This window comes from Mesorhizobium sp. M2D.F.Ca.ET.226.01.1.1, assembly GCF_004022705.2.
In the GTDB taxonomy this organism is placed as follows: Bacteria; Pseudomonadota; Alphaproteobacteria; order Rhizobiales; family Rhizobiaceae; genus Mesorhizobium.
This window is the reverse complement of sequence record NZ_RZOY02000001.1, coordinates 55,028-111,158: the sequence shown is the minus strand read 5'-3', so window position 1 is coordinate 111,158 and position 56,131 is coordinate 55,028. Positions and strand designations below refer to the sequence as shown.

Annotated in this window: 53 protein-coding genes and 1 riboswitch (1 of these 54 only partly in view); of the genes, 20 read left to right on the top strand and 33 right to left on the bottom strand. The window is 64.4% G+C overall.

Annotated elements, in window-relative coordinates; all coding sequences use genetic code 11:
* Window positions 1–683: the 5' portion of a cytochrome c oxidase subunit II gene (coxB, locus tag EN869_RS00560; RefSeq protein WP_127229513.1), read on the bottom strand. The gene continues 202 nt to the left of window position 1, outside the view; only the first 683 of its 885 coding nucleotides appear in the window; the start codon lies at window positions 681–683; its stop codon lies beyond the left edge, outside the window.
* A gap of 326 nt (window positions 684–1,009) precedes the next feature.
* Here coxB and EN869_RS00555 point away from each other — a divergent pair, with 326 nt between their 5' ends.
* From EN869_RS00555 to EN869_RS00530, 6 genes are all read left to right on the top strand, one after another.
* The gene (locus EN869_RS00555; protein WP_189341266.1) at window positions 1,010–1,549 is read left to right on the top strand and encodes an invasion associated locus B family protein; all 540 of its coding nucleotides are present in this window, start codon (window positions 1,010–1,012) and stop codon (window positions 1,547–1,549) included.
* Window positions 1,550–1,621: 72 nt separating this feature from the next.
* On the top strand, window positions 1,622–2,089 hold the full coding sequence (locus tag EN869_RS00550) for a YbjN domain-containing protein (protein ID WP_127229515.1): 468 nt from the start codon (window positions 1,622–1,624) through the stop codon (window positions 2,087–2,089).
* 95 nt (window positions 2,090–2,184) lie between these two features.
* The gene (gene tldD, locus EN869_RS00545; protein WP_127229516.1) at window positions 2,185–3,597 is read left to right on the top strand and encodes a metalloprotease TldD; all 1,413 of its coding nucleotides are present in this window, start codon (window positions 2,185–2,187) and stop codon (window positions 3,595–3,597) included.
* A 69-nt stretch (window positions 3,598–3,666) separates the two neighbouring features.
* Entirely contained in the window at window positions 3,667–3,942 is a 276-nt protein-coding gene (locus EN869_RS00540) for an AbrB/MazE/SpoVT family DNA-binding domain-containing protein (RefSeq protein ID WP_127229517.1), read from the top strand.
* The gene (locus EN869_RS00535; RefSeq protein WP_127229518.1) at window positions 3,929–4,318 is read left to right on the top strand and encodes a type II toxin-antitoxin system VapC family toxin; all 390 of its coding nucleotides are present in this window, start codon (window positions 3,929–3,931) and stop codon (window positions 4,316–4,318) included. The genes EN869_RS00540 and EN869_RS00535 overlap by 14 nt, the downstream gene beginning before the upstream one ends.
* A gap of 188 nt (window positions 4,319–4,506) precedes the next feature.
* Window positions 4,507–5,184 (top strand): transglutaminase-like cysteine peptidase, encoded by a 678-nt coding sequence (locus EN869_RS00530; RefSeq protein WP_167506959.1) that lies wholly within the window; start codon window positions 4,507–4,509, stop codon window positions 5,182–5,184.
* 113 nt (window positions 5,185–5,297) lie between these two features.
* Here the strand turns inward: EN869_RS00530 and EN869_RS00525 are convergent, their stop codons facing one another.
* The 3 genes from EN869_RS00525 to EN869_RS00515 all read right to left on the bottom strand — a co-directional run bounded on the left by EN869_RS00525 (window position 5,298) and on the right by EN869_RS00515 (window position 10,117).
* Window positions 5,298–7,946 carry a caspase domain-containing protein gene (locus tag EN869_RS00525; RefSeq protein ID WP_127229519.1) on the bottom strand — a complete coding sequence of 883 codons (2,649 nt, stop codon included), beginning with the start codon at window positions 7,944–7,946 and terminating at the stop codon, window positions 5,298–5,300.
* Between the two features lie 156 nt (window positions 7,947–8,102).
* The gene (locus EN869_RS00520) at window positions 8,103–9,344 is read right to left on the bottom strand and encodes a class I SAM-dependent RNA methyltransferase (RefSeq protein ID WP_127229520.1); all 1,242 of its coding nucleotides are present in this window, start codon (window positions 9,342–9,344) and stop codon (window positions 8,103–8,105) included.
* The gene (locus EN869_RS00515; RefSeq protein WP_127229521.1) at window positions 9,341–10,117 is read right to left on the bottom strand and encodes a TlyA family RNA methyltransferase; all 777 of its coding nucleotides are present in this window, start codon (window positions 10,115–10,117) and stop codon (window positions 9,341–9,343) included. The genes EN869_RS00520 and EN869_RS00515 overlap by 4 nt, the downstream gene beginning before the upstream one ends.
* A gap of 99 nt (window positions 10,118–10,216) precedes the next feature.
* On the opposite strand from EN869_RS00515, the gene EN869_RS00510 reads away from it, so the two are divergent.
* Window positions 10,217–10,618: a GFA family protein gene (locus tag EN869_RS00510; RefSeq protein WP_127229522.1), complete on the top strand. Its 402-nt coding sequence runs from the start codon at window positions 10,217–10,219 to the stop codon at window positions 10,616–10,618.
* 97 nt (window positions 10,619–10,715) lie between these two features.
* On the opposite strand, the gene EN869_RS00505 is transcribed toward EN869_RS00510, so the two are convergent.
* The 6 genes from EN869_RS00505 to EN869_RS00480 all read right to left on the bottom strand — a co-directional run bounded on the left by EN869_RS00505 (window position 10,716) and on the right by EN869_RS00480 (window position 15,764).
* Entirely contained in the window at window positions 10,716–11,003 is a 288-nt protein-coding gene (locus tag EN869_RS00505) for a hypothetical protein (protein ID WP_127229523.1), read from the bottom strand.
* A gap of 150 nt (window positions 11,004–11,153) precedes the next feature.
* Window positions 11,154–13,067: a 1-deoxy-D-xylulose-5-phosphate synthase gene (dxs, locus tag EN869_RS00500; RefSeq protein WP_127229524.1), complete on the bottom strand. Its 1,914-nt coding sequence runs from the start codon at window positions 13,065–13,067 to the stop codon at window positions 11,154–11,156.
* A gap of 273 nt (window positions 13,068–13,340) precedes the next feature.
* Entirely contained in the window at window positions 13,341–14,261 is a 921-nt protein-coding gene (locus EN869_RS00495) for a pirin family protein (RefSeq protein ID WP_127229525.1), read from the bottom strand.
* Between the two features lie 9 nt (window positions 14,262–14,270).
* Window positions 14,271–14,537, bottom strand: a complete 267-nt coding sequence (locus EN869_RS00490; RefSeq protein ID WP_127229526.1) for a DUF2277 domain-containing protein — start codon at window positions 14,535–14,537, stop codon at window positions 14,271–14,273.
* A gap of 45 nt (window positions 14,538–14,582) precedes the next feature.
* On the bottom strand, window positions 14,583–14,834 hold the full coding sequence (locus EN869_RS00485) for an exodeoxyribonuclease VII small subunit (RefSeq protein ID WP_027164646.1): 252 nt from the start codon (window positions 14,832–14,834) through the stop codon (window positions 14,583–14,585).
* A 3-nt stretch (window positions 14,835–14,837) separates the two neighbouring features.
* Window positions 14,838–15,764, bottom strand: coding sequence for a histone deacetylase family protein (locus tag EN869_RS00480; protein ID WP_127229527.1), 927 nt, complete (start codon window positions 15,762–15,764; stop codon window positions 14,838–14,840).
* Between the two features lie 116 nt (window positions 15,765–15,880).
* Window positions 15,881–16,058: riboswitch (cobalamin riboswitch) on the top strand.
* A 42-nt stretch (window positions 16,059–16,100) separates the two neighbouring features.
* Between EN869_RS00480 and bluB the strand changes: the two genes are divergently transcribed.
* Entirely contained in the window at window positions 16,101–16,832 is a 732-nt protein-coding gene (bluB, locus tag EN869_RS00475; RefSeq protein ID WP_127229528.1) for a 5,6-dimethylbenzimidazole synthase, read from the top strand.
* On the opposite strand, the gene EN869_RS00470 is transcribed toward bluB, so the two are convergent.
* Window positions 16,833–17,816 (bottom strand): hypothetical protein, encoded by a 984-nt coding sequence (locus tag EN869_RS00470; RefSeq protein ID WP_127229529.1) that lies wholly within the window; start codon window positions 17,814–17,816, stop codon window positions 16,833–16,835. It lies immediately after the preceding gene.
* Window positions 17,817–17,945: 129 nt separating this feature from the next.
* Window positions 17,946–18,539, bottom strand: a complete 594-nt coding sequence (locus EN869_RS00465) for a TetR/AcrR family transcriptional regulator (RefSeq protein ID WP_127229530.1) — start codon at window positions 18,537–18,539, stop codon at window positions 17,946–17,948.
* Window positions 18,540–18,658: 119 nt separating this feature from the next.
* On the opposite strand from EN869_RS00465, the gene EN869_RS00460 reads away from it, so the two are divergent.
* Window positions 18,659–19,879, top strand: coding sequence for an MFS transporter (locus EN869_RS00460; RefSeq protein ID WP_127229531.1), 1,221 nt, complete (start codon window positions 18,659–18,661; stop codon window positions 19,877–19,879).
* 9 nt (window positions 19,880–19,888) lie between these two features.
* On the opposite strand, the gene EN869_RS00455 is transcribed toward EN869_RS00460, so the two are convergent.
* From EN869_RS00455 to aroC, 3 genes are all read right to left on the bottom strand, one after another.
* Complete coding sequence (locus tag EN869_RS00455) at window positions 19,889–20,311, bottom strand: hypothetical protein (RefSeq protein WP_127229532.1); 423 nt, start codon at window positions 20,309–20,311, stop codon at window positions 19,889–19,891.
* Between the two features lie 17 nt (window positions 20,312–20,328).
* A complete protein-coding gene (gene ribB, locus EN869_RS00450) occupies window positions 20,329–21,429 on the bottom strand; it encodes a 3,4-dihydroxy-2-butanone-4-phosphate synthase (RefSeq protein ID WP_127229533.1) in 1,101 nt (366 codons plus the stop codon).
* A 111-nt stretch (window positions 21,430–21,540) separates the two neighbouring features.
* The gene (gene aroC / locus EN869_RS00445; RefSeq protein WP_127229534.1) at window positions 21,541–22,650 is read right to left on the bottom strand and encodes a chorismate synthase; all 1,110 of its coding nucleotides are present in this window, start codon (window positions 22,648–22,650) and stop codon (window positions 21,541–21,543) included.
* Between the two features lie 254 nt (window positions 22,651–22,904).
* Between aroC and EN869_RS00440 the strand changes: the two genes are divergently transcribed.
* Window positions 22,905–23,168: a DUF1344 domain-containing protein gene (locus EN869_RS00440; RefSeq protein WP_112095315.1), complete on the top strand. Its 264-nt coding sequence runs from the start codon at window positions 22,905–22,907 to the stop codon at window positions 23,166–23,168.
* A 226-nt stretch (window positions 23,169–23,394) separates the two neighbouring features.
* On the opposite strand, the gene EN869_RS00435 is transcribed toward EN869_RS00440, so the two are convergent.
* The 4 genes from EN869_RS00435 to EN869_RS00420 all read right to left on the bottom strand — a co-directional run bounded on the left by EN869_RS00435 (window position 23,395) and on the right by EN869_RS00420 (window position 26,502).
* On the bottom strand, window positions 23,395–23,982 hold the full coding sequence (locus tag EN869_RS00435) for a histidine phosphatase family protein (RefSeq protein WP_127229535.1): 588 nt from the start codon (window positions 23,980–23,982) through the stop codon (window positions 23,395–23,397).
* Between the two features lie 104 nt (window positions 23,983–24,086).
* Complete coding sequence (gene fabI / locus EN869_RS00430; protein WP_127229536.1) at window positions 24,087–24,905, bottom strand: enoyl-ACP reductase FabI; 819 nt, start codon at window positions 24,903–24,905, stop codon at window positions 24,087–24,089.
* Window positions 24,906–25,013: 108 nt separating this feature from the next.
* Window positions 25,014–25,940 (bottom strand): J domain-containing protein, encoded by a 927-nt coding sequence (locus tag EN869_RS00425; RefSeq protein WP_127229537.1) that lies wholly within the window; start codon window positions 25,938–25,940, stop codon window positions 25,014–25,016.
* 97 nt (window positions 25,941–26,037) lie between these two features.
* Window positions 26,038–26,502: an RT0821/Lpp0805 family surface protein gene (locus EN869_RS00420; protein ID WP_127229538.1), complete on the bottom strand. Its 465-nt coding sequence runs from the start codon at window positions 26,500–26,502 to the stop codon at window positions 26,038–26,040.
* A gap of 40 nt (window positions 26,503–26,542) precedes the next feature.
* Here EN869_RS00420 and pdxH point away from each other — a divergent pair, with 40 nt between their 5' ends.
* Window positions 26,543–27,160: a pyridoxamine 5'-phosphate oxidase gene (gene pdxH / locus EN869_RS00415; protein ID WP_127229539.1), complete on the top strand. Its 618-nt coding sequence runs from the start codon at window positions 26,543–26,545 to the stop codon at window positions 27,158–27,160.
* A 21-nt stretch (window positions 27,161–27,181) separates the two neighbouring features.
* On the opposite strand, the gene EN869_RS00410 is transcribed toward pdxH, so the two are convergent.
* The 8 genes from EN869_RS00410 to EN869_RS00375 form a co-directional block, all read right to left on the bottom strand.
* Window positions 27,182–27,934, bottom strand: a complete 753-nt coding sequence (locus EN869_RS00410; RefSeq protein ID WP_127229540.1) for a crotonase/enoyl-CoA hydratase family protein — start codon at window positions 27,932–27,934, stop codon at window positions 27,182–27,184.
* A gap of 19 nt (window positions 27,935–27,953) precedes the next feature.
* Window positions 27,954–29,723 (bottom strand): acyl-CoA dehydrogenase family protein, encoded by a 1,770-nt coding sequence (locus EN869_RS00405; RefSeq protein ID WP_127229541.1) that lies wholly within the window; start codon window positions 29,721–29,723, stop codon window positions 27,954–27,956.
* 191 nt (window positions 29,724–29,914) lie between these two features.
* The gene (locus EN869_RS00400; protein WP_127229542.1) at window positions 29,915–31,522 is read right to left on the bottom strand and encodes an FGGY-family carbohydrate kinase; all 1,608 of its coding nucleotides are present in this window, start codon (window positions 31,520–31,522) and stop codon (window positions 29,915–29,917) included.
* A gap of 111 nt (window positions 31,523–31,633) precedes the next feature.
* Window positions 31,634–32,362, bottom strand: a complete 729-nt coding sequence (locus EN869_RS00395) for an SDR family oxidoreductase (protein ID WP_127229543.1) — start codon at window positions 32,360–32,362, stop codon at window positions 31,634–31,636.
* Between the two features lie 24 nt (window positions 32,363–32,386).
* Window positions 32,387–33,637, bottom strand: a complete 1,251-nt coding sequence (locus tag EN869_RS00390) for a sugar ABC transporter permease (RefSeq protein WP_127229544.1) — start codon at window positions 33,635–33,637, stop codon at window positions 32,387–32,389.
* Window positions 33,634–34,464 (bottom strand): ATP-binding cassette domain-containing protein, encoded by an 831-nt coding sequence (locus EN869_RS00385; protein ID WP_127229545.1) that lies wholly within the window; start codon window positions 34,462–34,464, stop codon window positions 33,634–33,636. The genes EN869_RS00390 and EN869_RS00385 overlap by 4 nt, the downstream gene beginning before the upstream one ends.
* 66 nt (window positions 34,465–34,530) lie before the next feature.
* Window positions 34,531–35,613: a sugar ABC transporter substrate-binding protein gene (locus tag EN869_RS00380; RefSeq protein WP_127229546.1), complete on the bottom strand. Its 1,083-nt coding sequence runs from the start codon at window positions 35,611–35,613 to the stop codon at window positions 34,531–34,533.
* A gap of 300 nt (window positions 35,614–35,913) precedes the next feature.
* Window positions 35,914–36,798 (bottom strand): AraC family transcriptional regulator, encoded by an 885-nt coding sequence (locus EN869_RS00375; RefSeq protein WP_127229612.1) that lies wholly within the window; start codon window positions 36,796–36,798, stop codon window positions 35,914–35,916.
* Between the two features lie 251 nt (window positions 36,799–37,049).
* Between EN869_RS00375 and EN869_RS00370 the strand changes: the two genes are divergently transcribed.
* Window positions 37,050–38,210, top strand: coding sequence for a glycoside hydrolase family 25 protein (locus EN869_RS00370; protein ID WP_127229547.1), 1,161 nt, complete (start codon window positions 37,050–37,052; stop codon window positions 38,208–38,210).
* Window positions 38,211–38,218: 8 nt separating this feature from the next.
* Here EN869_RS00370 and EN869_RS00365 read toward each other — a convergent pair whose 3' ends face one another.
* A complete protein-coding gene (locus EN869_RS00365) occupies window positions 38,219–39,061 on the bottom strand; it encodes an AraC family transcriptional regulator (RefSeq protein ID WP_127229613.1) in 843 nt (280 codons plus the stop codon).
* Between the two features lie 248 nt (window positions 39,062–39,309).
* Between EN869_RS00365 and EN869_RS00360 the strand changes: the two genes are divergently transcribed.
* The 6 genes from EN869_RS00360 to EN869_RS00335 all read left to right on the top strand — a co-directional run bounded on the left by EN869_RS00360 (window position 39,310) and on the right by EN869_RS00335 (window position 48,298).
* Window positions 39,310–40,776, top strand: coding sequence for an alpha-glucosidase/alpha-galactosidase (locus EN869_RS00360; RefSeq protein ID WP_127229548.1), 1,467 nt, complete (start codon window positions 39,310–39,312; stop codon window positions 40,774–40,776).
* A gap of 97 nt (window positions 40,777–40,873) precedes the next feature.
* On the top strand, window positions 40,874–42,958 hold the full coding sequence (locus EN869_RS00355; RefSeq protein ID WP_127229549.1) for an ABC transporter substrate-binding protein: 2,085 nt from the start codon (window positions 40,874–40,876) through the stop codon (window positions 42,956–42,958).
* Between the two features lie 126 nt (window positions 42,959–43,084).
* A complete protein-coding gene (locus EN869_RS00350; protein WP_127229550.1) occupies window positions 43,085–44,092 on the top strand; it encodes an ABC transporter permease in 1,008 nt (335 codons plus the stop codon).
* A complete protein-coding gene (locus tag EN869_RS00345; RefSeq protein WP_127229551.1) occupies window positions 44,093–45,229 on the top strand; it encodes an ABC transporter permease in 1,137 nt (378 codons plus the stop codon). It begins immediately after the preceding gene.
* A 10-nt stretch (window positions 45,230–45,239) separates the two neighbouring features.
* Complete coding sequence (locus EN869_RS00340) at window positions 45,240–46,910, top strand: ABC transporter ATP-binding protein (protein ID WP_127229552.1); 1,671 nt, start codon at window positions 45,240–45,242, stop codon at window positions 46,908–46,910.
* Window positions 46,911–46,930: 20 nt separating this feature from the next.
* Entirely contained in the window at window positions 46,931–48,298 is a 1,368-nt protein-coding gene (locus EN869_RS00335; protein ID WP_127229553.1) for an alpha-glucosidase/alpha-galactosidase, read from the top strand.
* Here EN869_RS00335 and purD read toward each other — a convergent pair whose 3' ends face one another.
* Entirely contained in the window at window positions 48,299–49,579 is a 1,281-nt protein-coding gene (gene purD, locus EN869_RS00330) for a phosphoribosylamine--glycine ligase (RefSeq protein ID WP_127229554.1), read from the bottom strand. It lies immediately after the preceding gene.
* Window positions 49,580–49,762: 183 nt separating this feature from the next.
* The gene (locus EN869_RS00325) at window positions 49,763–50,557 is read right to left on the bottom strand and encodes a phytanoyl-CoA dioxygenase family protein (RefSeq protein WP_127229555.1); all 795 of its coding nucleotides are present in this window, start codon (window positions 50,555–50,557) and stop codon (window positions 49,763–49,765) included.
* Window positions 50,558–50,705: 148 nt separating this feature from the next.
* Between EN869_RS00325 and EN869_RS00320 the strand changes: the two genes are divergently transcribed.
* Together EN869_RS00320 and ubiA are read left to right on the top strand one after the other, a co-directional pair.
* A complete protein-coding gene (locus tag EN869_RS00320) occupies window positions 50,706–51,617 on the top strand; it encodes a LysR family transcriptional regulator (protein WP_127229556.1) in 912 nt (303 codons plus the stop codon).
* 51 nt (window positions 51,618–51,668) lie between these two features.
* Window positions 51,669–52,652: a 4-hydroxybenzoate octaprenyltransferase gene (ubiA, locus tag EN869_RS00315; RefSeq protein WP_127229614.1), complete on the top strand. Its 984-nt coding sequence runs from the start codon at window positions 51,669–51,671 to the stop codon at window positions 52,650–52,652.
* 163 nt (window positions 52,653–52,815) lie between these two features.
* Here the strand turns inward: ubiA and EN869_RS00310 are convergent, their stop codons facing one another.
* From EN869_RS00310 to EN869_RS00300, 3 genes are all read right to left on the bottom strand, one after another.
* On the bottom strand, window positions 52,816–53,382 hold the full coding sequence (locus tag EN869_RS00310; protein ID WP_127229557.1) for a DUF6101 family protein: 567 nt from the start codon (window positions 53,380–53,382) through the stop codon (window positions 52,816–52,818).
* 186 nt (window positions 53,383–53,568) lie between these two features.
* A complete protein-coding gene (locus EN869_RS00305; RefSeq protein WP_127229558.1) occupies window positions 53,569–55,002 on the bottom strand; it encodes an FAD-binding oxidoreductase in 1,434 nt (477 codons plus the stop codon).
* 79 nt (window positions 55,003–55,081) lie between these two features.
* Window positions 55,082–56,044, bottom strand: a complete 963-nt coding sequence (locus EN869_RS00300; protein ID WP_245489566.1) for an L-threonylcarbamoyladenylate synthase — start codon at window positions 56,042–56,044, stop codon at window positions 55,082–55,084.
* Window positions 56,045–56,131 lie beyond the last annotated feature (87 nt).

Genomic DNA, 56,131 nt, shown 5'->3' with positions numbered 1-56,131 from the left:
GCCTTGAACCAGGTCTCGTTGGTGCGGCCGGGCACGGCGTCCATCTTGATGCCGAAGGACGGCACGGCGAAAGAGTGGATGACGTCGGTGGCGGTGATCAGCACGCGGGTCAAGGTGTTGACCGGCACGACCAGCTCGTTGTCGACGGCGAGCAGGCGCGGATAGAGGTTGCGGTCTTCCTTGCCGGCCTTGGCGCGGTCGGCATCCTGGAGAACCGCCGAATTGAAGGTGAAGGTCTTGTCGACCTGGTATTCGTAGTCCCAGTTCCACTGGTTGCCGGTCGCCTTGACGGTGAGCTTGGCTTCTTCCGGCGGCGTGTACTGCGCGGTGAGCAGCTGGAAGGAGGGAATGGCGATGAGCAGCAGCACGATCACCGGCCCGACCGTCCAGATCACTTCGATCAGCGTGTTGTGGCTGGTCCTGGACGGCACCGGATTGACGCTGGCGCGGAAGCGCATGATGCAGACCAGGAGAAGCACCAGCACGAGGATGGTGATCGGGACGATGAACCACATCGTGTAGTTCCCGAAGCGCTCGATCTGCCGCATCATGTCGGTCGCCGGGGCCTGGAAGGTCATCTCCCATGCCCGCGGCTGGTCGGCACGGGCCGCAGCGCTGGAGAAGAGCACGGCCGAAGCTGCCGTACCTGCCAAGAATTTAGCGCTTGCCAGGAATTTCCTCATCGCCCTCTCGTCTCCCACTTCCCGCGATCTGCTCGCACCAATAACGGAGGATGCCGGGATTGGGAATCCCGGTCTGTCCCTGGGTGGTTCAAACCATACTCTATTTCCCTCCGCAAGAAAGGAGCGGAGGAAACCGTGCGGCATTTTTGCGCGCAAGCCGAAGGCCTGTTCGGCGCCCGTCACGCGATCTGCGCAACGGTCGCAATTCGGGCGAATTTGCTTTGGAAAAGCGCGTAATTGCCGGTATCGGGGCGGGCCGGCGACGGTCTCGTCCTTTACTTGGCCCCGGCGCAGCTTAAAGTGCCGTGATTCGCAATGGAGCCGTCATGACTTCCTGGCTTTCGAGAACCCTGGCGAAGGTCTTCCTTGCCGTCGCCTTGCTCGGTGGCGGCGTAGCCGTTGGCGCCGCCGCCGCGCCTAACAATGCCACGCCGCCCAGCGGTACAGTCAAGTCGACGCATGGCGCGTGGTCGATCATCTGCGACACGCCGGCGGGCGCCACCTCCGAACAGTGCGTGATGATGCAGAACGTCGTCGCCGAGGATCGCCCTGAGATGGGCCTTTCGGTCGTGGTGCTGCGCACCGCCGACAACAAGGCAGAGATCCTGCGCGTGCTGGCGCCGCTCGGCGTGCTGCTGCCCAACGGCCTCGGCCTCAATGTCGACGGCAAGGATATCGGCCGCGCCTATTTCGTGCGATGCTTCCAGGACGGCTGCTATGCCGAGGTGATCCTCGAAAAGCCGCTGCTCGACACGCTGAAGAGCGGCACGTCGGCCACCTTCATCGTCTTCCAGACGCCGGAAGAAGGCATCGGCATCCCCGTCGACCTCAAGGGCTTTGCGGAAGGTTTCGCCGCCCTACCTTGATCTTCTTGCCCATGCGCCGCTGCCGCCGCTGAGGTCCGGCGGCGAACGGGCGGCTGGCGGCAAGGAGGTTCAATGCGCGCTCCGTTATCCATACCCTTTATCGGTCTGGCGTTGGCCGGCGCGGTTTCGGCTGCTTCGGCCGAGGATGTCGAAATGCTCCAGCAACCCGACCCGGCGGCAATCCTCGAAATCGCCAAGGGTTTCGGTTCGGCCAGGATGGATAGGGACGACAATGGCGATCCGATGATTGCCGGACGGATCGAGGGCGTCAAATACCTGATCTATTTCTATGGTTGCGAAGACCACGCGAACTGCAAGTCGCTGCAATTCTCGACCGGTTACACCGACCCGCTCTCCGCCGACCAGGCCAATGCCTGGAACGAGAAGTACCGCTGGGTGAAGGCCTATGCCGGCGACGGCTCGAATTTCAAGATGGATGTCAGCTTCGCCGGCGGCATCACCAGGGCCAATCTCGAGCAGCAGTTCGCGAACTGGGACGCGATGGCTGGCAACATCAAGGACTTCGTCAACGGGAAGTGAGCCGCAATCGCCGGCATGGTCCTGTTGGCGATTGTCTCGCGGCTGCTTCGCGCCTACATCCGTCGCAACGATTTGTCTCTATGAATGGACCTGCCATGAACAGCCTGATCGGCCAATTCGACATTTCCGACGATCGCGTCAAAGAGATCGTCGCCGAGACCATCAAGGGCGCCGACGACGGCGAGCTGTTCCTCGAATACAGCGAGAACGAAGCGCTGATGTTCGACAATGGCCGGCTGAAGACGGCCAATTTCAACACCGACCAGGGATTTGGCCTGCGCGCCGTGGCCGGCGAGGCCAGCGGCTACGCGCATTCGAGCGATCTTTCCGAAGCCTCGCTGCTGCGCGCCGCCGACGCGGTCTCGGCTGTCAAGGGCGGCTATTCCGGCCAGCTCGCCGGCGCGCCGGCCCGCACCAACCGCCACCTCTATGGCGACGAGAACCCGATCCCCTCGCCGTCCTTCGAGGCCAAGGCCAAGCTGTTGCAGGAGATCGACGGCTGGCTGCGGGCGAAGGATCCGCGCGTACGCCAGGTGACGGCCTCGCTCGCGGCCTCCTGGCAGCATGTCGAGATCGTGCGCGGCGACGGCCAGATCGTGCGCGATATCCGTCCGCTGGTCCGCATCAACGTGTCGGTCGTGGTCGGCAGCGGCGACCGGCAGGAAAGCGGCTCCTACGGCATGGGCGGTCGCAAGAGTTTTGGCGAGTTCGTCAGCGCGGAGAGTTGGAAGCATGCCGCCAGCGAGGCGCTGAGGCAGGCGCTGGTCAATCTCGAGGCGGTCCCCGCGCCTGCCGGAACGTTCGACATCGTGCTGTCCAGCGGCTGGCCGGGCGTGATGCTGCATGAAGCGGTCGGCCACGGGCTGGAGGGCGATTTCAACCGCAAGAAGACTTCCGCCTTCGCCGGGCTGATGGGCCAACAGGTGGCGGCCAAGGGCGTCACCGTGGTCGATGACGGCACCATCCCCGAGCGGCGCGGCTCGCTCACCGTCGACGACGAGGGAACGCCTTCGGCGCGCAACGTGCTGATCGAGGATGGCAAGCTGGTCGGCTATATGCAGGACCGACAGAATGCCCGGCTGATGGGCATGAAGGCGACCGGCAACGGAAGGCGCGAGGGCTATGCGCACCAGCCGATGCCGCGCATGACCAACACCTACATGACCGCCGGCGACATGGAGCCGGACGAGATCATCGCGTCGGTCAAGAACGGCATCTACGCCGTCTCCTTCGGCGGCGGCCAGGTCGACATCACCTCGGGCAAATTCGTGTTTGGCTGCACCGAGGCCTACATGATCGAAAACGGCAAGGTGACGCAGCCGATCAAGGGCGCGATGCTGATCGGCAATGGTCCGGACGCCATGCACCGCGTCAGCATGGTCGGCAACGACATGAAGCTCGACAACGGCATCGGCATGTGCGGCAAGGCGGGACAAGGCGTGCCGGTGGGCGTCGGCCAGCCGCATCTGAGGATGGACCAGATGACGGTGGGCGGCACCAGGGTTTGATATCTGAGCCGATAGACTTGAATTCGGTCTTGGCTTATCTTACCTTTGTCTTACACAGGTAAGGATGCCATGTCCGCATCTCAGAAGCCCACAACCACCGTCTCGACCAAGGGACAGGTAATTCTGCCCAGCGCCATCCGGAAACGGAGAGAATGGAGCGCAGGAACGAGGCTCGAAGTTCAGGAAACGCCGGAAGGCGTGCTTTTGAAGCTGGCGCCTACATTCACGGCGACGCAGCCGAAGGACGTGTTCGGCTCCCTGCCATCCCGAGGCGCGCCGAAGACCCTGGAAGAAATGGACGCGGGGGTGCTCGCCGAAGCACGGCGGCGCTATGCTCGCAATTGATACGAATGTTATCGTTCGCTACCTGACTAACGATCATCCCGAGCAGTCCGCCCGCGCCAAGCGGTTGATCGACGGCCAACCAGTCTTTGCGACCGTCACGGTGATTCTGGAAACCGAATGGGTACTGCGCAGCGCATACGGCCATGACAAGGCCGACGTCATCAGGGCGCTGCGGAACTTCGGCGGGCTTCCCACCGTGGAGATCGAAGACGCCCCCGTCGTCGCTTCCGCGCTTGATCTGGCCGATGCCGGGATTGATTTCGCGGATGCGCTGCATCTTGGCAAATCAGCTCATTGTAGCGGCTTTGCAACCTTTGACCGCAATTTTGTAAAGGCTGCAAAAGCGGCTGGATCTGAACGTGTGCGGGAGGCATGAGGCCTGGTCGATCGGGAATTGACCATGGCGGTGTGTTCGGCCAGGCCGATGTTCGCATTTCGGCTTGAATGCGGACGCCACCTTGAAGTGAACACAATCGTGTTAGGACATTATTAATTGTTTAATTGGCCGGGCTGGCGCTTGCGCATTAGCCTGTCGCCAGTCTCCTCGTTGCGGTGGTGTTGGCAGTGAAGCGATCCCCTTACGTCCCGACCTCTTCCTTCCTGTTTGGCGTTGTTTCGTTGGTTGGTGTGTCGTCGCTCTGTGTCAGCCCGGCGGCGGCGCAGTCGACGCTGTTCAAGCGAATGTCGACGCAACCTGCCACCGGTGCGAGTTCCGCCACGGTCGGCGCAAGCACCAGCGTTCCGTATGGCTGGCTCGATTTCTGTCATCGCCGGCCGAAGGAGTGCAAGGTGCCCGCCTTGCCGGCCGCGAGCGTCAAGCTGACTGCGCAGAACATGCACACCCTGCAGCGGGTCAACCAGAAGGCAAACCGCTCCATCAAGCCCGTCAGCAACTACGACCACTGGGGCACGATGATGGACCATTGGGACTATCCGACGGACGGCAAGGGCGATTGCAAGATCTACGCGCTCTACAAGCGCAAGCTCCTGTTGGAAGCGGGCTTTCCCCGGCAAGCCTTGCTGATGACGGTCGTGCGCGATCTCAACAATGAGGGCCATACCATCCTAACGGTGAAGACCGACAAGGGTGATTTCGTGCTCGACAATCTGGTCGACGATGTCAGACCCTGGAACGCCACCGGCTACTACTTCCTGAAGCGCCAATCGCAGCAGAATCCGAACACCTGGGTTTCGATCAATCAGCGCGGTGGGAAAGCCTCGCGCATGTCGCCAAACTCGTAGACTGAGGGGCCTTGACGGGTCGGTGCACGCGAAAGGCAGGCGCCTGCGCGGCACATTCGCGGGCCGGAAAGTCCGGCCCGCGCAACGGCGACTTATTGACGGACCTCGACAGTCTACTGCTTGCAGGGCGGCTCGCCCGGATTGCCGCAGGCGAATTTCTTGTTGCCTAGCGGCGGTTGTTCCTTCGGCTGTTGTGGCAGACGCCGCTCCTGAGCGTTGGGGTTTTCCTGTAGCTTGAGCTGGCGCTGCGGATTCTCACTGGGCCGGTTGACCTTGAAGTTGCGCTGGACGTTGACTTCGGGGCCGGCGGAACCTTCCTCGTTCTGCGGCTTGCGGAACTTCCTGCCCCCGTCGTTCCCGCCGGCGGCACCCTGATTCTCGCCGGAGAAGACGTCCGGATTGTTCCTCCTGAGCCGCTTCTGCATACTCGGCCCATTGTCGGCCGGCTCACCATTGACGGTCGGCAGTCTGCGGAACTTCTTGACGTTCCCGTCGACCGAGCCCTGGGACTGGTCGGAGAACACGTCCGGATTGTTCTTCCTCAGGTGCTTCTGCACGCTTGGCCGGTTGTCGGCCGGCTCACCGTTGACGGTCGGCAGCTTGCCGAGTTTCTTGCCTTTGTCGTTTCTATTGGCCGAGCCCTGATCGCCTGGTTCGACTATGGACTGGCCGGCTGACAAATCCTTGCGCGTCAGCCTTTTCGGCTTGCCGTTGTCCTGGTCGGACAACGCATTCGGATTGTTCTTCCTGAATTTTTCCTGTGCGCTCAGCCCGTTATCGGCCGGCACGCCATTGACGGTCGGCAGCTTGCGGAATTTCTTGCCCTTCTGCTGATCCGTGCCCTGCTCTCCGGTCGCCGCGGCGCCGGCATTTCCCGTCGCCTCCTGGTTGCCCACAATGCCTTGCTTGCCAAGCAGCTTCCTCGACCTGTCGTTGGGCAGATTCTGGCCGTTGAGCACCGGCTTGCCGTTGACGAGCGGCAGCGTTTTGCCATCGGCTCCCGGCAAGGCGTGGTCGGTCCCGAGCTTGCGGGCGGACAGGTTCTTAGACAGCGGAGCCGCAGCACCAGGCTGCTGGCCCTGCGTCACACCCTGGCCGGGCTTCAGCGGCAAGGCGCCCTGATTCTGGCCGCCCTGATTCTGATTGAACTGGGCCTGACCGGATATCGCCGCCCTCTTCTTCAAGAGTGGCGGCAGCGCGACCTTGGCCGCCAGCGCTGCGCCGGCACCGACGGCAGCTCCGGTCATTTTCTGGCCGGTGGTGAGGCCGCCCCCGGCATTGCCGTTTGGCTGTCCGGCCTGATTGGTGGTCTCGTTGCGGATCGTGGTGCTGTTGATGTTGTTGATGACGGTCGTGTTGTGGATGTTGTTGAAGATGATGTTGTCTGGCGGCGGCACGATGTTGCGCGGCGGGTTGACCCAGGCGGGCACCGGCACGAAGACCGGCACCGGCAGAACGAAAACGTCGACCGGCGGCCGCGGCGGGGGCAGCACGATGAAATCCGGCGGTGGTGGCGGCAGGAAGATCACCGCGACCGGCGGCGGCCGATCGAAGTCGTAGTCCGGATCGTCGAAATAGAGCACCGGACGGTCGACATAGATGATTTCCTCCGGCGGCGGCGGCGGCACGTCATAGACGATGACGGTGAAACTCGACGGTGGCTCGAGCTCGGCGTCGAAATGCTCCAACCGGCGGCGCGCGTCCCAGGCATGCGGCCCGTGCGGGTAGCGGTCCAAATAGGACCAGTACGCCTCCGGCGTGTCGCGCATCCAGGTCTGGCGCCAGGTGATCGCCTCGCGCCGCGCCGCGATGATGGCGCGCACGCGCTTGGCCATCCGATCGTGCGGATAGGCGGCGAGGAAATCCTCGTAGCCGCGCATCGTGTCGCGTTCGAGCGCCGCCGCATAGGCATCGCGGGCATCGAAATCGCGGATTTCCCTGGTCCGGTTGGCTCGGTCTTCGGCCTCGGAAACCTTGGGCGCCGGCGCATCCGGCGCCCGGTCGAAGAAGACGAAAGGCGCGCTGATCTTCGAGGCGTCCCAAGGCACTTCGGCGCCTTGCGTCACTTCGTTGACGCGCAGGCGCGTGCGGTCGAACACCTCTTCGAGCGGTAGGCCGCCCTCGCGCATCATCTCGGCGAGCGCCTGCGCATAGGCGCCATACGGTCCCTTGCCCTCGGGTGCCGCGGTTCCCGGCGCGGCATTGAAGGCAATCAGCATATTCGGGTCAGGATCGGCCAGCGCGAGACCGCCGGCCAACGGCTCCTTCGTCTGTGGGAACGCATTCGGCCGCGCCGCGTCAAGCACAATGATGTTGACCTTCGTCGGCAGGGCGGCAAGCGGTCGGGTGAGGTCGGAAACCCGAATGGCCTGGAGCGGCACATCGGCGGGATTGGCGATGTTGGCGTCAACCGGCAGGAAGTAGTTTTCACCTTCGAACTGCGCGCCATGACCGGCAAGGTAGACGAAAACGACCGCGTCGGGACCGGCGGCCGAAACCTTGGCGAGGAAATCGCGGAAGGCGCCGCGCAGCGATTCCTGGTCCACATCGCGCGCGCCGACCACATCGAAGCCGGCTGCCTGCAAGGTCTGCCCGATCAGGCCCGCGTCATTGGCGGCCGTCGCGAGTTCGCCGGATTGATAGGCGCCATTGCCGATGACGAAGGCCAGCCGCTTTTCACCTTGAGCGAGCGCCCCGGCCGCGGAACCGGCCATGAATATGAGAACAACGACGAGGCCGAGGAATTTCTGAAGCGTCCGCATGGCAATCCGCTGTCCTTGTTAACATTAACGCCGGAGAGGCAGGAATGTTTCCCTAACAGCCTAAAATTAAGAGCCCGCATAAAGGCGGCTTTAGGGCGCGATTTCGTCGAAAGAACAGAGGCTTCATAAAATTTCTTACGAACCGACGGTCGCGAACTACCGCCGCCGCTTCGGCCTTTCCAAGAGCGCCACGGCCTCGACATGTGGCGACCACAGGAACTGGTCGATCGGGGTGACACTTTTCACCGTGTAGCCGCCGTCAAGAAGGATGCGCAAATCCCGCGCCAGCGTCACCGGATTGCAGGACACGGCGGCGACCAGCGGCACGTCGGAGCGGGCGATCTGCTTTGACTGATCCTCGGCGCCGGCTCGCGGCGGATCGAAGACCAGGCCATCGAAGGCATTCAACTCCTTGAAGGTCAGCGGCCGGCGAAACAGGTCGCGGCGCTCAGCAGTCACCCGCTTCAGGCCGCTGGCGAAGCGGAAGGCGCGGTCGAGCGCGGCGAGCGCCGGACCGTCGCCCTCGACGGCATGAACCTCGGATTTCGCCGCCAGCCGAAGCGCGAAGCTGCCGCAGCCGGCAAACAGATCCGCGACCTTCTTCGCACGCGCCAGATGCTGGCCGACAAGGCTCGCCATCGTCTGTTCCGCGGCCTCCGTCGCCTGCAGGAAGGCGCCGGGCGGCACGGCGACGGCGACCGGTCCGAACTGCACCACCGGTTTCCTCGGCTCGACGATGATCTCCCCGTCGGCGGAAAGCCTGGCGAGGCCCTCGGCCATGACAAAGTTGGAGACGATGCGGCGCTGGTGGTCGCCAAGCTTGCCGGCCTCATGGACGGCGATGTCGAGGCCGGAAGCGGTGCCGGTCACCGTCATGTGGAAAGCTTTCGGCGTGGCGCAGACCAAGTCAGCCACGGCACGCAATTTATCGAGCGCCGAGACGATCGCCGGCAGCGAGATCGGGCATTCCTCGATGGGAATGATCTCGGAGGACAGCGCGCGCACGAAGCCGAGCAGCATGCCGGCCTCGGTGCGCCTGGCGCTGAAGGTGACGCGACGGCGGCTATGCGGCGCGCAAGGCACCAGCGCCTCGATCTCGCAAGCGATGCCCTTGGCCTTCAGCGCCTGCACGACCTTCTCGCGCTTCCATTGCCGGTAGGCTTCGGCCTCGTAGTGCTGCAGCGCGCAGCCGCCGCATTCGGTGAAATGCCGGCAGGCCGGATCGACCCTGAGCGGCGAGGCTTCCAGCACCGACATCAGCGTGGCGCGGTCCTTCTGGCGTGCGGCGGTAACCGTTTCGCCGGGCAGTGTGAACGGGACAAAGACCTCCCCGCCCTCGGCATTGGCGATGCCGTCGCCCTGCGAACCCAGCCTGGCGATGGTGAAGCGTGTGCTCATCGCGATGATCCCGCGTCCTTGATGGCCGCGAGCAGGAACTCGCGGTTGCCGTCGCCGCCTTCGATCGGCGACGGGTGCAGCCCGAGGACCCGCCAGCCGGGGACCCCGGCGAGCCAGTCGCGCAAGCCGACAGCAACGCGCTCAGCGTCTTCAGGCTCCTTGAGCAAGCCACCCTTGCCGATCGCCTCGCGCCCGGCCTCGAATTGCGGCTTGACCAGAAGGATCGCCTTGGCGCGCTCGCCCGCCAATTCCAGCGCCGGCGGCAGCGCCAGCTTCAGCGAGATGAAGGAGACGTCGCAAACCAGGAAATCCGGAACGCGGCCGCCGAGATCGGCCGCCGTCAGATCGCGGGCGTTCAGCCCTTCGATTACGGTGACGCGCGGATCAGCGGCAATGTCGGGGTGCATCTGGCCGTGGCCGACATCGATCGCCGTGACATGCGCCGCACCGCGCTCGAGCAGCACCTGGGTGAAGCCGCCGGTCGAAGCGCCGATATCGAGCGACTCGCTGCCGGAAGGATCCAGGCCAAAACGGTCGAGGCCGGCGATCAGCTTCAGTGCGGCGCGCGACACATAAGCCTGCGCCGGATCGTCGATCGCGACCACGCAATCCGCTGCGACGGGTTGGCCGGGCTTGCGGGCAACGGTGCCGTCAACCGTGACCGTGCCGCGCTCGATCGCGTCGCGGGCGCGCGATCGGCTGGCGAATAGGCCGCGCCCGACGAGCAATTCGTCGAGCCGCCGGCGCCGGCTTAATGGCAAAGGGGAACTCATCGGCCTTCATTGGCGAAAGCCGGGCGCGAACGCAATGGGTTGAATACCAAGCAAGAGGCTGCAGAATGCCGCCACGCGGGCTGTCGATCGGAGGTGTCGATGCTGAAGGGGACCTGTCATTGCGGCGCGGTTCATTGGACGCTGGAGGGCGATCCAGGTGGAATCACCGCCTGCAATTGTACGCTTTGCCGTCGCTACGGCGCGCTCTGGGCGTATGACTATGCCGATGAGCGCATCCGCGTCGCCGGACCGCCGAAATCCTACAGGCGCGCCGAGGTGACCGAGCCTGCGCTGGAAATCCTGTTCTGTCCGACCTGCGCCTGCGTGATCGCTTGGCGCAGCATGCGCTCCGACGAGAGCGGCCGCACGCGCATCGCCGTCAATGTCAGGCTGGCGCCGCCAGAGGAAGTCGCCGACCTGCCGATCGACCATTTCGACGGCCTCGACACATTCGACGACCTGCCGCGTGACGGCCGCTGCGTGCGCGATATGTGGTTTTAGAGCGTTTCACCGTTTCACGGAAACGGCGAACCGCTCTATCTCTTTGTTTTGACGCAATTCCTGACGGAAAACCGCGTCACACTTTTCCTGGAATTGCTCAAAATACGGTTCGCGAAACCTGGCGCTCGACGGCCGGCATCAGCCCATCACTGCCGGAGGCTTCCTTGTGCGGAGGTTCAACCGGCACCGGCGCGGGTGGCGGGGCATCCGGCAGCACGACGAGCTGTGGCCTCTGCTTGTAGGAGAAGCCGCCGCGGATGTTGCCCATCTTGCCGGCGACGATGTCCATCGCCGCTTTTTCGATATTGCGGTCGTAACGCGTCTCGGCTGCCACCGGTGCCGCCAAGGCCGCCAAAAAGGCCATGCCGCAAATGAACAACTTCATCGTTCTTATCCCCTGCCTAGGACCAAGGTCTTAGCAGGGCGCCGTTGAAAATCGGCCAAGAGACAGGGTAAGCGAACCGCCAAACGGAAGCGTTAAGAAATAGTTACCGCAAAAAGCTGACAAACTGATTGAAAAAGTTAAGACTTCGATTCAGGCGCGCTGCGCCTGCACGCCACGGCCGAGCGCGGCAAAGACCGTATGCACGATGCCGGCCGAATCCAGGCCGGCGTCGGCGTACATTTTCTCGGGCTTGGCGTGGTCGCTGAACACGTCCGGCAGCACCAGCGGGCGCACCTTGAGGCCGCTTTCCAGCAGGCCTTCATGGGCGAGGAAATGCAGCACTTGGGCAGCAAAACCGCCGATGGCGCCCTCCTCCACGGTGACCAGCACCTCATGCGAACGGGCGAGACGGCGGGTGAGATCCTCGTCCAGCGGCTTGGCGAAGCGGGCGTCGGCGACGGTGGTGGAGAGACCCGCGGCGCCCAGTTCCTCGGCGGCCAAGAGGCAATCTTGAAGCCGCGTGCCGAAGGAGAGAAGCGCGACCTTGGTGCCCTCCTTCAGGATGCGACCCTTGCCGATTTCGAGCACCGCCCCGCGCTCCGGCATGTCAACGCCGACGCCGTTGCCGCGCGGATAGCGGAAGGCGATCGGGCCGTCATCGTAGGACGCCGCCGTGCGCACCATGTGGCGAAGCTCAGCCTCGTCCGCCGCGGCCATGACGACGAAGCCGGGGAGCGTCGCGAGGAAGGTGGTGTCGAAGGCGCCGCAATGTGTGGCGCCGTCGGCACCGACGAATCCGGCGCGATCGATGGGAAAACGCACCGGCAGCTTCTGGATCGCCACGTCGTGGACGACCTGATCGTAGGCGCGCTGCAGGAAGGTCGAATAGATGGCGGCGAAGGGCTTGTAGCCTTCGGTGGCCAGCCCAGCGGCGAAGGTCACCGCATGCTGCTCGGCGATGCCGACGTCGAAGGTTCGCTTCGGAAACACCTCGCCGAAGAGATCGAGGCCGGTGCCGCTCGGCATGGCGGCGGTGATGGCGACGATGCGCTCGTCCTCGCGCGCTTCCTGGATCAGGCTCTCGGCGAAGACCTTGGTGTAGGCCGGCGCATTGGCCGGCGCCTTGGCCTGCGCGCCGGTGATGACGTCGAACTTGTTGACGCCGTGATACTTGTCGGCCGCGGCCTCGGCCGGCGCATAGCCCTTGCCCTTCTGAGTCACGACATGGATCAGCACCGGGCCGTCGGCGTTGTCGCGGACATTCTTCAGCACCGGGATCAGGTGCTCGAGATTGTGCCCGTCGATGGGGCCGATATGATAGAAGCCGAGCTCCTCGAACAAGGTGCCGCCGGTGACGTAGCCGCGCGCATGTTCGACCGCACGGGTGATGGCGCGGTCGGCGCGCTTGCCGAGATAGGAGGTCAGTTTCTTGCCGAAATCGCGCAGGCCGAGATAGGCCTTGCCGGAGGCGAGCCGAGCCAGATAGGCGCTCATTGCGCCGGTCGGCGGCGCGATCGACATGTCATTGTCATTGAGGATGACGATCAGCCTGGCATCGAGCGCGCCGGCATTGTTCAGCGCCTCGAAGGCCATGCCGGCCGACATCGAACCATCGCCGATGACGGAAATGACGTTGTTGCGGCCGCCCGATAGGTCGCGGCCCATGGCCATGCCAAGTCCGGCCGAAATGGAGGTCGAGGAGTGCGCAGCGCCGAACGGGTCGTATTCGCTCTCGGCCCGACGGGTGAAGCCGGAGAGACCGCCTTCCTGGCGCAGCGTGCGGATGCGGTCGCGGCGGCCGGTCAGGATCTTGTGCGGATAGGCCTGGTGGCCGACATCCCAGATCAGCCGGTCCTGCGGCGTGTTGAAGACATAATGCAGGGCAACCGTCAGCTCGACGACGCCAAGGCCGGCGCCGAGATGGCCGCCGGTCTGCGACACGGCGTCGATGAGCTCGGCGCGCAGTTCCGCGGCGAGCTGCGGCAGCGCGCTCTCGTCAAGCATCCGCAAATCCGCCGGAATGCGGACCTTGTCGAGCAGCGGTGTTTCAAGCTTTGGGCTCACTCAGGCGCAACCTGCCGAAATCCGTCAAACACGGCGCTAGCAATGAATTGCGCCATAATCATGCGCGGCATAGGCCGCCAGCGGGCGAATGTAAATGCGCGTCAGTGACGCGCATTCCCTCGCCGCCACCTAAGGCTGGTCGAGATTCAGGTCAGGCCGAGTCGAAAATGGCGGATTCCGAGAACCGGAGCGGAGCGTACTTGAAGTACGTGAGCACCGGAAGCGCAGGAAACCGCCATTTGCAGGCCGGCCTCACCTGAATATCGACCTGCCTTAGCCTTCCGGTAGCGGAATGAACTCCTCCTCATCGCCGGGGACGATATCGAAGCGGCCTGTCTTCCATTCCTGCTTGGCCTGTTCGATGCGTTCCTTCGAGGAGGAGACGAAATTCCACCAGATATAGCGCTGGGAGCCCAGCGAAGCGCCGCCGAACAGCATGAAATGCGCGCCGCGCTCGGAAGAAACAACGATCTCCTCGCCCGGCTTGAATACCAGCAGCCGCTCGGCCGGGAAGACATCGCCGGCGATCGAGACGTCGCCTTCCAGCGTGTAGATGGCGCGCTCCTCGGCATCGGCCGGAATTTTCACGGCAGCACCCGCAGCCAGACGCAGATCGGCATAGAGCGTATCGGAAGCGGTAGCGACCGGCGAACGCAATCCCGAGAACGCGCCAATGACGACGCGGCCGCTGACGCCTTCGGCGTCGATCTCGGGCAAGCTGGCCACCGACGTGTTCGCGAAAACCGGAGCAATCTCCTCCTTGCCGTCGGGGAGCGCCAGCCAGGTCTGCAGACCGGAAACCGACATCGGCGCGCCGCGCAGTTCTTCCGGCGTGCGCTCGGAGTGAACGATGCCGCGTCCCGCGGTCATGAGGTTCACGTCACCGGGCGCGATCACCATTTCGGTGCCGAGCGAGTCGCGATGCCTGATCTTGCCGTCGAACAAATAGGTGACGGTGGACAGACCGATATGCGGATGCGGGCGCACGTCGAGCGCATGGCCGGCGCGCAGGATGGCCGGACCCATACGGTCGAAGAAGATGAACGGACCGACCAGACGGCGTTTTGCCGTCGGCAAGGCGCGGCGCACCTCGAAACCGCCAATGTCCTTGGCGTTCGGAACGACCATCAGCTCGATCTGGTCGCAGGCGAAAGCATCGCCCGGTTCAGGGTCGTTTCCCGGAAAGAAGCTCATGTCGGTTCCTCAGGCGAAACGGAGCGCCGACCTGGCCTTCGCCTTGGCCGCCTCTACCTCGCGGTTGCGCGGCTCCTGGTTGGTTTCGAGCGAATCGATCAATTCGCGCGCGATGGCGGCGATTGCCTCCACGGCATGGTGGAAAGCATGTTCATTGCGCTTGGACGGCTTGGTCGAGCCACTCAGCTTGCGCACGAATTGAAGCGCGGCGTCATGCACTTCGTCATTGGTCGCCGGCGGCTCGAAATTGGCCAGGGTCTTGATGTTGCGGCACATGGCTTGAACTCCTTACCTGCTTGCTCTGCCCACGCTATTTGCAAATTATTCGGCGTCGAGCGGCTCCGTTCCCACCGGCTTGCCGTCGCGCGACAGCCTGATCTTCTCGACCTTGTCCTCGGCCGCCTTCAGCAGCCTGTCGCAATGCGCCTTCAGCGCCTCGCCGCGCTCATAGATCTTGATCGACTGGTCGAGCGGGACGTCGCCGCGCTCCAGATCATCGACGATCTTCTCCAGTGCGTCGAGCGCCTGCTCGAAGCTCATCGCCTTGACATCCTCATTGCCTTCCACTGCCATACTCTATCCCTTCATCAGCCGCCCGACATGGGCGGCGACTGAAAATGCCAATCCCTGCAGATCGTAGCCGCCTTCCAGCAGGCTGACGAGCCGATTGCCGCTGTGGCGGCCGGCGCGCTCCATCAATTGCCCGGTCGCCCAGTCGAAATCATCCTCGGTCAGGTTGATCTCGGCCAACGGATCGCGGTGGTGCGCGTCGAAGCCGGCGGAAATGATGATCAGGTCCGGCGCGAAGGCGTCGATGGACGGCAGCACGCGCGACAGAAAGGCGTCGCGGAAGAGGTCGCTGCCGGTCTGCGGCGCGAGAGGCGCGTTGACGATGTTGCCGGCGCCGGTCTCGCTCCTGGCGCCGGTGCCCGGATAAAGCGGCATCTGATGCGTCGAGCAGTAGAGCACCGACGGGTCGTCCCAAAAGATGTCCTGCGTGCCGTTGCCGTGATGCACGTCCCAATCGACGATGGCGACGCGCTCGGCCTGGTGCTTCTTCTGCGCGTAGCGGGCGGCAATCGCCGCCGTGTTGAACAGGCAGAAACCCATCGCCGTGGTCTTTTCGGCATGGTGACCGGGCGGACGGGCGGCGACGAAGACGTTTGCCGCGCGGCCCTCGAAGACGTCGTCGACCGCAGCGTTGGCGCCGCCGATCGCCGTCACCGCGGCCTGCCAGCTTTTCGGGCTGGCGCTGGTATCGGCATCGATCGAAACGATGCCGGTTTCGGGGATCGCCGCGCGCACGCGGGCGACGTGATCCTCGGGATGCGCGTAAAGGATGGTCGCCTCGTCGCCTTCCGGCGCCTTGACGCGATCGAGCGCCGAAAACGCCTCGTCGTCCAGAACGCGTTCGATGGCGCGCAGACGGTCGGGCCGCTCGGGGTGGCCGGGCGGCGTGATGTGTTCCAGGAAGATCGGGTGGGTGTAGAGACGCGTGGCCATGGCGCCTAATCTAGGCACCTGTGGCCTGGATGACCATGTTAGAAAGCCGAATGGCTGGGGAAAAATTGCGTCAGCCCGTGTCGCCCGCGCCATTGGCTGGTGCCAGACTTCGCTGTAAGGTCACCCCGCTGCCTGGTGCCCGCGACGCGGGAGAATCGGGAACACGGTTGAACTCCGTGGCGTGCCCAACGCTGTGAGGGGGACCGCGCCGGCAAACGCCACTGTCCATGACGGGAAGGCGCCGGAGCGGGACGATCCCGAGCCAGAAGACCGGCCTGGCAGACATGGTTATCCGCTTGGTCAGGCGGATGACTGCTTGTCGCAAGGGGAAAAGCGATGACGGCAGCAGCGATCGCCGCGAGCGACGATGACTTTGACCAATTGGCGCGCGACGCGGTCTACCGGGCAATGTTCACCAGGCGTGACGTGCGCAGCCATTTCACGGCCGACGATCTCGACGATTGTGTGCTAGCGCGGCTTCTCACCGCCGCGCACCACGCGCCGTCGGTCGGCTACATGCAGCCGTGGAATTTCATCGTCATCCGCGATGCCGAGCGACGGCGTCAGGTGCGCGACCTGTTCCTCGCCGCGCGCGAGCAGGAACTGCCGGCGATCGAGGCCGAGCGGCAGGCCCTCTACCGCAAGCTCAAGCTCGAAGGCATTTGCGAAAGCGCGCTCAATTTGTGCATCACCTGCGATCGGCAGCGCTCGAAGGACTCGCCGCTCGGGCGCTGGCACAATCCGGAGATGGATCTCTACAGCACCGTCTGCGCGGTGCAGAATTTCTGGCTGGCGGCGCGGGCCGAGGGTGTCGGCGTCGGCTGGGTCAGCATCATCGAGACCGAGGCGTTGAAGCGGCTTCTGTCGATCCCCGAGCATGTCACGCCAATCGCCTATCTGTGCGTCGGCCGCGTCTCGGAATTCGCGCCGAAGCCGGACCTCGAGGCGCATGGCTGGGGCAAGCGGCTGCCGCTGCCCGAACTGGTGATGAGCGAGACGTTTCGCGGCGCTGGAGAGGCGCCGCTCAAATCGGCGATCGCAAGGCTTGGCGGCGCTCCGCAGCCCTGATCAAGCCGCTCGGGGCGTATCCCAGCGCGAGCCGCCGCCGAAAGAGCCGAGCGCCTTGTCCCGCAGTTCCCTGAATTTGGACGAGGCCTCGGCAAGCCGGCGATCCCACTCGGGATTGGGCGTCTGGCCTTCGATGGCTTCGAAATAGACCTGCATCAGCGAAGCGATCGCGAAGGGCTCGATGAAGGCGGCCTTGAAGGCCCAGGCAAAGACGATGGCCAGCACGAAGGCCCAGCCGGCCAGCTGACCCGGCATGACCCACAGGATCGCAGCGGCAGGCGCCAGCATCAGCAGGAAGATGACGAAGGACACGCCCCACATGATCACCGCCAGCCAGACGGCGTTCTTGACCATGTGCTTGCCATTCTGGGCGTAAAGCACGACGCCTTGGCGCGCCGTCTCGAAGGGCGAGCTCGAATTGATGCGGATGTTGTAGCCGAGGATGATCTCGTCGACATAGGTCAGCGAGATGCGGATGACGGTGTTGATGAAGCTGACGATGCCGCTCAGGCCCGGAATGGGCAGGAAGGCGGCGACGCCGCCGATCAGGCTGGTGATGGCGCGGATGGCGCCCTTGACCAGTTGGTCGATGACAAAAAGAATGTTGGCCTCGGCAAAGCGCTGGGTGACCACTTCCTTGGCATAGGCGATCTGGCCCTGGCCGTCGGGAACGTCATGGCCGTCGATCAGATGCACCATGACGGCGATATGGCCCGCTTTCAGCACATAGAGGATATATTCGCGGATCCAGTAGACGGCGATCGAGACGACGCCGAAGCCGACGACGCCGCCCCACAAGGCAAACGACACCGGGCCATCCGGATCGGTCGAGATGTGGCCGACGCCATAGCCGACGCTGGCGCCCGTGCCGGTCGCCATGATGTAGGCAACCGTGATGCCGAAATAGACGATCATGCGAAAGACGACGAACGGCCATGTCCGCATCATGATGGACACCGACCTGGCGATGCTGAAGTCCCACATGCCCCGACTCTCCACCCTCAGAGAATGGCGCAGGAGGATGCGCTTGCCCCGGCTGTTGTCAATCACGGCGGGGTTGAACCGGCCCGAAACCGGTGCACAACCCGGTGGCTTGGTTACCCAAGCGTGCTCTCAAGGCTTCTTACGTAGGCCATCGAGCAGTTGCTTGAAGGCCGCGATGGCCTTCCTCGAGGTGGCTTCGGGATCCTTGGAATTGGCGATGCGCTGCGCGGCCTGGCTGCTGGCGCCGTTGATCAGCCGCGAGGTCGTCTCGGGATCGAGGTCGGCGACGACCACGCCCTCCTGCTGCAGCGCGGCCAGGTGATCGGTCATCGAGGCTGTGCAGGCATTGGCGTTCGGCCACTGCGCCGGATCGCCGAGCACGGCCGGGCCGTCGCGGAACATGATGCGCTGGATCTCCGGCTCCAGCGCCATCTCGATATAGGTGGTGCATTCGTCGACGAAATGCTGCCAGCGGGTCGGCGCCTTCGAGGCAATCTCGTTGACGCGCACGGCCATCTCGCCGTCGATCTCGGCAATGACGGCCTGCAGCAGTCCCTTCTTGTCGCCGAAATGATGGTAGAGCGCGCCGCGCGTGAGACCCGCCGAGGCGGTGAAATCGTCCATCGAGGCCTCGGCGTAGCCGATCGTGCCGAAAGCGTGGCGCGCCGCCGCGATCAGCTTGGCGCGCGTCTCGCCGATCATCTCCTTGCGCGATCTGTGCACAGCTCTGGCCCTATTCACATACGCTGCGTATGCCAATGACGTGCGCTGCGTATGAACTACCTCACATTCATACGCAACGTATGTAGTTGTGGTATACACCCTTGTCGAGGAGCAGGATCATGCGAAACCCCTATGCGGAAATCTTTCGGGCTCCCGGCACGAAAGGCTTTGCCGCCGCTGCTTTCATCGCGCGCTTGCCGATCGCCATGGCGCCGATCGGCATCGTGGCGATGCTGTCGCAGACGCATGGCGAATACTGGCTGGCCGGGGCGGTCTCCGCGACCTATGCGCTGGTCAACGCCTTCCTGTCGCCGCAGGTATCGCGGCTGGTGGACCGGCGCGGCCAGACGGCGATCGCCGCGCCGATGACGCTCATCTCGGTGCTTTCCTTCGCGACATTGATCGTGGCGGCCAACCAGCACTGGCCGGCCTGGACCTTGTTCGGGTCGGCGCTGCTTGCCGCTACCGTGCCCAGCGTTCCTGCCCTGGTCAGGGCACGCTGGACCGAGATTTTTCGGGACCGTCCCGAGCTCACCACTGCCTTCGCCTTCGAATCGGCCGCGGACGAGCTGGTCTATGTCGCCGGCGCCTCGCTGTCAGTGGGCTTGAGCGCCGCGCTGTTCCCGGAAGCCGGCATGGTGGTCAGCACATTGCTGCTTGCGCTCGGCTCGGCGGCCTTCCTGCTGCAGCGCTCGACAGAGCCGCCGGTGCGTCCGGCAGAACATGGCGCGACCGGGTCGGCGATCCGTCTGCGGCCGGTCCAGATCATCACCTTCGCGCTGATCTTCGTTGGCGCGACCTTCGCCACCACCGAAGTCACCACCGTCGCCATCACCAAGGCGCTCGGCCAGCCGGAGGCAGCGAGCCTGGTCATCGGCGTCTATGCGCTGGGATCCTTCGTGCTCGGCATCGTCGTCGGCGCGCTCAGCCTGAAAGCGCCGCTGCAACGGCAGCTGGCGGTGGCCGTCACCGTGATCGCGCTCACCACGCTGCCGCTGCTCTTCGCCGATACGGTGCCGACGCTGGCGCTGGCGGTCTTCGTCAGCGGCGTCGCGATCTCACCGACCTTCATCACCGCCTTCGGCCTGATCGAACGCCACGTGCCGCCGGCTATGCTCACCGAAGGCGTCACCTGGGTAACGACCGGCATCGGCATCGGCATGGCGCTGGGCTCCTTCGCCGCCGGCTGGGCGGTCGACACTTTCGGTCCGCAGAACGGCTTCTGGGTTTCAGTCGCGGCGGGCGCCATCGCCCTGCTCACCGTGCTCGCGGGCCAACGCCGGCTGGCGACGGACGATCGCGATGTGAACAGGGGTAAGGCGGTGGTTGCGGCGGAGTGACGTGGGACGCTACGACCTTTCGAGCCAGTCCTTGATCTCGCCGCCGCTTGAAATGACAACTGGGGTCCCAAGGGCTTCCACCATGTCGGAGTTCAGGTGAGGCATGGTCTCCCGCCGACCGACCAATGGCGGGCACTCTCCAGCGCAATAAACGACCGAACTGGTGACGCGCAGGATCTTCCACAACGCATCGTAGAGGCGCGGATCGTCCGGCGGCCGCGCAATGGTGAAGCCGGAACATCGCAAGGCATCACCGGGGTCCAGATTGAGATAGAGGTCGGCTGACGAGGTATCGTCATAGGTGACGACCCAGCATGAGAATTCAGTTTCACGCCTGGTGATGAAAGGCGCGAAGGCATCTTCGACGATTGAGGTGGGGAAATGGCTTTCCTCACCATCTTCAAAGCAATTGAGATATGCCTCGAAGCTCATCCTATTGCCCCGAATGCCTACAGAATCTCGGTCTTGGCGATGTGGATGCCGAAGCCTTCGAGGCCGACATAGTGGCGCTCGCGCGAGGCGATCAGGTTGATCGAGGAGATGCCGAGATCCTTGAGGATCTGGGCGCCGAGGCCGATCTCGCGCCATTCGTTCTCACGGCGGCGGGCTTCCTCGTGGTCCTCGCGGTCGCCGCTCACCGGACGCTTGCGCTCCTGATGCGCGACGCCGACCGAGCCCTCGCGCAGATAGACGATGACGCCGCGCTTGCGCTCGCCCATCGCCTTCATGATGCTGTCGAGCCGATGGCTGGTGCCGAAGACATCGGTGACGACATCTTCCGAATGCAGGCGCACCGGCACGTCCTCGCCGTCGCGGATGTCGCCGAAGACGATCGCGACATGGTGCATGGAATCCCAGGGCAGCGTGTAGGTGAAAACCTGCGCCTTGCCGCCGAGCGTCTCGATATCGGAACAGGCGACGCGTTCGACCAGCGTTTCCTTGCGCTGGCGATAGGCGATGAGGTCGGCGACGGAGACCTGCTTCAGGCCATGCTCTTCCGCGAAAGCCTGCACTTCCGGGCCGCGCTTGACGGTGCCGTCGTCATTGACCAGCTCGGAGATGACGCCGACCGGCGGCAGGCCGGCGAGCTTGCAAAGATCGACCGCGGCTTCCGTATGGCCGGAGCGCATCAGCACACCGCCTTCGCGCGCGATCAGCGGGAAAATGTGGCCGGGCCGCACGAAATCGGACGGGCCGACATTGCCGTTGGCAAGGTTGCGCACGGTGAGCGTGCGGTCGTCGGCGGAAATGCCCGTCGTGGTGCCGTGCTTGAAATCGACGCTGACGGTGAAGGCGGTGGTGTGGGCGGAGTCATTGTCCGCCACCATCGGCGCCAGGTTCAGCCGCTTGGCGTCCTCGCGCAGCATCGGCGTGCAGACGATGCCGGACGTGTTGCGGACGATGAAGGCCATCTTCTCCGGCGTGCAGTGCACCGCGGCGACGATCAGGTCGCCCTCGTTCTCGCGCCCGTCATCGTCCATGACGACGACGATCTCGCCGCGCTCGAAGGCGCGGATCGCTTCGACGATCTTCTTCTGGTCGTATGGCATAGGTGCTCGCTTCGCTCGCAAGGGAGTAGGGGAATAAGGCAGTAAGGGAGTAGGGGAAAGGAAAAAGTTTGGCGGTCTGCGGGAGGCAGCTATAACCTACTGCCCTACTCCCTACTCCCCTACTCCCTTCCCTGTCTGTCCTCTATGCCGCAGATAATGATCGGCGATGGCGCAGGCAACCATGGCTTCGCCGATCGGCACGGCGCGAATGCCGACGCACGGATCGTGGCGGCCCTTGGTCATCACCTCGACATCCTTGCCATCCTTGTCGATGGATTTGCGCGGCGTCAGGATCGACGACGTCGGCTTGACGGCGAAGCGGGCGACAATCGCCTGTCCGGTCGAGATGCCGCCCAAGATGCCGCCGGCATTGTTGGACAGGAATACCGGCTTGCCGTCATTGCCCATGCGCATCTCGTCGGCGTTCTGTTCGCCGGTGATGCGAGCCGCCTCAAAACCGTTGCCGATCTCGACGCCCTTGACGGCGTTGATCGACATCAAGCCCGACGCGATGTCCTGGTCGAGCTTGGCGTAGATCGGCGCGCCAAGGCCGGGCGGCACGCCGTCGGCGACGATTTCGATCACCGCGCCGACCGAGGAGCCGGCCTTGCGGATGCCGTCGAGATAGGCCGTGAAGACCGGGACCGATGCCGGATCGGGCGTGAAGAACGGGTTTTCGGCATCGCCGATGAAACTCCAGTTCCAGTTGGCGCGATCGATCGACTTCTCGCCCATCGAGACCAGCGCGCCGCGCACCGTCATGCCGGGCACAACCCTGCGCGCCAGCGCGCCGGCCGCGACCCGCGCCGCCGTCTCGCGTGCCGAAGAGCGGCCGCCACCGCGATGGTCGCGCAGGCCGTATTTGACGTCGTAGGTGTAGTCGGCATGGCCCGGCCGGTACTGGCGGGCGATCTCACCATAATCCTTGGAGCGCTGGTCGACATTCTCGATCAGCATCGAGACAGGCGTGCCGGTGGTGATCATCGTCTCGCCGTCCTCGTCGAGGATGAAGCCCGACAGGATCTTGACCTCGTCCGGCTCGCGGCGCTGGGTGACGAAACGCGACTGTCCTGGGCGGCGGCGGTCGAGCTCGGCCTGGATGTCCTCGCGCCTGAAGCGGATGCCGGGCGGGCAGCCGTCGACGACGCAGCCGAGCGCGGCGCCATGGCTTTCACCCCAGGTGGTGACGCGAAAGAGATGGCCGAATGTGTTGTGAGACATGAAAAGCGCCCTGCCCCGGCGTCGAAGCCGGAAGTCCTAAGTGCCACAGCGTCCTTTGCGCATCCAAGAGGACGCGCGGCGCTGTGGTGTGCCTTCTATTGGCGTTTTCCAAAGTGGTCAAACGGTGATCGGATGCATCAAACTGTGATGTGGTGGATTTAGTTTTGACACATTCGGTTGGTTTCTGCTCTCTTCCCATCCGCCGTTGAGGATCCGCCGCTGACCAGCCGGCGCAATGACCAAAGAGGACGACGATGCGTACCCTGATTGGCGCCGCCTGCGCCATGTTGCTGATTTCCACCGCCGCCGCGTTCGCCGGCCAGACCGAAGGCCTGATCAAGAAGGTCGACAAGGACACGCTGACGCTGACGCTTGACGACGGCAAGGCCTACAAGCTCAACGCCGAGACCGATCTCGACTCGCTGAAGCCCGGCATGGACATCGTGATTGCCTATGACGTGAGCAATGGCGAGAATGTCGTCACCGATATGCAGCTGCCCGACAGCGACCAGAACTAAATTCAGGTGAGGCCGGTCTGCAAATGGCGGCCTCCTGCGCTTCCGGTGCCTACGTACGAAAAGTACACTCCGCTCCGGCCTTCGCCGGCCGAAGCTTCATAAGGGTCTTCGCTCTATGAAGGCTACGGCCGGCGTAGGCCGGTTCTCGGAAACCACCTTGTTTGGTCGCTTCGCGCCCGTCTTCGACTCCGGCTCGGCCTGACCTGAATTCGATAAGTCGCAGCCTTCAAAGCCACTTCAGGCTGCGGCCCTCAAGACGGAGCAAGCGGTCCTGCGGGATTTCGAGGCCGGCGGCTTCCCGCTTGGAAATGCCGGTGACGAAGCGGAAGAAGCAGCGCATGACGCCACCATGGGTGACGCAGACCGTAGGCCGGTCGAGTGCATCGAACCATGGCTTCACCCGTTCCAGCAGCATCTCGTAGCTTTCCGCGCCCTCGCCCGGCGGCTGGAAATCCCACTTCGCGGCGCGGCGACCTTTGGTCGAACCCGGGACACGCTTTTCGAGTTCGGCAAAGGTGAAACCCTGCCAATCGCCGAAGCTTAGCTCCACCAGGCGTGGATCGGTGCGGTAGGCGGAAGGATCGAGCCCCATCGCGGCGCGGATCAGCTCCATCGTCTCGCGCGTGCGCCGCATCGGGCTGGCGACAAAATCGAAATCGGCAGGATTTCCGATGAGTTCCGCCAACCGTCGGCCATTTTGCGTCGCCTGCTCGCGGCCAAGTTCGTTGATGTCGGTATCCGCCTGGCCTTGCAGGCGGCGCTCGGCATTCCACTCGGTCTGGCCGTGGCGCGCGATGTAGACGAGCGGATACATCAGGTCTTCCGAGGTCGGGAGCTATCTGCTTTCAAGCAATTCCGAACGGAAAACCGCTTCGCACTTTTCCTGGAATAGCTTGGACGCTGGATAAGCGGAGAGGATCAGTCCTTGACGGTCGAGATATCCGGCGCGTCGACCGCCTTCATGCCGACGACATGGTAGCCGGAATCGACATGATGGACCTCGCCGGTCACGCCGCGCGACAGGTCGGACAGGAAATAGACGCCGGAATCGCCCACCTCTTCCTGGGTGACCGTCTGCTTCAGCGGCGAATTGTACTCGTTCCACTTCAGGATATAGCGGAAGTCACCGATGCCGGAGGCGGCGAGCGTCTTGATCGGCCCGGCGGAGATCGCGTTGACGCGGATCTTCTTGGCGCCGAGGTCGACGGCGAGATAACGCACGCTCGCTTCCAGCGCCGCCTTGGCGACGCCCATGACGTTGTAATGCGGCATGACCTTCTCGGCGCCGTAATAGGTCAGCGTCAAAAGCGAACCACCGTCCGTCATCAGCGGCTCGGCGCGCTTGGCGATGGTGGTGAAGGAATAGACCGAAATGTCCATGGTGCGCAGGAAATTGTCGCGCGTCGTCTCGACATAGCGGCCGGTGAGCTCGTCCTTGTCGGAGAAGGCGATGGCGTGCACGAGGAAGTCGAGCTTGCCCCAGTGCTTGGCGATATCGGCAAAGACGGCGTCGAGGCTTTCCGGGTCGGTGACGTCGCAATGGCCCGCGACATGCGCGTTGAGTTCGGCCGCGAGCGGCTCGACGCGTTTCTTGAAGGCCTCGCCCTGATAGGTCAGCGCGATTTCGGCGCCGTGATCGACGCAAGCCTTGGCAATGCCGAAAGCGATCGACCGATTGTTGGCGACGCCGAGGATAAGGCCCCGCTTACCGGCCATCAGGCCCTGTCCACCTGCCATGTGCAAGCTCTCCGCAAGAATATCTGCTTTGTGGAGAGCCCTATCGCACAGGCACAGAGCCCCTTCAAGCGCTCAAAAGACACTGTAACAGGAACAAAATTCCGCCGATCAGCCTTTTTGGCGGCGCATCAGGGCCTCGAGCTCGGCATTGCCGCCTTCCGGCAGCATCAGCCGCACATGGGCGTAGAGATCGCCATGGCCGCCGGCTTTCTCCGGCAGGCCCCTGCCCTTCAGCCGCAGCACCTTGTCCGAACTCGACCATGCCGGAACGTTCACCGCAAGCTTGCCGGTCGGCGTCTCGACCGCCACCTTGGCACCGAGCACGGCGTCGGCCAGATCGACGGGCAGGTCGACATGCAGGTCGCGCCCCTCGATGCGGTAGCGCGGGTGGCGGCGGATGTGGATCTTGACCAGCGCGTCGCCCGGCTGTCCCGGGCCTTGCTCGCCCTGGCCCTTCAGACGGATCGTCTGGCCGTCCTCGACATAGGCCGGCAGCTTGACCGCCACCTTGCGGCCGTCGGGGAACATCGCCGTCACCTTTTCGGCCGTGGCGGCTTCCTCGACGCTGATATCCAGCGTGACGTTCAAATCCGCGGCCTGGGCAGGCTGGCGACGGTCGCCGCCCCTGCCGCCACGGACACCGGAAAAGGCGTCGCCGAAGATCTGGCTGAAGATGTCGCTGTTGCCGTCGAACGGATCGCCGCCCGGCCGCCCGGTGCGGAATTCGAAATGCGCGCCGCCCGGGCCCTGCTGGCGCCGGAACCCGGCAAACGGGTCGCCGCCGGCCGCGCCTTCAAAACCTTGGAATTTCGGCTTGCCGTCGGCGTCGATCTCGCCGCGATCGTAAGCGGCGCGCGTCTTCTCGTCGCCGACGATCTCGTAAGCCTGATTGGCGGCGGCAAAACGGTCCTTCGCCTTGGGATCATTCGGATTCTGGTCCGGATGATATTTCTTGGCGAGCTTGCGGTAAGCCGATTTTATGTCCTTCGCCGATGCGTTCTTGGCAACGCCCAGCACCTCATAGGGGTCGCGCATACTTCCTGCCTGCTAGAGATTGGATTTGTGGTCGCCCCCTATATGCGCTCGCATAGGAAGAAATTCCAGTGGCGCAAGGGCAATTGGCGCGTGAAACTCAAAGCGCCTTGAACTCCTGCATGCGCCAGCCGCCGGCTTCGGCCAGGCACAGTTCACCCTTGTAAAGGGCGACGCCGTCGAAGCTCTCGCGCGTGGCGCTGAAGCGGCGGCAGGTCAGGCCGCCGTCCTTTAACTCCACCATTTCGGTGATGGCGCCGCGCGAGCCGGTGCCGGCATTGGCCCATGGCACCGTCTGGCCGCCAAGCTCCTTGATGTCGGCGGAAGAAACCGCGTTGCCTATGGTGGTCTGGTCGGAGTCCTGGTCGGAGGCAGCCGGGGCGGCTGGCGAGGACTGCGCGCTGGAGGTGACGATCGAGCGGTCGACCTCGGCCTTTTGCAGGCTGAACCCGCCGGCGCCGCAGGCGGCAAGGGGAAACGCCAACGTCAACAGCGCAGCCTTGGCACTGGCCGAAGCGATAACGCTCCATTGCCCGCTGTCAAAAGCTTGCGCGATACGCGACAATCGGCGAACTCCTCCCGCAATGTTAAAAATTTGGAAAATTATGAACGAAATCGAGTTAACAAGCAGTGACTTCACCGAGGCGGGGGAGCCGTTCCGGCTTTTTGCCGCATGGCTGGAGGACGCGACCAAAAGCGAGCCCAACGACCCCAACGGCGTCGCCCTGGCGACCGTCGACGCCGACGGCATGCCGGATGTGCGGATGGTGCTGCTCAAGGGGTTCGATGAAAAAGGGTTTGTCTTCTACACGAATTTCGAGAGCGCCAAGGGCCGCGAGATTCTTGGCAGCATGAAGGCGGCGATGTGCTTCCACTGGAAGTCGCTGCGCCGCCAGGTGCGGGTGCGCGGACCGGTGGAAATCGTCAGCGACGCCGAGGCCGACGCCTATTACGCGACGCGGCCGCGCGGCAGCCGGATCGGCGCCTGGGCCTCGAAACAATCGCGGCCGCTGGAGAGCCGCTTCGCGCTGGAAAAGGCGGTGGCCGAATACACGGCGCGCTACGCCATCGGCGAGATCCCGCGGCCGAAGCACTGGTCGGGCTTCCGCATCGTGCCGCAGACGATCGAGTTCTGGCACGACCGGCCGTTCCGCCTGCACGACCGTGTCGTCTTTTCGCGCAACGCAGCCGGCGGCTGGGACAAGACCAGGCTTTATCCCTGAGGCCGGGCGCGGACGACGCGTTCAGCTCTTCTTGCGCGTCATGAAAGCGGTCAGCGCGGCGCGGGCCTCTTCGGATGTCAGGCGCTCGCGGAAATGCTCAGCTTCGACCTTGATGCGGGCCATCAGCGCTTCGCGCGGCTCGCGCATCAGGTCGCGCGCGATCTTCAGCGCCTGCGGCGGCTTGGCCGCGATGTCGTCGGCGGCTGCCAGCACAGCGCTTTCCAGCGCGTCTTCCGCGACGACGTCGTAAATCAGCCCGGCTGCCTTGGCGCGATCGGCCGAGAAACCTTCGCCGAGGCCGAGCAGCGCGAAGGCGCCCTGCCGGCCAAGAAGCTGCGGCGCGATCAGGCTGGAGCCGGCTTCCGGCACCAGGCCGAGGTCGACGAAGGGCGTGCGGAAGAGCGTGCGCGGGGTGGCGAAAGTCAGGTCGCAATGCAAATTGAGCGTGGTGCCGATGCCGACGGCGACACCATCGACGCCCGACACCATCGGCTTTTCCGCCTTGGCCAGCGCCATCAGGAAATCCCAGACCTCGTTGCCGCCCTCGCCGCCGGTGGCGATGACCAGGAAATCGGCAAGATCGTTGCCGGCTGAGAAGGCACCTGGAACGCCGAGGAAGACGTGGACGCGGACCGCCGGATCGGCATCGCCTTCGGCGAGCGCCGCCGACATTTTGGCGTACATGGCGCGGGTCAGCGCGTTCTTTTTGTCCGGCCTGTTCATCCGGATGATCTGCACGGCGCCCCGGCGCTCGATGAGGATATGGTCGGTCACGATTTTTTCCTTGTGAACGTCAGGCCGAAACCAGCGCCTTGCCGGCGGCGGCGAGGCTTTCAGCGCCGTCGGTGACGCGCTCCTTCAGGGCGCGCGTCTCGCCGAGCAGATTTTCGGCGAAGAAGCGGCAAAGCGCGATGCGGCTACGGTCTGCCAGGCCACCCTGCGCCAGATAGGCGCCGCCGGCGGCAAACGAGATCAGCCGCAGATAGGGCGTCGCGCCGGCCATCGCGGCGTCGGCCTTGCCGTCGGCCGTGAGCTTCTGCAGGAAGCGCGTCGCCTCTTCGAGATCGGCCAGCGCCCGGTCGAGATTGTCGGCGGTGCGGCCGAAGCCTTCGATGTTCGAGGTGCGCACCGCATCGGCCACCGCTTTCAGTTCACCGATATAGCGATGCACATGCTCGCCGCCGCCGAGCGGCAGCTTTCGCGCCACGAGATCGATCGCCTGGATGCCGTTGGTGCCCTCGTAGATCGGTGCGATGCGGGCGTCGCGATAGAGCGCGGCAGCGCCCGTCTCCTCGATGAAGCCCATGCCGCCATGCACCTGAACCCCCAACGAAGCGACCTCGACGCCGATATCGGTGGAGAAGGCTTTTGCCAGCGGCGTCAGCAGGTTGGCACGGTCGCGCCAATTGGCGGCGGCCTCGCCCTCGGCGACGCGCGCGCGGTCGAGCGCATGCGCGCAGGAATAGCTGATCGAGCGGGCGATCTGGGTCAACGCCTTCATGGTGAGCAGATTGCGCTGCACGTCCGGGTGATGGACGATCGGCGCCATGCCGGGGCTGGAGTAGTCCGAAGCCTTGCCCTGGCGGCGCTCATTGGCGTAGGCGACCGCCTTCTGGGTCGCGGTCTCGGCCACGGCCACGCCCTGCATGCCGACAGCGAGGCGCGCGTTGTTCATCATCGTGAACATGCAGGCCAGCCCCTTGTTCTCCTCGCCGATCAGCCAGCCGATGGCGCCGGGCGTCGCGCCCTGAAAACCGTCGCCATAGATCATGGTGCAGGTCGGCGAGGCGTGGATGCCGAGCTTGTGCTCGAGGCCCGAGCAGAAAACGTCGTTACGGGCGCCGAGCGAGCCGTCGTCATTGACAAAGAACTTCGGCACCAGAAAAAGCGAGATGCCGCGCGTTCCGGCCGGCGCATCGGGCAGCCGTGCCAGTACCAGATGCACGATGTTGTCGGTGAAATCATGCTCGCCATAGGTGATGAAAATCTTCTGGCCGAAGATGCGGTAGGTGCCGTCGCCGACCGGCTCGGCGCGGCTGCGCAGAGCCGCAAGGTCGGAGCCCGCCTGCGGCTCGGTCAGGTTCATTGTGCCCATCCACTCGCCGGAGACGAGCTTGGCCAGATATTTTTGCTTCAGCGCTTCGGAAGCGTGCTTGTCGAGCGCTTCCACCGCGCCCATGGTCAGCGTCGCGCCGATGCCGAAGGCCATGGCGGCGGAGTTCCACATTTCGAGCGCGGCGACGCCGAGCATCGTCGGCAGGCCCTGGCCGCCGAATTCCTCCGGCCCTGACAGCGCGTTCCAGCCGCCTTCGATCCAGCGCCGGTAGAGCTCCTTCCAGCCGGGCGGCGTGATGACAGCCGCGTCCTTCAGTACCGCGCCATGCTCGTCGCCGATCTTGTAGAGCGGCGCCACCTCCTCGCTGGCGAAGCGGCCGGCTTCGGCCAGGATCGCGTCGACAAGGTCCTCGCCGAGATCGCCAAAGGTGCCGGCATCCAGCGCCGGCTTCAGCCCCGCCACGTGCTTCAGCGTGAAGGCGATATCCTCGACCGGTGCGCGATACATGTCTGCTCCTCCTGCGTTCCAGCCAATCGTAGCGCATGGCCGGAGCGAAGCCATTAACCTTTGGGTCGGCCTCGCACCTTCTTTTTACGTAAACGTCAAACTTTGTCACGCGGATTTTGCATGGACGCCGTCATCCGCCGGAGAGGGGGAGCCGGCGCCCGATCCGTCCTGTTTAGGCGCTGATCGATCCCTCAGCGTATGCTGCGGCCTACCGCCTGCAGCGCCAGGAAGGCTTCGTAGCGGCGGTCGTGCCATGCGCGGATGTCGCCCGACGCGGGTGTAAAAACGTCGCCGAGCCGGGACATGGCAGGCATGGCGCTCGAAAGGTCAGGGTAATGCCCGGCGGCGACGGCACCGAGCATCGCGGAGCCGAGCAGCACCGGATCCGGCGATTGCGACGCGGCGACCGGCAGGCCGGCTGCGTCGGCAAGCAGCTGGCGCACCAGCGGCGACTGCCCGGCGCCGCCGCTGATGACGATGGTGTCGACGGCAAGTCCGGACGACGCCATCGCCGCTACAATCTGGCGCACGCCGTAGCCGAGGCCGCAAAGCCCGGCGACATAAAGCCCGACGAGACTTTCGATGGAACGGTCGGTGCCGAGCCCGGCGATCAGGCCGCGCGCATCCGGGTCGGCCAAAGGCGAACGATTGCCGAGGAATTCGGGCACGACGTGGATGCTTCCGGCAAGCGTGGCGGCAGCCGACAGGTCGGGGAGAGCCGCCGCGGCGGCCGCGGCCAGCCAGTCGACCAGCGATCTGCCTTCAGCCTTGGCACGTGCGGAAGCCTCGGCTGCGGCAGGGTGGAAATACACCAGGAGATCGATGGCCGCGCCGGCGGCCGACTGGCCGCCCTCGCTCAGCCATAAGCCAGGTACCATGGCGGAATAGTACGGTCCCCATACCCCGGGGATGAAGGCCGGGCCTTGGCTGCTCGCCATTGTGCAGGCCGAGGTGCCGAGCACATAGGCCATACGCGAGGAAATGGTGCCGGCATCGCCGGCAGCACCTACCGTGCCGACCCCACCGGCATGGGCGTCGATCAGCCCGGAAGCGACGACCGTGCCCTCGGCCAGTCCCAGTTCGGCCGCGGCCGCCGGCGTCAGGCCGGCGCCCACCGCCGTGCCCGGATCGACCACTTCGGTGCCGATGCGGGCAAACCCCTCGTCGGCAAGTTCACCAAGGCCGACGGAATAAAAATAGCTGTCGTCCCAGCGCCGCTCATGGCCGAGATAGGTCCATTTGCAGGCCAGCGTGCAGACCGAGCGGGCGAAGCTGCCCGTGGCGCGCCAGGTCAGGTAATCGGCAAGGTCCAAGAAATGCCGCGCTTTGGCAAAGGTCTCCGGCAGGTTCTCCTTCAGCCACAAAAGCTTCGGGGTCTCCATCTCCGGCGAAATCACGCCACCGACATAGTCGAGGACGGGATGGTGGCCGGCATTGATGCGCCTGGTCTGATCGAGGGCGCGATGGTCCATCCAGACGATGATGTTTCTGTCGCTGTCGCCGGAACGGCCGACCGGCAGGGGCTCGCCGTCGTCGCCGACCACCACCAGGGAACAGGTCGCGTCGAAACCGATGCCTTTGATGTCCCCCGGGCCGACGCCCGCCTTGCCGACCGCCTCGCGCACGCTTGCGCACACAGCCTGCCAGATGTCGCGGCTGGACTGCTCGGCGATCTCGCCAGGCTCGACGAAGAGCGCGATATCGCGCTTGGCGGAAGCGAGCAATTCGCCGCGCTCGTCAAAGACGCCGGCGCGCGCGCTTCCGGTGCCGACATCGATGCCGAGGAAGTGGGAAGGCATGGGGGACCTCAGAAGTGGGGCAGTAGGCAGTAGGCAGTAGGAGATGGTCCGTGTTGAATGGCCGGAGGCAAGTGCCTCTTTCCCTATTCCCTACTGCCTAATTTCTACCGCCTACAAATCATTGCTCTGCGGCAGGATCACCAGATCGCGAATGGTGATGTTTCTCGGCCGCGTCAGCATGAACAGGACGGCGTCCGCGACCTCTGTCGGCTGCATCAGCCCGCCGGCGGCCAGCTCGTCCTCGAGCTTCTGCTTCGGCCAGTCGCTGATCAGCGCCGTCACCACCGGCCCAGGTGCCACGGCGCCGACGCGCAGGCCGTGCTTGGCGACCTGCCGGCGCAGCGTGTGGACGAAGGCCTGGATGGCATGCTTCGAGGCCGTGTAGACCGGCTCCCAGACGACGGGGACCAGCCCGGCGATCGAGCTGGTGACGATGATGTCGCCGGTCTTGCGGCCCACCATGTGCGGCAGCACCGCATGCACGGAGCGGAATACCGAATTGATGTTGAGGTTCAGCATTCGGTCCCAGGCGTCGGGATCGCCGTTGAGGATCTCGCCGCCGACATAGGAGCCGGCATTGGCATGGAAGATGTCGAGCTGACCGGCCTTGTCGAGGATGCCGGGCAGCATGGTCGCCACGCTGGCGGGACTGGTGAGGTCGACCACCAGCGGGATCGCGTTGTCGCCGAGTTCGCCGACAATCTCCTTGAGCTTGTCCCCTGCCCTGTCGACCAGCACGACGCGGGCGCCCGCCGCCAGCATGGCCCTGGCGCATTCGAGGCCGATGCCCGATGCCGCGCCGGTGACTGCGGCGACTTTTCCCGAAAGATCTTGAGCCATGTGTACCCTTCTCGTTTGAATGGATCAGGCGCGGCCGTGCGAGGCACGGGAACGGCGCGCGAGGGAGTCGACGATCACGGCGATGGCCAGAACGGCACCGGTGATCATGTAGCGGAGCGACGAGGACAGATCGAGCAGCGTCAGGCCGCTGGCGATCGACTGGATGACGATGATGCCGAGCAGCGCGGAGTAGGCGCTGCCGCGGCCGCCGAACAGGCTGGTGCCGCCGATGACCGCGGCCGCGATGGCGTTCAAATTGACGTCGCCGGTGCCGGCCTGCTGGCTGGCGGAAGCAAGTCTGGCGGCCGCAAGCACGCCGCCCAGCGCGGCAAAGAGCGAGCACAGCGCGAAGGCGCTGAGATAGATGGCGCGCACCTTGATGCCGGCGCGGCGCGCCGCCTCGCGGTTGCCGCCGACGGCGGTCATCGAACGCCCCCATTTGGTCCGCGTGAGCGCATAGTTCATCGCCACGACGAGGCCGACGAACAGGCCGAACATCCATGGGATGCCGCGCGACTGGTTGAGATAGGCGACGATCAGCTCGAGGCCGACGGTTAAAGCGGCGACGCGCAGGATGAGTCCGGCCATGGACGGCGTCGACAGATTGGCCGCGCGGCGGCGCGCGAAGGTGCGCAGCCCGCTGACCAGCATCGCCAGGCCAGGGATCGCCGCCAGCGTGTGCGAGACCCATTTCGGCATCACCATCAGCTGGCCGAAATCGACCAATGCGGAGCCATAGGGCAGGTTGATCGAGCCCGTGGAGCCGAGGATGTAGAGCTGCATGCCCAGCACCGCGAGCAGGCCGGCGAGCGTCGACACGAAGCTCGGCATGCCCAGACGGTTGAACAGCAAAGCGTAGAGCGAGCCGATCAGCGCGCCGAAGGCCAGCGCGGCCAGGATCGCCAGCGCGACCGGCCAGCCCTGGTTGACCCACAGCGTGCCGACCATCGCCGAGGCGAAGCCGCTGATCGAGCCGACGGACAGGTCGATCTCGCCGACCATCAGCACGCAGACGATGCCTAGCGCGATGACGCCGACGGTCGAGCAGTCGAACAGGAGATTGACCAGATTGCTGCTGGAGACGAACACCGGATTGAGACTGGTGAAGACGGTCCAGATGACGACGAGGCCGACGATGACCGGCAGCGAGCCGAGATCGCCGCTGCGCACGCGATCCAGGAAGGCGCGGACCGCCCCGCCGATGCCGGCCTCATGCTTGACGCGCGCATCGGCGCGGTCGAGCGCCAGGGGAGCCGAATTGCCTCGCTCCGTCATGGACGCTGCTCCCCCGCCTGTGCGCTGTGATCGCGCTCCGCGCGCAGCCGCTCGGCGCGGCGCGACACCGCGTTGTTGGACGCGCCGGTGATGGCGCTCACCAGATCCTGGTTCGAGGCATCCGGCTCGAAGACGCCGTTGTTGCGCCCCAGCCTCAGCACCACGATGCGGTCGGCGACGGCGCGGACATCCTCCATATTGTGGCTGATCATCACGACGCCGAGGCCGCGGGCGCGGACACGGTCGATGAGGTTGAGCACCTCCGCCGTCTGGGCGACGCCGAGTGCGGCGGTCGGCTCATCGAGCAGGATGAGTTTCGGCTCGAGCAGCAAAGAGCGCGCAATCGCCACCGTCTGGCGCTGGCCGCCGGACAGCGAGGCAACCGCCTCGCGCACGCTCGGGATGCGCGCCGACAATTCGTTGAGCAGCGTCCAGGCCCGCATCTCCATCGCCACCTCGTCCAGCCGCAGCGGGCTGAGCTCGTTGCCGAGGAAAATGTTGGCGACGACATCGAGGTTTTCGCAGAGCGCCAGATCCTGGAACACCGTGGCGATGCCGAGCGTCAGCGCCGCGCGTGGGTCGGGCAGCGTCACGGCCCTGCCGCGGAAATTGATCGTTCCCGAGCTCGGCTGATGCACGCCGGCCAGGATCTTGACCAGCGTCGACTTACCAGCGCCGTTGTCGCCGACCAGCGCGACGACTTCGCCGGCATGGACATCGAAATCGATATCCGTCAGCGCCGAGACGGCGCCGAAATTCTTCGATATGCCGCGCAGGCTGAGCACCAGCTCGCCGACGGAAGCCGACCCTTCAGGACTCTCAATCATGCGCCGCCTTTCTTGACAGTCATGTTGGACATCCGGCCACCGATGGGGCGGCCGGATGCCCTGTGATCAGTTGGTGATGCCGAGCTTCTTGCAGCCCTCGGCATAGCGGTCGACACAGAGCTCGGCGGCCGTGTTGATCTTCTTGTCGATGATCTCGGCCTTGAGGTTCTCCTGCGTCACCACCGCCGGGGTGAAGAGCTGCGAGGGTGTATCGTAAAGCGTCATCTCGGCCTTCGGCGTCTCGCCCGACAACAGCTTGACGGCGACGTTGGCCGCGGCCGCCGCGACGATCTCGCTCGGCTTGGAGATGGTGTTGTACTGGTCGCCGGCGATGATCAGTTGCAGCGCCGCGATCGTCGCGTCGTTGCCGGTTACCGGCGGAACCGGATCGACGCCCGCCGCCTTGAAAGCGGCGATCGCGCCGCCGCCGGTGCCGTCATTGGCGGCGACCACGCCGAGGATCTTGGTGCCGAAGCGGGTGATCTGGCCGCTTGCCCATTGCTGGGCTTTCGGCGGCGCCCATTCCGGCGTGTCGAATTCCGCCAGGATCGGATAGCCGCTGTTGTCGAGGCCCTCGTGGATGCCCTTCTTGATCAGGCCTGCGGCGGCGTCGGTCGGCGAGCCGTTGATCTGCAGCAGGCCGCCGCCGGCCGGGTCGACCTTGAGCGCCTTCAGATGCTCGACCAGCGAATCCGCGATCGCCTTGCCGATGCCTTCATTGTTGAAGGACACGTAGAAATCGGCGGGCGCCGTCGGGATAGGCCGGTCATAGGCGATGACCTTGACGCCCTGGCTCTGGGCCAGCTTGACCAGCGAGGCGGCGGCGGTGGAGTCGACCGGATCGAGCACGATCGCCTTGGCGCCCTGCGAGATCACCGAATTGAACTGCTGCTGCTGGCGCGCGGCATCGGCGTCGGCGTTCTGGTAGATCACCTTGCAGCCCGGGCACAGTTTCTTCATCTCGGCGACGAAGCCCGGATAGTCGTGCTGTTCGTAGCGGGTCGATGCCTGGTCGGGCATCAGGAAGGCAACCGTGGCGTCGGTGACGGTGCCGGCGAAAGCCGCCGTGCTGCCGAGCAGCGAGGCCGCGAAAACGGCCGCGATCGTCGATTTCAAGGCGAACGGCGATTTCCAAGCATTTCTGGTCATTCGAATGTCTCCGTTTCGAGAAATGGTTTCACGATGACCTGCGCGGTTGCTGGCGCGTCAGGCCTTGACTGCATGTCGAACTATTGCAAGGAGTATGGCCGGCGGCGGCTGAGGATCGATCCGATCCCGGCAAGCCGCGCAAACATCCTCCTGAAGTGCTGGATTTCAGGACAAACGATCTCCAGCACTGGGTGTGCTAAACCCCGCGTCTTCCTTCCCTGAATGTTCTTTGTTCGATGCAATTCCGGACGAAAGATCTTCCGACCGGAATGCTTTTAGGCTCCTCCCGGTTCCTCCCTGTTAGGCGGCGATCTCCGCGTTGATGTTCTCAGCCAGCAAGGCCCTGAAGCGCGAAGGCGACATGCCTTTCTGCGCCAGGAACTGGCGGTTGAAATTCGAGATATTGTTGTAGCCGGCGGCGTAGCAGATCTCGGTGATCGACATCTGACCTTCGCTCATCAGCAATTGGCAGGCGAGATTGATGCGCAGCCGGTTGACATACTGCACCAGCGCCATGCCGGTGTGCCGGCGGAAGCTGCGCGAAAACGCGCTCGGGCTGCGCCCGGCGATCTCGGCCAAAGTGCCTTCGCTGAACGGCTCCGTCAGGTGGCAGTTGATGTAAGCGAGTGCCTGGTTGATGCCCGCCGACATGAAGCCGGAAGGATCTGGCAGATAGCCGGCGCTGGCCAGCGTGCGGACGTCGCCGGCGCGGTTCAAGATGTCGAGCACGGCCATGAATAGCGACAGGCGGCGCACGCCCTGCGCCTCGGTCAGCTCCGCTAGCAGGGGCGCCGCGAGCTCGGCCGTCGCCGGCGAGAACAGCGCGCCGCGGCGGCTGGTTTCGAGGATGCCAGCGCAGGCTGCAAGTTCGGGCAAGGCGGCGGACGCATCGGCGATGAACTCTTCCGAGAACTGGACGACGCGGCCGCGCAGCGGCACGGTCTCGCCCGGCGGCACGTCGCTGACCCAGTTGTGCGGCAAATTGGGACCAGTGAGCACCAGATTGCCCGGCTCGAACTCGCCAATGAAGTCGCCGACGAAATAGCGGCCGGTGGTGGCGACGACCAGATGCAGCTCGTATTCGGGATGGAAGTGCCAGCGGACAGTGCGGAAAGGATAGCCGTGGGCCCAGGCCTTGAACGACTCTCCCTGTCTGATCTGGACGACTTCCAGGTCCGGATTCATGTTCATTTTCCTCCCCGCGCGGGTCCGGTCTTGTGACCGGTTGCTGCGCTTCGTTCGGCGGACCGTGTAGTCCCACTGGCCGCCGTGATTGAAAGCTTAGGCGGCAATTGAAGCGCCTGCCACCACGGCTTGTCCACCCGACCGATACTTTTTTGACGTTTCGGAGCGGACCGAAGCAAGCCAATGTCGTGAAAGCAATTCCTTAACCATAGCGGTTCAGGATCGTCCTCTGGTCAGTGGGGACACCCTGATTGAAAAAGCCGGCGCGCCCTCTTCGCCGCCTGGTGCTGATCGCTGCGGCGATAGTGCTGGGCACGGCGGCAAAGGCCTCGGATTTCTCCGAGCCGTGGAAGAATGCCGACCGTCCGCTGGTGATCGACGCCTACGAATACAATTCGATCGACTGGCAGCAGCTCGTCACCGACAAGCGCGTCGCCGGCTTCATCAACAAGGCTTCCGACGGGTTGCCGCCGCCTTATTTCTGCTTCGGCGCCGAAGCGGACGTCAAACTCTGCAAGGCGCAGTGGAAGCGCTATGCGGTGACGCGCGAATTGTTCCAGACGCGCAAGGTGGTGGCCAAGGCGCTCGGGCTGAAATGGGGCGCCTATCACCTGGCCCGTCCCGGCAATCCGGTCGAGCAGGCCAACAATTTCATCGATTTCGCCGAGCCGGCGCCGGATGAGCTGATGGCCCTCGACATCGAAGGCATCGATCCAACGCAATGGATGTCGCTGGAAGATGCCGAGGAATTCGTGCGCCAGGTGCACCGCCGCCTCGGCCGCTTCCCGGTGCTCTATGTCAACGGCAAGACCGCCCAGTACATCGCCGACAACCGTTACCAGTATCGGCTCCTGTCGCGGCTGCCGCTCTGGTATGCGCGCTACAAGCCCGACATCGACGTGCATTTCCCGATGGGCAATTGGCAGGGCTACGCGCTGTGGCAATTCTCGGCGCAGGCCAATTGCGGCCGTTTCCGTTGTCCCTATCGCGTGCCGGGCACGCCCAACGACATCGACGTCAGCGTCGCGCCGATGAGCGCCGATAAGTTGCGAGAGCAATGGGCCTTTGGCGGGCTGCTCGACGTGCCGTCGGACTACCTCGCCTCGATCCCCGTACCGGTCCCGCGCGAAGCGGCGCTCGCCGGCAAGGTGACGATCACCTATGCCGATGTGGCGACGCCGCCGACCGTCGAGGAAATGGTCGCGGTGCTCGGCGCGCGCTGGGAGAAATTCCGCGACGGGTTCCGCATGCCGGTGGTGAAGACGGTGCCGCGGCGCCCGAGCTTCGGCATCGTGCAATATATCGCCTGGAAGCGGACGGAGCAGCGCACGCCCGAACAGATCGACGCGGCCTTTGCCTCCGCCGATCCGGTCAAGACCGCCTCGACCGCTCTCGACCACAGGCGGCATTGAGGCCCGGATCAGCGGTGATTGCCCAGGCTGGCATACATGCCCGTGGTGCGAAACTGCGTCGGATTGATGCCGTAGCAGCGGCGGAAAACCTTGGAGAAGTAGTTCGCGTCCTCGAAACCGCACAGCACAGCCACCTCCTTGACCGGCAGGAAGTCCGCCTTGGTGAGCAGCTTGGCCGCCCGCTGCAGGCGCAGCTGCAGGACGAACTCCGCCGGCGGCAGTCCTTCGCTCTCGGCGAAGCAGCGCGAGAAATGGGCGCGGCTGAGGCCGCTGATCTCCACCAGCTCCGCCACCGGCAGCGGCTTGTCGAGATTGGCGTTGATGTGGTCGATGACCGGCTGCATGGCGCTCTGTTTTTCGGCGAAGGCATGCGAGCCGAAGACATCGTCGTAAAGCGCCATCGCCGCCTCATAGGCGATCGCCGAGGCAGCGCCGGGCGAACCGGCGCCCTTGATCAGCCGCAGACTGCAATCGGCGAGGTGGTCGATGGTCGCCGGCTGCAGCCGGAACACCGGGCCGGAGACGCTTAAGATGGATTTGTGGACGCGCAGCGCCTCCTCGCCATTCATCGAGATCCAGAAATATTCCCAGCGGTCGCCCTTCGCCAGCCAATAACGATGGTTGTGCGGCACCAGCACCAGCAGCGTGTCGTTGGCCTGCAGACGGTAGTTGCGGTTGTCGTAGCGCAGTTGGCCGGTGCCGCTGATCGTATGCTGGAGCACCGTGAACGGAGTCTGGCCACGCTTCCTGCCGTCCCAGTCGTAGGTTTCGTCCTCACGCACCTCATAGCCGGTGCTTGTCGGCATGGCATGCAGCCGCTGACGGCCGCGCGGCAGCGAGATCGTCCGCATCAGCTCCCCATTGGCGATCAGGTCCCGCAGCACAAAATTACCCTCGAAAGCATAATCCTTCTCTGGCGGTGCCCGCCGATAAGGGCATAATCCAACTTCTCAGAACGCGAAAGACCCGCGGTCGAGGAGCGGGCGGGAGGAGAGAAAGCCGGATTTCCCGGTTTTGAGTGGCTGGCGCGCGATGGCGCGTGGCCAAATCCTCCCTCGTTGCTCCTTGCCTGGCACTCGATTGGATCAAGGTGAAGGTGATGAGCTTCAAAATCGCTATTATCGGCGCCGGCAGCGTCGGCTTCACCAAGAAGCTGTTCACCGACATTCTGTGCGTGCCTGAATTCCAGGACATCGAATTCGCGTTGACCGACATCAGCGAGCACAATCTCGGGATGATCAAGGCGATCCTCGACAGGATCGTCGAGGCGAACAAGTTGCCAACCAAAGTGACGGCCACCACGAACCGCCGCGAGGCGCTGGAGGGCGCGCGCTACATCATCAGCTGCGTGCGCGTCGGCGGGCTGGAGGCCTATGCCGACGACATCCGCATTCCGCTCAAATATGGCATCGACCAGTGCGTCGGCGACACGATCTGCGCCGGCGGCATCCTCTACGGCCAGCGCAACATCCCGATGATCCTCGACTTCTGCCGGGATATCCGCGAGGTCGCTGCGACCGGTGCGAAATTCCTCAACTACGCCAACCCGATGGCGATGAATACCTGGGCCGCGATCGAGTACGGCAAGGTCGACACGGTTGGCCTCTGCCACGGCGTCCAGCACGGCGCCGCGCAGATCGCCGAAGTGCTCGGCGCCAAATCGCCCAAAGACCTCGACTATGTGTGCTCCGGCATCAACCACCAGACCTGGTTCATCGAGCTCAGGCTGAACGGCCGGCCGATCGGCAAAGACGAGCTGGTCGCCGCCTTCGAGGCGCATCCGGTCTATTCGAAGCAGGAAAAACTGCGCATCGACGTCCTGAAGCGCTTCGGCGTCTATTCGACCGAAAGCAACGGCCACCTGTCCGAATACCTCCCCTGGTACCGCAAGCGCCCCGACGAGATCACACGCTGGATCGACATGTCGGACTGGATCCATGGCGAGACCGGCGGCTACCTGCGCTACTCGACCGAGACCCGCAACTGGTTCGAGACGGAGTATCCGCAATTCCTCGAAGCAGCGTCAAAGCCGATCGATCCGACAAAGCGTTCCAACGAGCATGCCAGCCATATTCTCGAAGCGCTGGAAACCAACCGCGTCTATCGCGGTCACTTCAACGTCAAGAATAATGGCGTGATCACGAACCTGCCGCAGGACGCCATCATCGAGTCGCCGGGCTTCGTCGATCGCTTCGGCATCAACATGGCGGCCGGCATCACGCTGCCGGAGGCCTGCGCGGCCACCTGCATGGCCTCGATCAACGTGCAGCGCATGTCGGTGCACGCCGCCATCGCTGGCGACATCGACCTGTTGAAACTCGCCGTGCTGCACGATCCGCTGGTCGGCGCAGTGTCGACGCCGGAAGAGGTCTGGCAGATGGTGGACGAGATGGTGGTCGCTGAAGCCGCATGGCTGCCGCAATATGCGCACGCCGTTCCGGCGGCGAAGGAGCGGCTTTCGAAAGCCAAGGTCAAGACCCGCGAATGGGTGGGCGCCGCGCGGCGCAATGTGCGCTCGATCGAGGAATTGCGCGCCGAAAAAGCGGCGCTGAAACAGGCCGGCTGAGATCGTCGGCAAGCAGGCGGGTCCGCAGGAGGAAGGTCCGCAAGAAATTCACAAGAGGCGGGCAGCAGCAGACGTCCAAAACATCTGGGAGGAGACTATGAGGACTTTTCGTAGAACAGGCATTGCCGCCGGGCTGATGCTCGGCGTTTCAGTCCATGCGCTCAACGCCTTCGCTTCCGAGCCGACGATCCCGCCGGAGCCTGCGACATTCCCGGCCGAAGGCAAGATCCATTATGTGCCGCGCGACTCCATCCTGGAGTTCAAGGCGCTGCCCGAATATCACGAGCCGGACTGGGTGACGGAGAAATACGTCAGGACCGGCAAGCTGCCGCCGGTCAAGGACCGCCTGCCCAAGGAGCCGCTGGTCTTCAAGACCGGCAACATGCCCGACGGTATCGGCGTCTATGGCGATACGATGCGCCATGTGATCGGCGGCAGGCCGGAAGGCTGGAACTACGGCGCCGGCCAGACGCAAGGCTGGGGCGGCATCGATATCGGGCTTTCCGAATGCCTGACGCGCACGGCGCCCCTGTTCCAGGTCGAGGCCAAGGACACCGAGCCGCTGCCCAACCTCGCCAAGAGCTGGGACTGGTCGAGCGACGGCCACAAGCTCACCATGCATCTGATTGAAGGCGCCAAATGGTCCGACGGCGCGCCCTTCAACGCCGACGACGTCATGTTCTACTGGGACGACGAGGTGGTCGATCCGAACGTCTCGCCGCTCAACGGCGCCACGCCGGAAACTTTCGGGGTCGGCACGACGCTGAAGAAGATCGACGACTACACGGTCGAGTGGACGTTCAAGGAAGCGTTCCCGCGGCAGTATCTCTATGCAATGGCCTACGGCACGTTCTGCCCCGGCCCCTCGCACATCCTGAAGCCGCAGCATCCGAAATATTCGAAGAACACCTACGACCAGTTCAAGAACGCCTTCCCGCCGGAATATATGAACATGCCGGTGATGGGCGCCTGGGTGCCGGTCGAATACAGGCCGGACGACATCATCGTCATGCGCCGCAACCCCTACTATTGGAAGGTCGACGAGAAGGGCAATCAGCTGCCCTATCTGAACGAGCTGCACTACAAGCTCTCGACCTGGGCCGACCGCGATGTCCAGGCGGTGGCGGGATCCGGCGACTTCTCCAACCTCGAACAGCCGGAGAATTTCGTCGCCTCGCTGAAGCGCGCGGCAGACAAAAACGCGCCGGCCCGCCTCGCCTTTGGGCCGCGCCTGATCGGCTACAATTTGCGGATGAATTTTTCCGCCAATGGCTGGGGCAACCCGGACGAACGCGGCCAGGCGATCCGCGAGCTGAACCGCAACGAGGACTTCCGCAAGGCCGTCACCATGGCGCTCGACCGCAAGGCGCTGGGCGACTCGCTGGTCAAGGGCCCGTTCACGGCCATCTATCCGGGCGGCTTCTCGTCCGGCACCAGCTTCTATGACCGCAAGTCGACCGTCTACTACCCCTTCGACCTCAAAGGCGCGAAAGCCTTGCTCGCCAAGGCAGGTCTCAAGGACACCGACGGCGACGGCATCGTGAACTTCCCGGCCGGCACCGCCGGCGGCAAGGATGTCGAAATCGTCATGCTGGTCAACAACGACTACACCACCGACAAGAGCCTTGCCGAAGGCGTGGTCGCGCAGATGGAGAAGCTCGGCCTCAGGGTCGTGCTCAACGGGCTTAACGGCACGCAGCGCGATGCCACACAATATTCCGGCCGCTTCGACTGGCTGATCCGGCGAAACGAAACCGAGCTCACGTCCGTCGTTCAAAACACCGAGCAGTTGGCGCCGGTCGGGCCGAAGACCAGTTGGAACCACCGCGCGCCGGAAAGCGGCCAGGTCGACCTGATGCCCTTCGAAAAGGACCTCGTGGACATCGTCAACAAGTTCGTTTCGACGCAGGACAACGACCAGCGCGCCGACCTGATGCGGAACTTCCAGAAGATCTCGACCGAGCACGTCTACAATGTCGGCCTGACGGAATATCCGGGGGCGCTGATCATCAACAAGCGCTTCTCCAACATCCCGCAGGGCACGCCGATCTTCATGTTCAACTGGGCCGAGGATTCGATCATCCGCGAGCGCGTGTTCGTCAAAGCGGACAAGCAGGCCAAGTATGAACTGTTCCCGCAGGAGCTGCCCGGAAAGCCGGGTGACAAGGGTCCAATGGATTAGGAGTTCGATGTAAGGTTTACCTCCCCTGACGAGAGACGTCCGGCCGCGTCGCGGCGCGGCCGGACAAACGAAACCTCCGAACGCACCCGAGGGGAGCGGCGGGCAGACAAGAAGGCGGACGATCCGATGCTGCGGTTCCTGCTCATGCGCATCGCCTCGGCGATCCCCGTTCTCGCCATATTGAGCCTGGTCACCTTCGCCATCATCCAGGCGCCGCCGGGCGATTATGCCGACTACATCAAATCGCAGCTGATCAACCAAGGCGGCGCCTCCTATGCCGAAGCCGACGCGCAGGCGCAGGCCTATCGCGTCGAACATGGCCTCGATAAGCCGCTGCCCATCCAGTATCTCAACTGGATCGGCGGTATCGTCACCCGCGGCGATTTCGGCTACAGCCTCTATTACAACAAGCCGGTGGCGGACGTGGTCGGCGAGCGGCTGCCACGCACGTTGCTGCTGGCACTGGTGTGCCATCTGCTAGCCTCGGTGCTCGGGATCACCTTCGGCATTTGGGCGGCGACAAGGCAATATTCCTGGATCGACTCGACACTTTCGGCGATCTCGTTCCTCGGCATGACCGTGCCGCGCTTCCTGATGGCGCTGATCATCGTCTATCTGCTGGTCTTCCAGTTCAACGTGACGGAGATCGGCTCGTTCTTCTCGCCGCAATATGGCGGCGCGCCATGGTCGTGGGCGAAGTTCGTCGACCTCGTCAAGCATGTCTGGCCGGTGGTGGCGATCGCGACCTTCGGCGGGCTCGCCTACAACATGCGCGTCATGCGCGGCAATCTGCTCGACACGCTGAACATGCAGTATGTCGAGACGGCCAAGGCCAAAGGACTGACCGGGGGTGCCGTCGTCATGCGCCATGCCGTGCCCAACGCGCTGCATCCGCTGATCATGTATCAGGGCGTGGTGCTGCCCTACATGCTCACCGGCGAAATCGAGACGGCGATCATCTTCGCACTGCCAACCGTCGGCCCGGCGATCGTCGGCTCGATGGCGGTCGGCGACGTCTATGTCACCGCGACCTTCATGATGGTGCTCTCGGCGACGCTCATCGTCGGCAACATCATCGCCGACCTGCTGCTCGTGCTGCTCGACCCGCGCGTGCGCCAGTTCGGGGAGCGCTAGATGCTGGCGCGCGATCCCTCCCCGCCGCCACCGGCCGAAGGCGTGGCCATAGCCGAGCCGGCGCATGGCAATGAGAGCTACATCGCGCTGGTCTGGCGCCGGCTGAAGCGCTCCTGGACCGGCATGACCGGGCTGGTCCTGGTGGTGCTGCTTTTGATCATGGCTGTCTTCGCGGATTTCCTGGCGCCGATGGACCCCAAGGCGACAGATGTCGCCTTCGCCCCGCCGCAAATGATGAGTTTCCATGACAAGGACGGCAATTTCGTCTGGCCGCCGCGGGTCTATGCACTGGCCGACTCGGCCGACCTCGATCCCGTCACCTTCCAGCCGATCGTCGGTCCCGACTATGATCATCCGCGCCTGCTTGGCTTCTACGTCGAGGGCGAGCCCTACCGGCTGTTTGGGCTGATCCCGGCCGACCGGCATTTCTTCGCTTCGAACGATGGCCTGCCGGTGCATTTCCTCGGCACCGACAAGTTCGGCCGCGACGTGCTGTCGCGCGCCATTCACGGCTCGCGCGTCTCGCTGATGATCGCGCTGACGGTGGTCTTCATCGTCACCGTGATCGGCACCACCGTCGGCATGGTTTCCGGCTATTTCGGCGGCAAGTTCGATGTCTGGATGCAGCGCTTCGTCGAGTTGGTCCTCGCCTTCCCGCAGCTGCCGCTCTATCTCGCGCTGACGACGCTGATCCCGATCACCGCGCCGACCAATGTCTTCCTCGGCTTCGTCATCATCGTCATGTCGGCGCTGGGCTGGGCGCAGATGTCGCGCGAGGTGCGCGGCAAGACGCTGGCGCTGGCGCGCATCGACTATGTGCGCGCCGCCATGGCGGTCGGCGCCACCGACCGGCGCATCATCATGCAGCACATTTTTCCCAATGTGATGAGCCATGTCATCGTCGCGGTGACGATCGCCATCCCGACGGTGGTGTTGCTCGAAGCCTTCCTCGGCTTCCTCGGCTTCGCGGTGAAGCCGCCGCTGATCTCCTGGGGCCTGATGCTGCAGGACACGGCGACCTATTCGGTCATCGGCACCTATCCCTGGATCCTGTCGCCGGTCGGCTTCGTGCTGGTCACCGTGTTTGCCTTCAACGCGCTGGGCGACGGCCTGCGCGATGCCGTCGATCCGTATTGAGGTGGCCGGGATGACGACAATTGCGCTTGCAGAAGACTTCGCACCCGCCATCCGGCACGACCATGACGCGCGCCATGAACAGCCGATCATAGACGCGCGCAACATCGAGGTCGCCTTCAAGGTGGAGCACGGCACCGTCGAGGCGGTGAAGGATATCTCGTTCCAGCTCTATCGCGGCGAGACCATCGCCATCGTCGGCGAGTCCGGTTCCGGCAAGTCGGTGACGGCGCGCACCGTGATGGGGCTGTTGTCGCGCCGGGCGACCGTGTCGCCGCGCTCCAGCGTCGACTATTGCGGGCAGAACATCCTGAAGTTCGCGGAAGGCGCCCGGCGCAAGCTGCGCGGCAACCGCATCTCGATGATCTTCCAGGAGCCGATGAGCTCGCTCAACCCGATCTACACGGTCGGCAGCCAGATCGTCGAGGCGATCAGGGTGCATCGCAGGGTGAGCCGCAGGCAAGCCTGGGCACGGGCGCTGGAACTCCTCAAGCATGTCCAGATCCCCGAGCCGGAAGCGCGCATCAAGCAGTATCCGCACCAGCTCTCCGGCGGGCAGCGCCAGCGCGTGATGATCGCCATGGCTTTGGCCAACGACCCCGACGTGCTGATCGCCGACGAGCCGACCACCGCGCTCGACGTCACCGTGCAGGCGCAGATCCTGAACCTGATCCGCAATCTTCAGAAAGAGCTGAAGATGGCGGTGATCCTGATCACCCACGACCTCACCGTGGTGCGCAAGTTCTCCGACTATGTCTATGTCATGCAGCATGGCGAGATGCGCGAGCACAACGTCACCGAACGGCTGTTCGCTGAGCCCCAGCATCCCTACACGCAGCGGCTGCTCGCTTCCGAGCCTCACGGCAGGCCGAAGCCGCTGCCCGAGGGTTCCGGCCCAATCCTCGAGGCGAACGGCGTGCGCGTCTGCTTCATGCTTCGCCACGGCTCGTTCCTGAAACCGGACTGGCGCGAGCTGGTCGCGGTCGACGATCTCGGCCTGAAGCTTTGCCGACACGAGACGCTGGGGCTGGTCGGCGAATCCGGCTCCGGCAAGACCACGTTCGGCCTGACCCTGCTTCGGCTGCAGGACGCCAAGCGCGGCGAAATCAGCTTCGACGGCCAGCCGATCCAGCGCCTGTCGCGCGCCGAGCTGCGGCCGCTGCGTTCGCGCATGCAGATCGTCTTCCAGGACCCGTTCTCCTCGCTCAATCCGCGCATGACGATCGGCCAGATCATCGAGGAAGGGCTGGTCGTCAACAGGTTGGGCGCCACAAGGCCCGAACGGGTCGAGCGGGTGCGCGAGGCGCTGGTCAGCGCCGGCATGCCCGGCAACATCCTGTCGCGCTTCCCGCATGAATTCTCCGGCGGCCAGCGGCAGCGCATCGCGATCGCGCGGGCGATCGCGCTGGAGCCGGAATTCATCCTGCTCGACGAGCCGACATCGGCGCTGGACCTCTCCGTCCAGGCGCAGATCATCGACCTGCTGCGCAAGCTGCAGGACGAGCGGGGCTTGAGCTATCTGTTCATCTCGCACGACCTCAAGGTGGTGCGGGCGCTCTGCCACCGCGTCATCGTCATGCAGCACGGCAAGATCGTCGAACAGGGACCCGTCGACGAGGTCCTTTCCAATCCCAAGACCGCCTACACCGAACGGCTCGTCAGGGCCGCTTTCGAGGTGGCGTAGAAAAGTGCCGGAGGCTTACAGTGGCTAGAAATCCCAGGATCACGTTCATCGGCGCCGGTTCGACGGTGTTCATGAAGAACATCGTCGGCGACGTGCTGCAGCGGCCGGCACTTTCGGGCGCGACGATCGCGCTGATGGACATCAATCCGCAGCGCCTGGAAGAGAGCGCCGTCGTCGTCAACAAGCTGATCGCGACGCTCGGCGTCGAGGCGAAGGCCGAGACCTATTCGGACCAGCGCAAGGCCTTGAAAGGCGCCGACTTCGTCGTCGTCGCCTTCCAGATCGGCGGCTACGAACCCTGCACCGTCACCGATTTCGAGGTGCCGAAGAAATACGGCCTGCGCCAGACCATCGCCGACACGCTGGGCGTCGGCGGCATCATGCGGGGTCTCAGGACCGTGCCGCATCTGTGGAAGATCTGCGAGGACATGCTCGCCGTCTGCCCCGAGGCGATCATGCTGCAATATGTCAACCCGATGGCGATCAACACCTGGGCGATCGCCGAGAAATACCCTCAGATCAAGCAGGTCGGGCTCTGCCATTCGGTGCAGGGCACGGCGATGGAACTGGCACACGATCTCGACCTTCCCTATGAGGAGATCCGCTACCGCTCGGCCGGCATCAACCACATGGCCTTTTATCTCAAGTTCGAGCATCGCCAGGCGGATGGCTCCTATCACGACCTCTATCCCGATCTCGTGCGCGCCTATCGCGAGGGCCGTGCGCCGAAGCCGGGCTGGAATCCGCGCTGCCCGAACAAAGTGCGCTATGAGATGCTGACCCGGCTCGGCTATTTCGTCACCGAGAGCTCGGAGCATTTCGCCGAATATACGCCCTATTTCATCAAGGACGGCCGTCCCGACCTGATCGAGAAATACGGCATTCCACTGGACGAATATCCAAAACGCTGCATCGAGCAGATCGAGCGCTGGAAAGGACAGGCGGAAGCCTACCGGTCGGCCGACCGGATCGAGGTCGAGCAGTCCAGGGAATATGCTTCATCGATCATGAACTCGGTGTGGACCGGCGAGCCGTCGGTGATCTACGGCAATGTCCGCAACAATGGCTGCATCACCTCGCTGCCTTTCGACTGCGCGGCGGAAGTGCCGTGCCTGGTCGACGCTTCAGGCATCCAACCCACTTACATCGGCGACCTGCCGCCGCAGCTGACGGCGCTGATCCGCACCAACATCAATGTGCAGGAGCTGACGGTGCGGGCGCTGATCAGCGAGAACCGCGAGCACATCTACCACGCGGCGATGATGGATCCGCACACCGCGGCCGAGCTCGACCTCGACCAGATCTGGTCATTGGTCGACGACCTGCTTGCCGCGCATGGCGACTGGCTGCCGGCCTGGGCGCGGAGAGGCAGAAGCAAGGCTGCCTGATCAGTTTTCGGCCTTTTCGCGCGCCACGGCCTGCCAGCCGATGTCGCGTCGGCAGAAGCCCTGGGCCCAGTCGATGCGGTCAACCGCGGCGTAGGCCTTGGCCTGCGCCTCGCCGACGGTTTTGCCGGTTGCCGTGACGTTGAGCACGCGGCCGCCATTGGCGACCAGCGCCCCGCCATTGACGGCGGTGCCGGCATGGAAGACCTGGACGCCCTCGCCTTCCACCTGGTCGAGGCCGCGGATGACCGAGCCTTTTTCCGGCGTGCCGGGATAGCCGCGCGCCGCCATCACCACGGTCAATGCCGCCGCATCGCTCCAGCGGATCGACATATGCGCGAGCTGGCCGTCGACTGCGGCGTTGAGCAGGATAAGCAGGTCGTCCTTCAGCCGCATCATCAGCACCTGGCATTCGGGGTCGCCGAAGCGGGTGTTGTACTCGATCAGCTTCGGACCCTGGTCGGTGATCATCAGGCCGGCGAAGAGGATGCCGGCGAAAGGCGCGCCGAGTTCGGCCATGCCGCGCATGGTCGGCTCGATGATCTCGCGCATGGTGCGCTCGGTCATTTCCGGCGTCATCACCGGCGCCGGCGAATAGGCGCCCATGCCGCCGGTGTTCGGCCCGGTATCGCCGTCGCCGACGCGCTTGTGGTCTTGCGCCGTGCCCAAGGGCAGCGCGGTGGCGCCGTCGCAGAGGCAAAAAAAGCTTGCCTCCTCGCCGGTCAGATATTCTTCGACCACGACCTCGGCGCCGGCCGCGCCGAAAGCGCCTTCGAAACAGGCTTCCAGCGCGGCGTTCGCCTCGTCAGAAGTCATCGCGATGGTGACGCCCTTGCCGGCGGCCAACCCGTCGGCCTTAATGACGATCGGCGCGCCGACTTTCTCGATATAGGCCTTGGCCGAAGCGAGATCGCCGAAGCGGCCATAGGCGGCGGTGGGGATGTTGAATTTGGCGCAAAGATCCTTGGTGAAGCCCTTCGAGCCCTCGAGCCGGGCCGCCGCCTTGGACGGGCCGAAGACGCGGATGCCCCAGGCGCGCAGATCGTCGGCGATGCCGGCCACCAGCGGCCCTTCCGGGCCGACCACGACGAGGTCGATCTGCTTTTCCTGGCAGAAGGCGGCGACGGCGGAATGGTCGGCGACGTCGAGCTTCACCAACTCGGCGACACGACCGATGCCTGGATTGCCGGGCGCGGCATAAAGCTTCGTCAGCAGCGGCGAGGCGGACATCTTCCAGGCGAGCGCATGTTCGCGGCCGCCCGAGCCGAGAAGAAGAACATTCATGGCCACCTCTTGCTGCCGATCGTACCGTCGAGAGAACCCGCTATTGGTCCGCGCGCGGCGGGTCAAGGCGTCTTTGCATTTTGGCGGCAATTGCGCACGAGAACATGGCCTTCATCAAGATGTGATGCGGCAAGCCTCGTCCTCCCGCCGGGTCGGACAACGACTGAAGCGCCGGATGCCGACTCAGCTCTGATAGATGACGGGGAACCAGTCCTCGCGCAGCTTCTGGCCGGGTTTCATGTCGTGGCCCGGATAGGGCGGCGAGGTGCGGCCGGGGCGCTCGACATAATGCACGTCGTCGCCGACCCAGCGCAGCGACAGCGCCCGGCGCCGCGCCGCGGTCAGGTTGCCGCGCGCGCCATGCGCGGTGCGGAAATCGAACAGGATGGCGTCGCCCGGCTCCATCTCCCATTCGAGAACTTTCATCGAAGGATCATTATCGGGATCGGGCACCGGCCGGTAGTCGCCCTCGCCGGCATAGAAATTGGCGTCGTTAAGCCAGCGCACCGGCAGGACCATCTTTTCCCATTTGTGCGAGCCGGCGATCAGCCGAAGCGTCGCCTCCTTCACCGGATCGATCGGGATCCAGAAGCTCACCGTCTGGCTGCCGTCGACGAAGTAATAGGGAATGTCCTGGTGCCACGGCGTCGGCTTCTGCGTGCCGGGCTCCTTGACCAGGACGTGGTCGTGGAAGAACTGGGCGCTGCGCGATTGCATGACGGCGGCGGCGAGTTCTGCCGCCGGCGATTCACGCACGATCCTGACGAATTCGGGGATGCGCTCCCAGTTGCAGTAATCGTCGAAGAAGCTGCCCTTGCCGCCGGCGATGTCCGAGGCGGTGGCGCTGCGGTTCTGCATATTGCGTTCGATGCCGTCGGCAATGACATCGACCCAGTCCTTGAAGGCGCCGCGGATGCAGACAGCGCCATCGCGCTGATAATCGGCAATCGTCGAAGCATCGATCTTTGGGCTGGCCATGGGTCTCAATCTCTTTGTTTGACGCAATTCCGGACGGAAAACCGCTACACACTTTTCCTGGAATTGCTCGTGGTTTGGTAACCGACTATCGCAAGCGCCAGACATCGCGTAAAATAATAACTTGTCATTTCACTCATAGTTTTTACCTATGAAGCTCACGCTCACCCAGTTGCGCTATGTCGTTGCCGTGGCCCGCTATGGCAGCGTGACCGCGGCAGCCCAGGCGCTCAACGTCTCGCAGCCTTCGATCTCGGTGGCGATCGACCATGTCGAGGACGCGCTTGGCCAGAAACTCTTCGTGCGCCAGCGCGGCAGTGGCGTCGCGCTGACATCCTTCGGCCGCAGGGCCGTCGCCAAGGCGAGGCAGGTGCTGGGCGAGGCGGACGAACTGGCGGCGCTCGGATCGCGCGACGCCGATGTCGGCGGCGAACTGGTGCTCGGCTGCTTCGAGGGTCTGGCGCCCTACTTCGCGCCGGCGCTGATGCGCGCCTTCGCCGAGCGCTGCCCGGCCGTCACCGTCGTCATCGGCGACGAAACCTTCGAGACGCTAGGACGGCGCCTGGCCGACAGCGCCGTCGATCTCGGCCTCACCTACGATCTCGGCCTGCCGGGGCATTTCAAGCGCATCCTGCTGCATGAATTGCGGCCGCACGCGCTTCTTCCCGCCGGCCATGTGTTGGCGGACAAGCACGCCGTCAGCCTGGCCGAGCTCGCCCAGCATCCGCTGATCACCACGGACCAGCCGCATAGCTGGCAGCACATGTTGGACCTCTTCCTCAGCCGCGGCCTATCGCCGATTGCGAGGGCGACAACGAGCTCATTCGAGCTGCAGCGCTCGATGGTGGCCAACGGCTTCGGCGTCGCCGTCAGCTACACAAGGCCGCGTGGCGATATGAGCTATGACGGCCTGCCGCTGGTCTGCAAGCCGATCTCCGACCCGCTACCGATGCAGCGCATCATCCTGACCCATGACACGCGCCAGCGCCTGTCCAAGACGGCCGTGGCCTTCATCGAAGTCGCCAAGGCATGGTTTGCCAGTCACGAAGTTTTCACCGGCTGAGCGACAACGCGTCAGCTTGACGGGGCCACTCACGACTGTCACTCCAGCGTGATGGAAACCGTCCAGTCGAAAGCGATCCAGGGCCGTGTCGCCGATGCGCCGAGCGGGCATTGGGTCTATCGGGTGCTGCCGCGCTGGCTCTGGCCCTATGCGCAGTTGGCGCGCTGGGACCGGCCGATCGGCTGGCAACTGCTTTTGTGGCCGTGCTGGTGGTCGGCAGCACTTGCCGCCGGCGCCTATCCGCGTGCGACCGACCCGTTGTTGACGCTTCTGCCGGCGCCCTGGTATCTGCTTTTGTTCTTCATTGGCGCCGTGGCCATGCGCGGCGCCGGCTGCACCTATAACGACCTCGCCGACGAAGACATCGACAACCAGGTCGAGCGCACGCGCTCGCGGCCGTTGCCGGCAGGCAAGGTGACGCGCCGCCAGGCCTGGATGTTCGTCATCGTCCAGGCGCTGGTGGGCCTCGCCGTGCTGCTGCAGTTCAACAGCTTCGCCATCCCGCTCGGCATCGCTTCGCTGGCGATCGTCGCCGTCTACCCCTTCATGAAGCGCATCACCAACTGGCCGCAATTCGTGCTTGGGCTGGCCTTCTCCTGGGGCGCGCTGATGGGCTGGGCTGTCGAGTTCGGCGACATCGATGATCCGGCGATCATGCTCTATATCGGCTCGATCCTGTGGGTGATCGGCTACGACACGATCTATGCGCATCAGGACAAGGAAGACGATGCCATCGTCGGCGTGCGCTCGACGGCGCGGCTGTTCGGCGACAACACCAAGATGTGGCTCACCGGCCTCTATGGCGGCGCCCTGGTCTGCTTCGCCATAGCCTTTGCCTCGGCGCAGGTGCCTGTGGTGGCCCTTGCGGGACTGATCGCCGCCGGCGCGCATATGGCGCGCCAGATTTTCCAGCTCGACATCAACAATCCGGACCAGTGCCTGAAACTGTTCAAGTCGAACAACCAGGTCGGCTGGCTGATTTTTCTTGGGCTGATCGGCGGCTCGGTGTGGATATGGCTAAAGCCGCTGGTGTAGCGGGGCTCCCCCTTCCCCCCTTGTGGGGAAGGTGTCGCCGAGTCGACGGATGAGGGGTGCTCCAGGGAAAGCCAGCGTCTCACTCCGCTGGAACACCCCTCATCCGTCTCGGCGCTGCGCGCCGATCCACCTTCTCCCACAAGGGGAGAAGGAAAAATCGCGGCTACTCCCTTGCAATAATCTCCTGGCCGTCGATGACGAGCCTCAAGCCCAGATTGCCGGCCTTGCGGCGGGCGAGGAAGCGCGGGCGGCGCGTGGTGGAGACGCGGCCCTTGCGGCGCTCCTGCGGCGGCAGCGCCTTGATGGCGACGCCCAGCGATTCCTCCAGCGTGCGGGCGATGCCGTCGGCCTCGATCAGAAGCATCGGCAGGCGATAGGCGTCAGCCCAGGCGCGCCAGTCCGCGGCGACATCCTCGAGGTCGTCGGCGACCAGCAGAGGCACCGACAGCATCGGGTCATTGTGCAGGAGTTCGAGCGTCACCGTGACGTTGCCGTCCGGATCTTCCATGGCACGCGCGGCGACACCGCGGAACGCCTTGGCGGGCAGCGCGATGATCGCCGGCACGCCGCTCATCTCCAGCATGCGGCGGATGACGGCGCCACGCTGGTCGATGGCGAAGGTGACATCGCCATAGTCGTCGCGGGTGGCATAGCTCACCATCTGCGGCAGGCGAAACGGGTCGAGACGCATGTTGCGCCCGGCCCAGACTGGCTTCAGTCCAGTGTTCATCGAATGTCTTCCCTGTTATTCCTGAGGGCCGTTTTCCGGTTCTCTCAGGGCCAGTTTTTCCGGCCTCGTTATGGGAAGAAACATTAGCGCTGGCTTCTTACCGTCGCGCTTAAGAAGTTCGGTTAAATTTTGCTGATCGGAGCCGATGGTTATCGGAATGCGACCGACCGCCAGATATGGGAAGGATCAGATAACCTTACCGGGATTCATGATGCCGGCCGGGTCGAAGGCCGCCTTCACCCGGCGCATCAGGTCGATCGCCATCGGTGGCGCCGTGGCGATGAGTTCGTCGCGCTTCAACTGACCTATACCGTGCTCGGCGGAGATCGAGCCGTGGAAGGAGCGCACGACATCGTGCACGGCCTTGTTCATCGGGTGGTAGAGCTCGAGGAACGGCTCGTCCTGCCAGTCCACGGGGCGAGAGATGTTGTAGTGAAGATTGCCGTCGCCCATATGGCCGAAGCAGACCACGCGCGCGCCGGGGCAGACGGTCTCCACCACGCCGGCCGCCTTTTCGATGAAGTCGGGGATCGAGGCGATCGGCACGGAGATATCGTGCTTTATCGAGGCGCCCTCCGGCTTCTGGCATTCAGGAAGCGTCTCGCGGAAATTCCAGAAGGCGTCGCCCTGGGCCAGGCTTGCCGACACCACCGCGTCGCCGACGATGCCCTGCTCGAGGCCGGCTGACAGAATCTCCTCGATCAGCGCCTTGCCGTCCTCTTCGGAGCGTCCGGACGAAACCTGCATCAGGACATACCACGGCCAGTCGTCGGCCAGCGGCCGCGTGATGCCTTGCCCGTGCTTCAGGGTGAAATCGTAAGGCCTTCTGGCGATCAGTTCGAAGGCGGTGAGCGAGGTGCCGGCCCGGTCCATCGCCAGGGTGAACAGCGACAGCGCGTCTTTAGGGGACGACGGGAGGCCGGCAAAGGCGACCTCCCTGCCCTTCGGCTTGGGGAACAGCTTCATCACCGCGGCGGTGATGACACCGAGCGTGCCTTCGGCGCCGACGAAGAGGTTCTTCAAATCGTAGCCTGTGTTGTCCTTCTTAAGCTTGCGCAAATCGTCGAACACCTCGCCGGTCGGCAGCACCACCTCGACGCCCAGACAAAGCTCGCGCGCATTGCCATAGGCAAGCACGCCGGTTCCGCCGGCATTGGAGGAAAGGTTGCCGCCGATCTGGCAGGAGCCCTGCGCGGCGAGCGACAGCGGAAACAGCCGGTCGGCGGCGTCGGCGGCTTCCTGCAGCGTCTGCAGGATCACGCCGGCCTCGACCGTCACCGTGTTCGACAGCACGTCGATCTCGCGGATGCGGTTCAGCCGCGACAGCGACAGCACGATGTCGTGACCGGATTTGTCGGGCACCTGGGCGCCGACCAGCCCGGTATTGCCGCTCTGCGGCACGATCGGCGTTCCGGTCTCGGTTGCGAGCCGCATGATGCGGCTCACTTCCTCAACGCTGCCGGGCCTCAGCACCAGGGATGTGCGGCCATGCCAGAGGCCGCGCCGCTCGGTGATGTAAGGCGCGATGTCGACCTGGTCGCGCAGCGCGTATTTGTCGCCGACGATGGAAGCGAAACGGTCGATGAGGCTGGGGTCGAGGTCGAAGGGCTGATCGTTCATGAGCAAGAACCTAGAGCAATTCCTGGAAAAGTGTGAGGCGGCTTTCCATCCCGGACTGCGTCAAAACAACGAGAAAGGATCAGCCGGTCTTGTCACGCGGCGCGGCCGCGCGGGCAAGCCGGTCGTTGATCGCCTCGCCCAGTCCCTCGAACGGAATCGGCTCGACGGCGATGGTCGCGGCGCCGACGCGGTCGAGTGCCTGCATGAAGGCGAAGAGGTTGCTGGCCGCCTCTCGCAGATCGCCCGCTTCGGAGAGATTGCGCAGCGCTATGGCTTGCTCCCAACCCTCGGCACGGCTGCCGCCGAAAGCGAGCAGGGCCTCGCCGCCGGCAACCTTGTCGACATTCAGCCGCATCGCGGCGCCCGGCGCGTAATGCGAGGCAAGCATGCCCGGCGCCTCGATGCTGCCGGCGCCGCGCAACAATGGAACACCAGCGACCGCCTCGATCTCCTCGGCGCCGATGCCGCCGGGCCGCAGCAGCCGCAGCTCGCCGTGTTCGACCTTGACTATGGTCGACTCCAGACCGACGGGCGTCGCGCCGCCATCGACGACCAACCTGATCCTGTCGCCAAGGTCGGCGGCGACCGCTTGCGCCGTCGTGCCGCTGATCCTGCCTGAAGAATTGGCGCTGGGGGCGGCGAGTGGCCGGCCGAGCCGCGCGATCAGCTCGCCGCCGAACCCGCGCGGCATGCGCAGCGCGATTGTGTCCAGCCCCGCGGTGACCAGCGGATGAATGCCGCTGTCGGCGCGGTGCGGCAGGACCAGCGTCAGCGGACCGGGCCAGAAGGCCTCCGCAAGCTTGGCCGACAGTGGATCGAAAACGGCAATGCGGTCCGCCATGGCGCGATCGGCGACATGGGCGATCAGCGGATTGAAGCGTGGCCGGCCCTTGGCCTCGAAAATGCGCGCCACGGCAACGCCGTTGGTCGCATCGCCGGCCAGGCCATAAACCGTCTCTGTCGGGATGGCGACGACGTCGCCGCCTTCGAGCAGCGCCAAAGCCTGCTCCAGAGCCTCGCCGACCGCCAATATCTCAGCCAAATGCGCCACCAGTCCTGATGCATGTTGCCCAAAAGTGTGAAGCGGTTTTGGGACAACAACATGCATGAAACAAAACCTAAAGCGCGT

What these genes read in the sequence shown, in the direction of transcription:
- EN869_RS00555 (WP_189341266.1), top strand. Translation starts at nt 1,010, where the DNA reads ATGACTTCCTGGCTTTCGAGAACCCTGGCGAAGGTCTTCCTTGCCGTC.
- EN869_RS00550 (WP_127229515.1), top strand. Translation starts at nt 1,622, where the DNA reads ATGCGCGCTCCGTTATCCATACCCTTTATCGGTCTGGCGTTGGCCGGC.
- tldD (WP_127229516.1), top strand. Translation starts at nt 2,185, where the DNA reads ATGAACAGCCTGATCGGCCAATTCGACATTTCCGACGATCGCGTCAAA.
- EN869_RS00540 (WP_127229517.1), top strand. Translation starts at nt 3,667, where the DNA reads ATGTCCGCATCTCAGAAGCCCACAACCACCGTCTCGACCAAGGGACAG.
- EN869_RS00535 (WP_127229518.1), top strand. Translation starts at nt 3,929, where the DNA reads ATGCTCGCAATTGATACGAATGTTATCGTTCGCTACCTGACTAACGAT.
- EN869_RS00525 (WP_127229519.1), bottom strand. Translation starts at nt 7,946, where the DNA reads ATGCGGACGCTTCAGAAATTCCTCGGCCTCGTCGTTGTTCTCATATTC.
- EN869_RS00520 (WP_127229520.1), bottom strand. Translation starts at nt 9,344, where the DNA reads ATGAGCACACGCTTCACCATCGCCAGGCTGGGTTCGCAGGGCGACGGC.
- EN869_RS00515 (WP_127229521.1), bottom strand. Translation starts at nt 10,117, where the DNA reads ATGAGTTCCCCTTTGCCATTAAGCCGGCGCCGGCGGCTCGACGAATTG.
- EN869_RS00510 (WP_127229522.1), top strand. Translation starts at nt 10,217, where the DNA reads ATGCTGAAGGGGACCTGTCATTGCGGCGCGGTTCATTGGACGCTGGAG.
- EN869_RS00505 (WP_127229523.1), bottom strand. Translation starts at nt 11,003, where the DNA reads ATGAAGTTGTTCATTTGCGGCATGGCCTTTTTGGCGGCCTTGGCGGCA.
- EN869_RS00495 (WP_127229525.1), bottom strand. Translation starts at nt 14,261, where the DNA reads ATGAGCTTCTTTCCGGGAAACGACCCTGAACCGGGCGATGCTTTCGCC.
- EN869_RS00490 (WP_127229526.1), bottom strand. Translation starts at nt 14,537, where the DNA reads ATGTGCCGCAACATCAAGACCCTGGCCAATTTCGAGCCGCCGGCGACC.
- EN869_RS00485 (WP_027164646.1), bottom strand. Translation starts at nt 14,834, where the DNA reads ATGGCAGTGGAAGGCAATGAGGATGTCAAGGCGATGAGCTTCGAGCAG.
- EN869_RS00480 (WP_127229527.1), bottom strand. Translation starts at nt 15,764, where the DNA reads ATGGCCACGCGTCTCTACACCCACCCGATCTTCCTGGAACACATCACG.
- bluB (WP_127229528.1), top strand. Translation starts at nt 16,101, where the DNA reads ATGACGGCAGCAGCGATCGCCGCGAGCGACGATGACTTTGACCAATTG.
- EN869_RS00470 (WP_127229529.1), bottom strand. Translation starts at nt 17,816, where the DNA reads ATGTGGGACTTCAGCATCGCCAGGTCGGTGTCCATCATGATGCGGACA.
- EN869_RS00460 (WP_127229531.1), top strand. Translation starts at nt 18,659, where the DNA reads ATGCGAAACCCCTATGCGGAAATCTTTCGGGCTCCCGGCACGAAAGGC.
- EN869_RS00455 (WP_127229532.1), bottom strand. Translation starts at nt 20,311, where the DNA reads ATGAGCTTCGAGGCATATCTCAATTGCTTTGAAGATGGTGAGGAAAGC.
- ribB (WP_127229533.1), bottom strand. Translation starts at nt 21,429, where the DNA reads ATGCCATACGACCAGAAGAAGATCGTCGAAGCGATCCGCGCCTTCGAG.
- aroC (WP_127229534.1), bottom strand. Translation starts at nt 22,650, where the DNA reads ATGTCTCACAACACATTCGGCCATCTCTTTCGCGTCACCACCTGGGGT.
- EN869_RS00440 (WP_112095315.1), top strand. Translation starts at nt 22,905, where the DNA reads ATGCGTACCCTGATTGGCGCCGCCTGCGCCATGTTGCTGATTTCCACC.
- EN869_RS00435 (WP_127229535.1), bottom strand. Translation starts at nt 23,982, where the DNA reads ATGTATCCGCTCGTCTACATCGCGCGCCACGGCCAGACCGAGTGGAAT.
- fabI (WP_127229536.1), bottom strand. Translation starts at nt 24,905, where the DNA reads ATGGCAGGTGGACAGGGCCTGATGGCCGGTAAGCGGGGCCTTATCCTC.
- EN869_RS00425 (WP_127229537.1), bottom strand. Translation starts at nt 25,940, where the DNA reads ATGCGCGACCCCTATGAGGTGCTGGGCGTTGCCAAGAACGCATCGGCG.
- pdxH (WP_127229539.1), top strand. Translation starts at nt 26,543, where the DNA reads ATGAACGAAATCGAGTTAACAAGCAGTGACTTCACCGAGGCGGGGGAG.
- EN869_RS00405 (WP_127229541.1), bottom strand. Translation starts at nt 29,723, where the DNA reads ATGTATCGCGCACCGGTCGAGGATATCGCCTTCACGCTGAAGCACGTG.
- EN869_RS00400 (WP_127229542.1), bottom strand. Translation starts at nt 31,522, where the DNA reads ATGCCTTCCCACTTCCTCGGCATCGATGTCGGCACCGGAAGCGCGCGC.
- EN869_RS00395 (WP_127229543.1), bottom strand. Translation starts at nt 32,362, where the DNA reads ATGGCTCAAGATCTTTCGGGAAAAGTCGCCGCAGTCACCGGCGCGGCA.
- EN869_RS00390 (WP_127229544.1), bottom strand. Translation starts at nt 33,637, where the DNA reads ATGACGGAGCGAGGCAATTCGGCTCCCCTGGCGCTCGACCGCGCCGAT.
- EN869_RS00385 (WP_127229545.1), bottom strand. Translation starts at nt 34,464, where the DNA reads ATGATTGAGAGTCCTGAAGGGTCGGCTTCCGTCGGCGAGCTGGTGCTC.
- EN869_RS00380 (WP_127229546.1), bottom strand. Translation starts at nt 35,613, where the DNA reads ATGACCAGAAATGCTTGGAAATCGCCGTTCGCCTTGAAATCGACGATC.
- EN869_RS00375 (WP_127229612.1), bottom strand. Translation starts at nt 36,798, where the DNA reads ATGAATCCGGACCTGGAAGTCGTCCAGATCAGACAGGGAGAGTCGTTC.
- EN869_RS00365 (WP_127229613.1), bottom strand. Translation starts at nt 39,061, where the DNA reads ATGCGGACGATCTCGCTGCCGCGCGGCCGTCAGCGGCTGCATGCCATG.
- EN869_RS00360 (WP_127229548.1), top strand. Translation starts at nt 39,310, where the DNA reads ATGAGCTTCAAAATCGCTATTATCGGCGCCGGCAGCGTCGGCTTCACC.
- EN869_RS00355 (WP_127229549.1), top strand. Translation starts at nt 40,874, where the DNA reads ATGAGGACTTTTCGTAGAACAGGCATTGCCGCCGGGCTGATGCTCGGC.
- EN869_RS00350 (WP_127229550.1), top strand. Translation starts at nt 43,085, where the DNA reads ATGCTGCGGTTCCTGCTCATGCGCATCGCCTCGGCGATCCCCGTTCTC.
- EN869_RS00345 (WP_127229551.1), top strand. Translation starts at nt 44,093, where the DNA reads ATGCTGGCGCGCGATCCCTCCCCGCCGCCACCGGCCGAAGGCGTGGCC.
- EN869_RS00340 (WP_127229552.1), top strand. Translation starts at nt 45,240, where the DNA reads ATGACGACAATTGCGCTTGCAGAAGACTTCGCACCCGCCATCCGGCAC.
- purD (WP_127229554.1), bottom strand. Translation starts at nt 49,579, where the DNA reads ATGAATGTTCTTCTTCTCGGCTCGGGCGGCCGCGAACATGCGCTCGCC.
- EN869_RS00325 (WP_127229555.1), bottom strand. Translation starts at nt 50,557, where the DNA reads ATGGCCAGCCCAAAGATCGATGCTTCGACGATTGCCGATTATCAGCGC.
- EN869_RS00320 (WP_127229556.1), top strand. Translation starts at nt 50,706, where the DNA reads ATGAAGCTCACGCTCACCCAGTTGCGCTATGTCGTTGCCGTGGCCCGC.
- ubiA (WP_127229614.1), top strand. Translation starts at nt 51,669, where the DNA reads ATGGAAACCGTCCAGTCGAAAGCGATCCAGGGCCGTGTCGCCGATGCG.
- EN869_RS00310 (WP_127229557.1), bottom strand. Translation starts at nt 53,382, where the DNA reads ATGAACACTGGACTGAAGCCAGTCTGGGCCGGGCGCAACATGCGTCTC.
- EN869_RS00305 (WP_127229558.1), bottom strand. Translation starts at nt 55,002, where the DNA reads ATGAACGATCAGCCCTTCGACCTCGACCCCAGCCTCATCGACCGTTTC.